This is a genomic window from Streptomyces sp. NPDC001492 (assembly GCF_053597275.1).
The window spans coordinates 1-54,325 of sequence record NZ_JBSFHW010000022.1 but is presented as its reverse complement, the minus strand read 5'-3'; the positions used below and the strand labels follow the sequence as shown (position 1 = coordinate 54,325).

Below are 54,325 nucleotides of genomic sequence, written 5' to 3'. Positions count from 1 at the left end.
CGCGCCAGTGCGTCGAGTTCACCCGAGGGCCAGGCGGCGCGGGCGGCCCGCATCAACTGCCGCCCCAGCTTCCGCCCGGCAACCCGCAACGCGGGCGACGGCGTCCGCGCATCCGTGGCCGCGTCCAACGCCACAGGATCCACGCCGAGTACTGCGGCGGCCGCCAGCGAGGCCGCGACCAGCCCCGCCGTGTGCAACCGCCCCCGGCAGAAGGACTCCAGGCTCGCGGCCCCACTGATCCGCCCGGCCTTCACGGCCGCCTCGGCCCCGCCGGAGTGCGCATGCCCTCCGGCGGGAAAGCGCCCGTCGGCCAGAACGAGAAGAGCTGCCCTGGACATCAGAAGAGGAAGTACCGCTGGGCCATGGGCAGTTCGGCGGCCGGCGTCGCCTCGACGAGCTCTCCGTCGATGTGCACGGCGAAGCTGTCGGGATCGACCTGCACCCGGGGCCGGGCGTCGTTCTCCCGCATGTCGGCCTTGGTCACCCCACGCGTCGAGTCGATCGCGACGAACCGCTTCCCGAGCGACAGCCGCTCCGGCAGCCCGTCCTCGATGGCGAGCGGCGCCACGAAGTTGAAGGAGTTCGAGGCGGGCGCCCGCCCGATGGCCCCGTACATCGGCCGCGGCAGGATCGGCTGCGGGGTCGGGATGGACGCGTTGGCGTCGCCCATCTGCGCGTAGGCGATCTGCCCGCCCTTGATGACCAGCTGCGGCTTGACCCCGAAGAACGCGGGCTCCCACAGCACGAGGTCGGCCAGCTTGCCGGTCTCCACCGACCCGACCTCCCGGGCAAGACCCTGCGCGAGCGCCGGATTGATCGTGTACTTGGCCACGTACCGCCGCACCCGCCGGTTGTCCGCGCGTCCGTCGCCCGGCAGCGCTCCCCGCCGCCGCTTCATCACGTGCGCCGTCTGCCAGGTCCGCATGACGACCTCGCCGACGCGTCCCATGGCCTGGGCGTCGGAGGAGATGATCGAGATGGCACCGAGGTCGTGCAGGATGTCCTCCGCGCCGATGGTGGACGGCCGGATCCGCGACTCGGCGAACGCCAGGTCCTCCGGCACCGCCGGGTTGAGGTGGTGGCACACCATCAGCATGTCGAGGTGTTCCTCGGCGGTGTTCACGGTGAACGGCCGCGTCGGGTTGGTCGAACTCGGCAGCACATGCGGCTCGGAGACGACGGTCATGATGTCCGGCGCGTGCCCGCCGCCCGCGCCCTCGGTGTGGTAGGCGTGGATACCGCGCCCGCGGATCGCGGCGAGGGTGTCGCCCACGAACCCGGCCTCGTTCAACGTGTCCGTGTGGATGGCGACCTGGATGCCCGTCTGGTCCGCCACGGTCAGCGAGGCGTCGATGACGGCGGGCGTCGAGCCCCAGTCCTCGTGCAGTTTGAGGCCCAGTGCGCCGCCGCGGATCTGCGACAGCATCGCCTCGTGCGAGACGGTGTTGCCCTTGCCGAGGAAGCCGATGTTGAGCGGGTACTGCTCCATCGCCTCCAGCATCCGGGCGAGATGCCAGGGGCCGGGCGTGACCGTGGTGGCCTTGGAGCCCTCGGCCGGTCCGGTGCCGCCGCCGACCAGCGTGGTGATGCCGGCCGACAGCGCCTCGTCGGCGATCTGCGGACAGATGAAGTGGACGTGCGCGTCGATGGCGCCGGCGGTCAGGATCCGCCCGTTGCCCGCGATGACCTCGGTCTCGGGGCCGATGACCAGGTCGGGATGGACGCCGTCCATGGTGTCGGGGTTGCCGGCCTTGCCTATCCCGGTGATCCGGCCGTCGCGGATGCCGACGTCGGCCTTGACGATCCCCCAGTGATCGATGATCACGGCACCCGTGATGACGGTGTCCGGGGTGCCCTCCGCACGCGTGGCACGGGACTGGCCCATGGACTCACGGATGACCTTGCCGCCGCCGAACACGGCCTCGTCACCGGCGAGTCCGGGTCCGCCGGAACGATCCTCCTCGATCTCGACGATCAGATCGGTGTCGGCGAGGCGGATGCGGTCACCGGTGGTGGGGCCGAACAGGTCGGCGTAGGCGGCACGCGAGATCTCAGGCATCGAGGGCACCTCCGGTCTCCCCGCGCAGCCCGGGCACCACACGGGCGCCGGCCAACGGGACGAGTTCGACGTCCACGGGGATCCCGGGCTCGAAGCGCACGGCCGTACCCGCGGCGATGTTGAGCCGCTTGCCGCGGGCGGCGGCGCGGTCGAAGTCCAGGCCGGGGTTGGCCTCGGCGAAGTGGTAGTGGGAGCCGACCTGGACGGGCCGGTCGGCGGCGTTGAGGACGGTCAGCAGGGTGACCTCGCGGCCCTCGTTGTACACAACGGGCTCGTCCGCGAACAGGATCTCGCCGGGAATCATCGAGGCCCCCTAGACGATCGGGTCGTGGACGGTGACCAGCTTGGTGCCGTCCGGGAAGGTCGCCTCGACCTGGACGTCGTGGATCATCTCGGGGATGCCCTCCATGACGTCGTCCCGGGTGAGGAGCTTACGCCCGGAGGCCATGAGGTCGGCGACGGTGCGGCCGTCACGGGCACCTTCGAGGATGTGCGACGTGATGAGGGCGACCGCCTCGGGGTGGTTGAGCCTCAGCCCACGGGCCCGGCGCTTCTCGGCGACGTCGGCCGCCACATGGATGAGCAGCCTCTCTTGCTCGTGCGGGGTCAGTTGCACGTCCCACCTCACAGTCCTCACCCGGACCGTGCGGGGTCCGGTTGCCGCGGCCACGGGGCAAAGTCCCTGGTGGCGTGGATCGGCAGGCTAGTTGGACCGAGTTTCAAGCAAGTTAACCGAGCTGTGATCCTGCACGCTCATCAACGCCCGTAGACCATCGCGCAGGACGTCGCTGGAAGCGGGCCCGAACAAGGCCTGCTGGGCGAGGAAGCCCATGGCGGCCGCCATCATCGTGCGGGCCACGTCGTCCGGGGTCACGTCCGACCGCATCATCCCGGCCTCCTGGTACGCCTCCGCGATCCGCCCCCAGGTCTCCCGCACCGCGCCATAGCCCTCGCGCAGCAGGGCCGCGAGCTCCTCGTTGCGGAGGGTCTCCGCCCACACCTGGATGACCAGCCCCGGAAAGGCGGGCCGCCCGTCCACGGTCAGCGACTCCTTGGCCGCGAGCACGCGGCCGAGCACCGAAGACACCAAGAGGTCCGGAAGCGGGGGCGGGCTGGTGCGGGCCTCCTCCTCGAAGGCCTGGTGGACCTGGCCGAGCACTTCCGTGACGATCGCGGCGATCAGCTCCTCCTTGCCGCTGAAGTAGCGGTAGACGGCACCCGCGGACAGGTCGACCTCCTTCAGGACGTCCTGCATGGAGGTGGCGTGGAAGCCGTTGCGTGCGAAGCACAGTGCGGCGCCGTCGAGGATCTGCCGGCGGCGGGCGTCGAGGTGTTCCTGGGATACGCGGGCCATGCCCCCAAAGTAAAACGAACGTTCCTTCTTGACAAGCACTCCCGGACGGCAGGACGGTGGTGGCACACCTAAAACGAACGATCCTTCTTTTTAACTCCGTCTGGAGAGGAAGCCATGTCCGCCACGTCCGCCACCCCCGCAAGGACACAGACCCGCCGCCTGATCGCGGTCGTCGTCCTCGTTCCGCTGCTCGCCGCCCTGGCGCTGTGGGCCTTCGCCTGGCCCGCCGCCCGCACCGCTCCCCGCGACCTGCCGCTCGGCGTGGCCGGCCCCACGGCCGCGACGGCCCAGGTGGAGAAGCAGCTGGAGCAGGAGAAGGGCGCCTTCGAGATCCACCGCTACGCCGACGAGGCCGCCGCCCGGGACGCCATCGAGGACCGGACCGTATACGGCGCGGTCGTCGTGACACCCCAGGGCCCCGAACTGCTCACCGCGTCGGCCGCGGGTCCGGCGGTCGCACAGCTGCTGCAGCAGGCGGCGGGCCGCCAGGCAGCCGCGCAGGGCACACAGATCCGTACGGTCGACGTCGTGGCCGCGCCGGAGAACGACCCACGCGGCGCCGCCTTCAGCGCCGGCGTGCTGCCGCTGGCCCTGGCCGGGATCGCAGCCGGCTCGGTGGTGACCATGGCGGGACTGCGGGGTCCGCGCGCCGTGACCGCGCTGATCGGGGCCGCCGTACTGGTCGGCGCGGCGGCGGCCGGCATCGCACACAGCTGGCTGGGGGTGCTCGGCGGCGACTGGTGGGCCGAGGCCGGCGTACTGGGGCTGGCGACTCTGGCCGTGAGCGCCGCGGTCGCCGGACTCGGCGCCCTGTTCGGCCGGGCCGGCATCGCTGTCGCCGCGGGCACCGTGATGCTCCTCGGCAACCCCTTCTCCGGCGCGCCCTCGGCCCCGCAGATGCTGCCCGAGCCGGTCGGCACGATCGGCCAGTGGCTGCCGCCGGGCGCGGGGACGACCCTGCTCCGCTCGGTGTCGTTCTTCGACGGCGCCGCGGCGACCCGCCCCGCTCTGACCCTCACCTGGTGGGCCCTGGTGGGCCTGGGCGCCGTGCTGCTCGGCCATGCGCTCAAGACGCGGTCCAAGGCCGCCGAGCCCGCCGCCGAGCGGAACCTCGCCCCTGTCGGCTGACCCTTTGCACCGGACCTACCGTGCACCCCGCCGTAGCGGACGAGGGTGCACGGTCTTCGCGTTTCCTACGAGGCGCCGGTGCCGCGGTGGTGCGCCGCGATGCCGAAGCGCTGTTGTTCGCGGGGAGCGGACGCCACCTCGCGGACGGTGGAGACCGAGCTGATCACCTGCTCATCGGCGGGCTCCGGGAGTTCCTGCAGTTCCTCCAGCCGTTCCAGGTCAGCGGCGGAGACCAGGGCGACGAGGGGCTTTCCGTGCCGTGTCACGACGACGCGCTCGCCCCCGTACACCACCCGGTTGATCAGATCGGCGAGCTCAGCCCTGGCTTGCGTCACCGGAATCTCGTAGGCCATACCCCCATCATAACGTCATGTACGTCCTGTACATTTTTTACAGACGCAGAAGGAGGGGTACCGATGACCCGACCGTCCGCCCGTTACGTCCTGCCCGAGTTCACCGAGCGCACCAGCTCCGGCACCAAGACGATGGATCCGTACTCCAAGCTCCTGGAGGAGCGGATCGTCTTTCTCGGGACGCCGATCGACGACACCTCGGCGAACGATGTGATGGCCCAGTTCATGCATCTCGAGTACCAGAACCCGGACCAGGACATCTCGCTCTACATCAACTCCCCGGGCGGCTCGTTCACCGCCATGTCGGCGATCTACGACACGATGCAGTACGTCGGCTGCGACGTGGAGACGATCTGTCTCGGGCAGGCCGGCTCGTCCGCCGCGGTGCTGCTGGGGGCGGGCACGCCGGGCAAGCGGTTCGCGCTGCCGGGGGCACGCGTGGTGATCCATCAGCCGCTCCTGGCCGAGCCCATCGAGGGACAGACCAGCGATCTGGCCATCCAGGCCGAGGAGTTGGGCCGGATGCGGGCCCGGCTGGAGGAGATGCTCGTACGGCACACGGGACGCAGCCCGGAGCAGGTCGCCGCGGACATCGAGCGGGACAAGATCCTGAACGCCCAGGAAGCCGTGGAATACGGCCTGGTGGACCGGATCATCCCCAGCCGCAAGGCCACCCTCGCCCCGCCCACCGGGCGGTGAGCGGCCGGTGCTCCCACCCGAACTCCCGCCGCTGCCCGCCCTCACGCGCGCCGAGGGCGAGTTGATCGACCGTTACCTCGACGTGGTCGACCTGCTCGGCCGCATCAACCCCGCGCAGCACGGCGACACGTATCGCGGGCTGCGGGCCGCGCAGGCGCTGGTGAGCAAGGCGGCCCAGCTGCGCGACGCCCTGGCTCTGATGCACCAGCGGGGCGAGACCGAACTGCACGCCCCGACGCTGGGGCGCGCCCTGCGGGTGCTCGACGGGGAGCGGCGGACCGCCCGGGTCACGGTGCCGCCACCGCCCCACAGTTGACGCACGTGACCGGTCTGGACCTTCCACCCCTCGGCGAAGCGTCCGGACCGGAGTTCAAACGGACCAAACGAGGTACCCCCATTCGGCGTAGTCGCGGCTCCTTTTTCGCGACCGTCAGGGTTGCGCAACGCGCCTGCCGCAAGGCCGGAATGTGATGCTCCGGTGCTGGTCCGGGCCTCCTCGGGGGTCTCAACGCCCCCTCGAACGCAGGGGTGTCCACCCGAACGGGTGAGTGGTGAGTAACGACACAAACCCCCGGTTCCATTGGGATTTTCGGACTTGTATGGGTGAAGATCCCTGTCTGACGACAAGCCCCCGCCGCAGCGGCGGGGCGATCCGGGCGGACGCCGAGTCCTGCCGCCGCCCGGATGACCGGTCGACAGGAGTGGATCGGCAGGAGTGGAGGACCCAAGCAAGACGGGTCGCCGGAACGGTCACGCCATGACCGGGTCGAGCAGCCCTTGGGGTGAAGCCGCGTCAGCGGCCGGGCAACTTCGCCAGCCCGAATCCGACAGGTCATCCTTCACAGGCGGCTGACGAAGGGTTGCGCATGACTGCGCTCAATCGTGTCCCGTCGCTGATGGTCCGGGCCGGTACGGCCTCGGCCCTCACCATCGCCGCAGTGGGCGGCTCCATCGTGGTCCCGGGCGTCGCCTCCGACGCCTCGGCAGCCACCATGGCGACGAAGGCACTCCAGATCGCGGCTTCCAAAAAGGGTTCCCCGTACAAGTGGGGCGCCAGCGGACCGCGCCGGTTCGACTGCTCAGGGCTCACGCTGTACTCGTTCAAGAAGGCGGGCAAGAAGCTGCCCCGTACAGCGGCCCAGCAGTACAACAAGACCCAGCACATCTCCGCGAAGAGCCGGAAGGCCGGAGACCTTGTGTTCTTCCACTCGGGCTCCAACGTCTACCACGTGGGCATCTACGCCGGGAAGGGGAAGATCTGGCACGCCCCGAAGACCGGGGACGTCGTGAAGCTGCAGAAGATCTGGACCTCCAGGGTCTGGTACGGCCGGGTCAGCTGACTCTCCCGCGGGGGCGACGGCAACCTGACGAGCCGTCGCCCCCGCGGGGCATGACGTGACATCAGAGGGCCGGCAGCGCTTCGAGGAGAAGCACCGCCCCCAGGGCCGCCGGCGCGACGTCAAGGTGATGCGGTCATCCGAAGGCATCGACCCAGACGACGACCTCTTCGAGCCCCAGTACGTCAGCATCGAGTACGACGACGAGGCCTTCTACGACGCGATGAACAACAGTGACGACGGGCCCGAGGAAGACGACGAATGACCCCGGACCGCCCTCGGTCCCCCGTGCCGTAGCCAGGCCATGCCCAACAACGGCGTTACGCCGATGCGGCGCCGGACGCGTCCACAGGAGGCGGCAGGGTGCGCAGGCGCTCGCGGAGATCGGCCACATACTCGGCGGGGCGGGCGGCGAGCAGGCCCTCCAGCCGCTGCAGCCGGGTGCGGGCGGTGGCGCGCAGGCGGCTCGGCGGCACCCGGTCGATGACGTCCAGGGCGCGCTGAGCGGCGTCGGACGGCTGGTCGGAGGCCTCACCCTGGGCAAGAACGAGGGTGGCGGCGGCCCATCCGGGGCTGCCGGTGGTGCAGGCGGCCGCGGAGGCCTCGGCGCGGGCGCGGGCCTGCTCGGTGCGGCCCAGCGTGAGGTGCGCTTCGGCCTGGTGCAGGGCGAGTTCGGGTTCGTCGAAGCCGAAACGCCCGGGTGCTTGGCCTGCCGGGTCGGCTTCGAGTTCGGTCAAGGCCACGTCGAGGGCGGCGGCCGCCTCCTGGTCGCGGCCCTGCTGAGCGAGGGTCGGCAGCAGCGCCCAGGCGTGGAGCTGGGCACGGATCAGACCGGCGGGGCCTGCTGCCGCGCCGCGCTCGGCGTACGCGTACGCGGCGGTCAGGGACCCGTGTACCGAGCCGCGCTGGTGAGGGCCAGTTCGAGCTTGTGCCATCCCTTGTCGAGGATGGCCCGGTTCAAGCCGCGTTTCTGGGCCACGCGTCGGCCTGGCTCGGCGATCGTGCCGGACGCCGACTTCGACATGGCGCGCGTCTTGAGGTCTTCCAGGACCACCAGCGCGTTGCGAGACGTGAAGCGATTCGCCAGGTGGGCGCAGAAGTCCGCCCGCCGGTCGATGGCTCGCCCCATGATCCGGTTCATCGCCGCGACCGTCTTACGCCGGTTCGCGCTCCCCTTCTTCTGGCGCGCGAGCCGCTGCTGAAGCCTGCGGTAGCGGGTCTTCTCGCCCGCAGTGATGAACGGCCGGTCATGGAAGTGACCAGCGCTGGTCGTCACCGCGACCCTCACGCCGCGTCTATGCCGACCGCAGTATCCGGCATCGCATGTGCAGCGGGCGCGGCCTGCTCGTCGTCCACGAGGAACGATACGAACCAGTGCGCGCCCTTGCGGCTTACAGTTGCCGACCGCACGGCCCCGCCGAGCTGACGAGACCAGCGGAAGCGCACCCATCCCAGCTTCGGCAACTTGACGCGGCCCCATTTGCGGCTGAGGCGTTCAACTTGGATCTGCTTGGCATCCGGGAACCGGAACGAGGGCGACCAGAGCGCCTTCGAACGCCAGCGGACCTTGAACGTGCCATGCCTTCGGCATGCTCGATCCACGTCCCTCAAGGCCTGCTGCAAGATGTGCGAGGGCGCAGCCTTCAACCAGTCATGCTCGCGTTTGGCGTCGGCCAACTCCGCGCATTGCGGCGCGAAGTTCATCCATCCGCCCCGATGCCGGTACTGACGCCGCTGATCAAGACCGGTGTTCCACACCGCCCGACAGATGTTGCCGAACTCCTCGCACAAAGCACCCTGATCTTCAGTGAGCGAAAGCCGGTACCTGCGGCCAGAGAGCACGGGAACACCCCCCTCGACGAAATTCACCATGGTGCGGGCCACTGACACCACAGCACACTCGGTCGCTACGCGATTCCGGCCCGCTGATGCGCTAGCCCCCGTAAGGACGGGGGCTAGCGCCCAAGAGCCCCAGCCAAATGGCCTTTCTGCCTTTCACGCTATCCCAGGCGCCGCCGCCCCGGCAGGGCGGAAACGCGGATTGCGGCAACCCGCAATACGGGCCCTGAACAGGCGCAATGACCTCTTGCTGGGCTGCGGGCGAGGCTGTGTGCATCCGGCCGGTGGCCTGGTCCTCGACGGCGGCGGCAACGTCGCCTCGGGCTCCGGCACCAAGCAGTCGACGTACGGCAGCAGCACCAATCTGCTGTGGACCTTCACGGTGCTGTGACGCCCGCGCCGGAGTGACCCGCTGCGGCGCGCTGCATGGGCTCGCGCCGCGGCGCCGTGTCGGTCCTCCCTGCCGGGCCGCAGCATGGGTCGCTTGCGTGCTCAGACGGTGGTGTCGTCGGCCGGGAGCGCCGTCAGCAGCGGGCGTGCGGCGTCCGGGGTGAGGCCGGCGGCCAGGGCCTTCTCGAGCCAGTAGCGGGCCTCGTCGGGGAGACCTTCGCCCTCGGCGATGCGACCCAGAAGCAGGAACAGGCCGGGCGGCAGGCCGACGGAGGGCGGGCCGTCGCCCGAGGGTGCCCGCCGTGCGGGCTCCTCGGGGGCGGACGAGGGCCGTACGTCCGGGGCGGGGGCGTCGCTCCTGCCCGGGGTGGTGGTGATCTCCCGCGGTCGGGTGTCCGAGCCCGCGGGCACGAGAGCCGGTCGCGAGGCGACGGGGGCGTCGCCGAGGGCGGTCAGGGCCAGGGTTCTGGCGTCCGGGTCGTCCGATGCGACCGCTTCGCGCAACCAGTGCTGTCCCTCGGCCGTGTATCCGTCCAGCATGGCCAACCGGCCCAGGATCACCAGAGCCTGGGGCCGGTGCTCCGGGTCGTCCGAGCGGGCCAGCGGAAGAAGCGTCTCGCGGGCCTCCGTGCGACGGCCGAGCCGGGCGAGTGCGCTGCCGAGGAGGCGGCGGGTCAGCGGCTCGATCGAGGGCGTGTCGGTGGCCAGTGCCCGCGTGAGGGTTTCACGGGCCTCTTCCAGGTCGTTCTCGGCGAGTTGCGTCCAGCCGAGGTGGGCGAGCGCCCGCGGGGTGACGTCCGGCTCGTCCAGGTCGAGCGCCGCCCGCAGATACGGCTGGGCCGCCGCCATGTCGCCCACCTCGACCAGGTACTCGCCGCGGCCGAGGAGCGCGACGGCCGTCGCGTCCGTCTGCCCGGAGGCGGTCGCCTCGTCGAGGAGGTCCAGGGCTGCCTCCACGTCGCCCTGCTGCAGCTTGATCGCCCCCAGATGGGCCAGGGCGAGCGGGGTCAACGACGTGGCGATCCGGCTGTCGGAGGCCAGCAGCGCCTCAAAGCGCTCGGCCGCCTCCTCCGGCCGGCCTTCCTGGGCTGCCAGCTTCGCGAGTTGGACGCCTGCGAGGTCCCTTGCCTCCTCGGAGTCGGACTCCGCGATGCGGGCCAGGATCGGGCGACCCTCTTCGGTGCGCTGCTCCTGCACGAGGAGGATGCCCAGGAACGCCTCGGCGATCTCGGCCAGTGCCGAGCCCGACCGGGCCTCCGCGGTGAACAGGGCCTCGGCGCGCCGAGTTCCGTCCTCCCGCTCGGCCAGCATCAGCGCCAGATCGATCCGGGCGACGGCCGACCAGTGCTGGTGTCCGAAGTCCATGGCCCGCTGGTAGGCGGCCTCGGCCCCCGCCCAGTCGCCGCGGGCGGCCAGTGTGTCGCCGAGCAGGTCGGCGGCGCGCGGCGCCAGATCGGGCTCGTCGGAGTCGATGATCTCGGTGAGCAGGTCCGGCCCGCGCTCGTCGCCGAGCCTGATGAACAACAGGGCGAGGTCCAGGCGGGCCATCGGGGCCCAGACCCGGTGGCCCGAGGCGATCGCGGCGCGGTAGGCGGCCTCGGCGCCCGGCCAGTCCTCCAGCGCTGTCTTCACGTCGCCCAGCAGGTCCGCGGCACGGGGAGCCTGATCCGGGTGACCGGACTCCGCGACCTCGGTGAGCGCGGCCAGGGCGCGGTCGTCGTAGCCGGCCTGGGCCCAGTACATCGCCTGGTCGGAGCGGGCGACGGCGGCCCAGCCGGGGTGGCCCGAGTCGACGACCCTCTGGAGCCGTTCGGCAGCGGCCTCGAAGTCGCCACGTGCCGCCTGCACCGCGGCGAGCAGGCCTTGGGCACGCAGCACCTGCTCCGGATTGGTGAAGTGGACGGCGCGCTCCAGGACGGCATCGGCCTCGTCCAGTCTCTCCTCCAGGCAGTACAGCCAGGCAAGGGTGACCTGGGCGTGTTCGGAGGCGAAGAGATGCTCGGACGCGGCGGCCGCGTCCAGCAGATCGCGGGCCCGGTCCAGCTCGCCCCGCTGGATGCACAGCGCACCGAGGTTCGCCTGGGCCAGTGGCACCACCAGCGGATTCCCGGAGGACAGCGCCGCAGCCAGCAGTTCGTCGGCGCGGTCCAGCTCGCCCTCGTCGAGCAGGGCCGCGCTCAGATTGACCTGGGCGAGCGGTACCGCCGACGCGATGGCGGACTGGCGTACCGCACGCGGCAGGCTCAGCGGCTCCGTGCCGACGAGGCGGGACTGTGCGCCGGAGGGCAGCGCGGCGGACGGGGCGCGCTTCGCCCGGGCCCCCGCGCCGGACATCTCGCCGCGCTGCACGATCAACCCGGCGAAACCGGACTGTGCGATCGGCACGACCTGGGAGTCTCCCGACTCCAGTGCGGATTCGAGCAGTTCCCGGGCCCGCTCGGTCTCGCCCTGGCTCAGCAGCACGCCACCCAGGCTCGCCCGGGCCAGCGGAGCCGCCTGCGGATCGCCGGACGCGATCGCCGCCTCCAGTTGCCGGCGTGCGCCGGCCATGTCACCCGTGACCTGCAGTACGGCGGCGAGGTCGACCTGGGCCAACGGCAGGACGTCGGACGATCCGGAACCCGCCGCCTCCTCCAACAGCACCTTGGCGCGCGCCATGTCCTTGAGATACATGGCCATTTCGCCGAGCATCAGCGCCGCCCAGGCCCTGACTCCGCGGTTCGTCGCATCGGTGTGGGCACGTTCCAGCGCGCCGACGGCCACGTCCTGTTCCTTCCGCGTGAACGCGGCGAACGCGACGCCGAGCAGGTGGTCGGGCGGTACGGCGCGCACGGCCCATTCCCAGGCGAACCGGGGGACCGGCGAGGTCTCCGGGTCGTCGCGGCCGTCGAGGTAGCCGGGAAGGTAGGCAAAGGCCTCGTAGCGGCGGTCGTCCCCGTCCTCGGCTCCGGCACCGCTCGGGGACGGGCCCGCGTCCCGGGACTCGCGCAGCAGCGCGATGCTTCCGGCCACCGGCTCCGTCGCCCAGGCGACGCCGGTCCCCAGGGCCGCCTCGGTCATGGCGCGATTGCTGGGGCCGGCGGCGAGGTAGCGCGCGAACAGCTGCGCCAACGCGTCCCCGGTGAGCGGTGTTTCACAGCCCATGCGGTGCCAGTCGGCCGCGGCCCGGACCACCGCCCAGCCCTCGGGACAGGTGTCACGCCCGCCGTTGAAGCGCGCCTCCACGAGCGGCGCGGCGACCATCAGCTCGCCGATCCCGCGATCGGTGAAGTCCTCCTGCGGATACAGACGCCGGGCCTCGGGCAGGTCCTCCTCCCGCAGGAGCCGCGGCAGCACGATCGGCGTGACCCGGTTCAGTACCTGGCGTGCCGTGCGGTTGACCTCGCCCTGGGGGACCTTGAGGCGGCTGAGCCACTCCGAGGTGATCGTGGCGACGACGGTGACGGGAGGCTCCATGGCCGCGTAGGCCTCGAGGACGCGGACGTCCACACCGCCGGGCCGCAGGTACTCGTCGATGTCGTCGAGCCACAGTACGGCCCGGTCGCCGCCGGTGGGCAGCGGAAGGGCGGCCAGTTCGCCAGGCGCCGAGGGAACGGGTCCGGGGACGATGAGCCGGGTGTCCGGGTGCAGTGCCTCGCGCAGCCGCTCGATGAGGGTGCGGGACTTGCCGGCCTTCGAATCGCCGCTCAGCAGGACGAACGGTTGGCTGTGCAGGGCCTCGTCGAGCTCGCGGTCCTCCTTGAGACGGGGGACGTAGGGCGGGTCCGGCCGGTCGCCGAGGTCCTTGGACTGGGTGACGCCGATGTCGTAGATGGGGATGTCGCGGATCCTGGGCAGCTCGCCGGCGGAGTCCAGCGGGCGCGCCAGCAGGGAGTCGATCCTGGCCCGCTGCTCCTCGGTGACCGGGTCGTGGATCAGCTGCCGCAGGGGCGGCCAGTACCCGGCGATCGTCTCGACGGGGATCGCGTAGGCGGTGCCCGGGTCCTGGCCGGCCACCGGCTTGTCACGCATGGCCACGACACCGATCACGCCGCCCAGCGGAAGGTCCCACACGGGGGAGCCGGAGAACCCGGGCGCGAGGCGGTGGCCGAGCGTGGACCCCGACTCCAGCTCGATCCATTCGTGTCCCGCGGGGCCGCGGACCACACCGTCCGCCGGCACTCCGCCCTCCTTGTGGCCTTCCGGATAGCCGTACACATAGAACCGGTGGCCGAAGGTGCCGCCACGGGTGGAGACGAGCCGCGCGGGTCCGGCGGACTCCGGTGCGGGGCCCTGGAGTTCGAGGACCGCCAGGTCGCCCCTGCGCTCCTTGGTGTCCTGCGGGTGCCAGCCGTCCGCCACGACCACGGCGGGCACCGGATCGTGGGTACCGGCCCACTGGAAGCTGACGAAGACGGGTCCGGGGGGCGGTTCGGGGTGCGCGCCGTGCGGGGCGGCGACATGGGCGCACGTCACCACATGGCGGTCGGTGACGAGCACGCCCCCGCCGATCGGCGGCCCGCCCTCGGCGCGGGCGATGCCCACCAGCCACGGGGCCCGCTCCCAATGCGCCACGGCGGCCGCCCTAGTCCGTCCCGGCGGCCGTGTCGTCGCGGCGCCAGGCGAGCCGTACGCCGAAGTGCCCCTCGGCGGTGGTCTTCGCGACCACCACTCCGGCCTCGGCGTTCAGCTTGATGCCGAACTCGACCTCGTACTCGTCGGGCGCCAGCTGGCGCAGCAGCGTGAGCACGGCCTCGATCGTCGGACGGGCGCCGGTGAGCATCTCGTCGAGGCGGCGGCCCGCCTCCAGGATGCCGCCCTCGCCACGTGCCACGTTCTCCAGCCCGGGCGAGGTGTCCTCGATCTCGACGACCATGGCCGCCCCGTCCGTCGTCTCGAATCGCACCAGATCGCTCATGCGCCGCCCCCATGCCTGTCCGGCCCGGCCCCAGTGCGCTCTGATTGTAGTCCTGACTCTTCACGGTTGATTCCGAAATGACATCATCTTCCAGGAGAGCAGCGGGTGTTGGCGAGAAGGGCTAACCTGGGCCGATCGGTGCGCACGGGGAGCGCACCGGCGTGTGGTGGGCGCGGACAGGTGGTGGCCCGTGTTCGTGGGAATCGACGTCGAGGCGGGGATCGCCGTGGCCGGCGGCACGGACGGCGCACGGCCCCCCGAGTCGCTGCCCGCAGGAGTGGGGGAGTATCTGCGCCGGGCTCCGGAGCCCGTGGAGGGCCTCGTCCTCGCCCTGCCCGAAAAGCTCTTCGACGCAGCCGGTGCCGCACCCCGGGAGGCGCTGTACGGGGAGCTGGCCGGCGGACTCGGCCTGCGGCAGTTCGTACCCGGCTCGGTGGCGGCCACCGCCTCGATGGAACGTCCGCTGGGCAGGTACCTCGTGTGCCGGCTGGACGCCGAGACGGCCGGGGCAGCGCTGTGTCGGGCCACCGGGCGAGAAGTGGAACTGCTCGGCGCCGAGTGGCGCACGACGTCCGCGGACCCCCAGACCGTACTCGTAGGCGACGGAGTGCCCTCGTGGGAAACGGGCCGGGCGGCACTCCTGCTGGCCAGGGCGCGGGTGCAGCCCCGCTACCGGGCGGCACCGCTGAGCCCGGCCGGGCACGTGACCGCCGGGGCCGCACTCGACGGCTTCGCTCCGGTCGAGGCGGCGCTGCGATCGGCGGTCCTGGCGATACGGGCCCGGCACGGGCAGCCGGCCGAGGACGGCGGCCTGCAGATCCTCGTCCACGGCCGGCTCGGCGGGCATCCGCTCGCCCAGGACGCCGTGCGCGAAGCCACGGGCGGCGCCCCCGCCCTCGTACTGGAGCCGCATGCCACGGCACTCGGAGCGCTGCGCCTGGCGCGCGGCTCTGTACGGGCCCCCGCCGCCGCCCAGTACGCGGTCGGCCTGAGCGTGCACCGGATTCGCGGCGGGTTGCTCGTCGGGGCGGACATTGCGCTGACCGTGGAGGGGCAGGCCGTGCCCTTGACCGTGATGGACCACGATCGGGCCGTGACGGTCGACGTACCCGGCGCGCACCGCCCGGAGGTGTGGGTGCGGGCAGGCGGGCGGGAGTTCGAGGTGCCGTGCCCCGCCCTGCGGGGCGGGCGATACCGGCTGGGCATGCACAGCGCCGCCGACGGGCTCGGCGTGCTGGTGTTCCGCCCGGACGACGCAGGGGAGCCGGTGCTGGTCCCGCTGGGCGGCCCGCCCGGAGAGACGACACGGAACTGACGGGGGCACGGGGTGGACGACGACGCGAGGACACGGATCGCCGAGGCGGTGGCGCGCGGCGGGGACCAGGACGCGCTGCACGCACTGCGCTCGTCCCTGGAGTGGTCGGCGCAGGCCGTCGCGCGGTTGGCCGGCACCCCCTCCGGCACCGGAGCGGTGGAGGCGGTGTTCCTTCTCGACGACGCGCTCACCGCATCCTCCCAACTGACCGGCGCGGTCGCCGAGTTGCTGGCGGCCGCGGAGCCCGGGCCGGACGCGGTGGCCTACCTCGAGGACCAGCAGCGTGAACTCGCCGAGATCCGCGACAAGGCCCTGACCTGCCGTCAGGAGCACGAGTCACTGGTCAAGTCTGAGGCCGAACTGCGCCGCCGACTCGACGAGTTGGACGCTCTGCGCGGTCAGGTCGCGGAACTGCGCCGTCTCGCGAGACTCGTGGAGGCACTGGACGAGATCCGGGCACAGCAGGACGCCGTCGAGGAACGGCTGGCGCTGCTGCGCCGGCACGCCGACGGCACCGAGGACGCCCTGCAGCTCGGCAGTGCCGAACTGCTGCGACTGACCGAGGACCGGCTGTCCCGGCTGGCGGCACCGGTGCGCGAGGCGCTGGAGCGCACCTCGGCCGCGCAGCGCGAGCTCGCCGCGGCCGAGACCGAACTGACCGACGCGGAACGGGACGCGGCCACCGCCACCGCCCGGCTGGCCCAGGTGCGCGCCGAACGCGACGAGCGGCTCGCCGAACTCTCCGCCTGCGCCCGCGCCGACCGGCAACTCGTCGAGGCGCTCGCCGACTTCACCGATCCCACCCGCACGAAGGACGCGGACGGCGCCCTGGAACAGGCCCGCACCCTGATCGATGCCGTCGAGACCCGCGTGCACGACCTGGAGGCGGTGCTCGGCCGGGCCCTGGACACCCGTGACCGGGCGGTCGGCCCGGGCCGGGCACTCGTCGCCTGGAACGACGAGGGCCCGGCGCCCCACCCCGTGACGTGACTCAGGAAATGAGCAGCTCGGCCTCGCGCGCCAGCGCCTCGAGGTCGTCGGCGATGCCCTTGGCGATCTCGCTGACCAGCTTCTGCCCGCCGTCGTCGAGGAACTGCGCGCTGAACGCCGCGGCCAGCTCCGCCTCCTGCGCCGCAGCCCCCTGACGCAACTTGGTCACCAGCCGGTTCTCGCCGCCGACCTTCCGCATCAGCACCGGGATGTTCGCCTGCCGGGCCCGCGCCATGGCCGCCTCCCGGGCCTCGTCGGCCCCGGCGGCCAGGACGACGAAGGCGATGACGACGGCGATCGGTCCCGTCGTCGCGATGAGTGCCGTGCCCGCACCGAACAGGGTCATGGCGATCACGCCCGCGACCACCACGTTCACCACCTTGGCGATGTTGTCGAGCACCTGCGTGGCCGCCGCCGAGTCGAACGGCACGGCGATCTCGCTGCCGCTCACCTGCACGGCGGGCAGCTCCATCGCCGACGGCGGGATGTGCCAACGATGGCAGATCGGACGGGTCAACTCCTCGAGCTCCGGCCGCAGTTCGTTCTGCCACTCGGCGATCACCCCGGTCAGCCGCGGACTGCCAGGCTCGGTGAGTTCGGCATGCAGCGCGCGGGAGATGCCCGCCGCCATGCCGTCGAGCGTCGCGATCTCCCCGGTGCGCCAGCGGCGGAAGGCGGGGATCACATGGCGCTCCGTCATCCCGTCGGCCACCGCCGCGCCCAGCCGGTCGCCCAGCGAGGACAGCCGGTCCTGCACCAGGGAGCCGATCCGGTCGCCCTTGACCAGTTTGCGGATGTCCGCGCGGAACCCCGCGGCACGCAGGCTCATACGGCCGGCCAGTGCAAGCCCGCGGGCGATCGCGACCTCCGGCTCCAGCCCGAGGAGCACCCTGTCCGCACCGAACACCTCCCGCGCCTCCTCCTGCACGAAGTGCATCCGGGACGCCCCGCCGGTGAGCAGCACCATGTCCGGCTGTCGTCCCAGCCTGTCGGCCGCCTCGTCGAGCGCGTCCCTGAAGGCCTGGCGCCAGGAGCGGCCGCCGAGGCTCGGCTGCGCCGCGTCCAGCGCCGCCGTCATCTCGGCGGCCGTCAGCTCGACCTCGAAATAGGCGTTGCCGGTGCGGGTGGCCACCTTCCGCGTTCCGCCGACCGTGGCCTCGGGGTCGTCCACGAACCTGCTCGGATCCGTGCGGAAGAACGTCTCCTTCGCCTCCCGGCACAGCAGTTCCAGCCGTAACCTTTCGAAGCGCGAGTCCTGCAGGGTCTCCCGGAGAGCGTCGCGCATCGGATGCCGGTCGAGCTGGCGCTCCAGAATGGTCCGGTCGATCAGTCCGGCACCCAGCTGCACACCTGCGTCGATGGGCGGCCCGGTGCGGTGGCCGAACACGCTGGTGAAGTCGGCGGTCGACGAGCCCAGGTCGACGACCAGGACGGTGCCCTCCAACTGGCCCACCTCCACGCGGACTTCGCCCGAGTCGCGGGCGTACAGCATGGCGGCACGGGACTCCGGCACCACTTCCACGTTCGGCAGGCCCGTCCGGCCGAGCAGCTCCGCGTACGCGCGGCGCAGGTCCGCGTCCCAGCCGGACGGCGCGCCGAACACCCAGTTCACCGGGCGGCTTCCGGTGAGGTCCTGGTCGCGTTCCCGGGCGTCGCGGCCGACCTTGTCGACGAAGAGGTGCACCGGGGTGCGTACGTCGTCGCGGTCGATCTCCGGCGACTTGAACGCGAGGTAGAGCGAGGTCACCCCACGTGCCTCGGTCGCCTCGCGGCCCACCAGTACCCCGCGGGTGGGGTGCTCGGCGACCGCGGTGACGTGCTGCCGGCCCGCGCCGGTCGACCCGATGTCCAGGACGACGGGCGGTGCGGATTTGTCGGCGTAGGTCTTGGCGAGCGCGGTCTCGCCGTGTCCGAGGTCGAATCCGACGATCACGGTGCTGCCGGACACCTTAGCCATGCTCGTTCTCCTTGCCCCCGTTGGTTTCCGTGCCTCCGCCCCGACCGGGCGGTTCGTCGTTGCTGTTTCCGGCCTCCTCCGCCGGTGCGGGCAGCCGACCCGGTCCGCCCCCGGTCTGCGGCGCCTCAGGCACGGCGAGAGGTGCCGTCGCCTCGCCGCGGCGCAGGATCCGGCCGTCCGTCGTCATCAGGGCGGGCTGCACCGTGTGGTAGCGGCTGTCCGGGTGGCCGCCCAGGGTGAACAACTGCTCGTTCGTCCCGTCGAAGTCGATCACCGTGATGCCGTGGTGCAGCGCCAGATCCTTGCGCAGCCGGTCGATCCGGCGCAGCGCGAGCTCTCCGTCGCTCTCGCTGTGCGCTGTCATCAAGTCCCGTATGAGGTTGACCAGTTCGGCGTCCTCGTGCCAGGCGATCGGTACCTGTACCGGCGGTGGCGGCTCGGCATAGGCGAGCAGGCGGTCGGCTGCCTCCAGTGCGCCCTGGACCTGCTCGAGCAGCGTCGCCGCATGTACCACCGGCCGCCGCGGGCGGCGCAGTTCCTCCTGCCGTTCGTCCTCCCGGCGCCTGTCCTCCTCGTCGTCGCCGAAGGGCAGCGGAAAGCGGAACGGGGACCTGCGGGGCGGCGGGCGCCGGGGCGGCGGCACGGCCGGCGCCCGTACCGCGGCCAGCGTGCCGACGACCGCGGAACGCACCAGGTCCACGGCGGCGACGAGCTGCCGTCGCGCGGTCTCGTCCAGTTCGGGGTCCTCCTCGGCGGCGTGCGCCAGCCGGATCAGTGCGACACGCAGGGCCTTCCGCACATGCTCCGCGCCGGACTGGTCGTCGAGGGTCAGCTCCAGTTCGGTGCGCGGCTGCCGGAAGGCGTCGCCCAGGAAGCCTTCACTCATGATCCCTCCTTGCCCAAGGTGTGGCGCCGGTCGAGGGACGGGACGGGCCAGGTACGTACGAGCCCGTCGCCGCCCGCGCTCAGCAGGTGCCCGTCCGCGGTGAAGGCGAGGCCCCGGATCCGGTCCGGGTGGGCGCCCAGCACTGTTGTGCACCCGCCGTCCCCGGCCCGGAACCGGACGGTGCCCGTGTCGTCCGCGGTGGCCAGTGCCCCGCCGGGCCCGAACGCCACCTGGCGCACCGCGCCACCGTGGCCGCCGACCTCCCAGGCCCGGTCTCCGGCGAGGTCGAAGACGCGTACGACACCGTCGGCGCAGCCGAGTGCCAGCAGCCGGTCGTCCGCGGCGAGCACCAGCGCGGTGACGGCGTGGTCCCGGCAGAACCGGCCGAGGAGGCTGCCGTTCGTGCCGTCCCACAGGCTCGCCCCGTCGGAGCCCCCCACGACGACGGTCCGGGCGTCCGACGTCGCGTCGAGCGCGGTGGCGGAGGCCCAGCCGACCCGGGTGAGGGGGCCGGCGTCGATCACCGCGTCGCCGAGTACAGATCGGTGGATCCGGGCGTCGTCGCCGAGGCTGAACACCACACCGCCCCGCTGCCGAAGCGCGTTGACCCAGCCGTCGTGCCAGGTCAGCACACGGACCCGGCCGGATCCGGCATACGACCACAGCCGCACGGCTCCGTCCTGCCCACCCGTCACCACGGACCGCCCGTCCTCGGCGAGGTCCACACAGGTGACGAGCCTGTCGTGCAGCACCCGGGAGGCGACCGGCTGCGGCTGCCACAGCTGCCAGACCGTCACGGAACCGTCCGGGCTGCCACCCGCGAGCTGCACGCCGTCGGTGTTCGGGGTGCTGCCGCAGGCGACCGCGGTGAGCCCGGCCGCGTGGCGCAGCGGAGCGGGCTGCGGCTCCGCGGCGGGCAGGTACCGGGCGCGGGCGTGGGGCAGACGCTGCTCGAGACGGGCCAGCAGCAGTTCGGGCACCGTCCAGCCGGGCAAGGTGCTGATCAGCATGGTCGCCGTCCGTGCGGCACCGAGATCGTCGGGCTCACGCACCGCCGGGGTGGCGGATGTCCGGTGGCCGACGCCCCCCGCCAGCAGGAACAGCCGCTCGTCCTCGTCCCGCGGCAGGTCGGGCAGCAGCTCGTCCCATCCCCACTCGGTGGCCTCGGCGTCCTCGATGCCCTGACGGACGGTCGCGGCCCTCAGCCCCCGTACGGTGATCTCGGCGACGACCCCGTCCGGCAGGCTCCTGGTCTCCTCGACCGCCGGGGTGTCGTCGTGTTCCAACTCCCGCAGCACGGCGTCCCGTTCACCGGGGGGCGGCGGCCCATGCCGGACCAGTGCCTCCAGCCGGGCCAGCCGCTCGGGTGCGCTGTGCCCGGGGTGGCCGGCGGCCCGGGCCGCGGCGGTGAGGTCGAGACGGCGGCGGGCGGCGGCGAGCCGTTCGTCGAAGGCGCGGCGGATCTCCGGGGTCACCCGGCCCAGAACCGGAGGTCCGTGGAGGACCCACCGGCAGCGCGCGCACGCCGGTTCGTCGGCGAAGGGCGTCAGGCACACCGGGCAGCCCTGGGCGGTCGCGGTGGCCGCTTCACCGGGCGCCATCGGGCACGTCCTGGGGGAGGAAGGCCGGTGGGCGGCCGACGGGCAGGTCGGGGCCGAGCCGACGGGCCATCCTGGCCTCCATCCGGTCCAGCAGCACGCGTACGGTCCTGGCGTTGCCGAACTCCTCAGGATGCGCGACGCGTTGGCGCTCCAGCCAGGTCCGGGCCCGTCCGGCCACGGCGTCCGAAACCTCGTAGCCCGGCTTGCGGTCGCGGGCCATCCGGCGCAGGATCTCGACGAGTTCGAGGCCCGAGTAGTGCGGGAACTCCACGCGTTCGGTGAACCGCGAGCGCAGGCCGGGGTTCTCCGCCAGGAATTCCTCCATGGGGCGGGGGTATCCGGCGGCGACGACGACCAGCCGCCCGCGCAGGTCCTCCATCTCCCGCATCAGTGTGTCGATGGCCTCTGCGCCGTAGTAGTCCCACCCCTGCTTGTTGTGCGAGAGGCTGTATGCCTCGTCGATGAACAGCACGCCGTCGATCGCCGAGCGGACGGCCTTCTTCGTCTTGATCGCGGTCTGGCCCATGTATTCCGCGACGAGTTCGGGCCGGGTCACTTCGACCATGTGCCCGCGCGAGAGCAGGCCGAGGGAGCGGAACATGCCGCCGAGCAGGCGCGCCACGGTCGTCTTGCCGGTGCCCGGCGGGCCCACGAAGAGCAGATGTGGCGGGGCGATGGCCGATGCGCCGTGCGCCTGACGCAGTCGTTGCCGCCCCACCAGGTCCCGGATCATCTCCTTGACGGGCTCAAGACCCACCAACCTGTCCAGTTCGGCGAGGAGTTCGTCCACGGGAGGCGCGGCCCTGGGCACGTGGACCGCGTAGCGGTCCGGCAGGTCGACGGGTTCCAGGGGTTTGGTCACGACGGCCCGCACGCGCTGGGCCCAGCGGTCCTTGAGCTCGTGCCCGAGGTCGCGCATGGCGCGCGCGTTGCCGAACTCCCCGTCGCGCCGCGCGTACATCCCCTCCGTCACCTGGCGCAGCAGCCCCTCCAGTGCGGGCGTCCAGGTCAGCCCCAGCTCGCGCAGTTGGCCGAGCAGAATGGCATGCAGCTCGGGCGGTGCGTAGTCGGGAAAGTCGATGATGTTGCCGGTCGGGATCCGGCTGCGCAGACCGGGGTTGGAGCCGAGGAACTCCTGCACCTTGTCCGGGTAGCCGGCGGCGATCAGTACGAAGCGGTCGCGGTCGTTCTCCATCCGAGTGAGCAGGGTGTCGATGGCCTCCTGGCCGAAGCCGCGGCCCTGGTCGCTGAGCCGGTAGATCTCGTCGACCAGCAGCACCCCGTCGAGCGCCCGGTCCACCGTCCGGTTGGTGCGGACCGCGGTGCCGCCGACCACCCCGGCCACCAGGTCGGGGACCTCGGCCTCCACCAGGTGCCCGCGCCGCAGCAGCCCGAGATCGCGGTAGATCTCGCCGACCAGCCGGGCGACCGTGGTCTTGCCGGTGCCGGGGTTGCCGGTGAACACGAGGTGCGGGGATCCCGTCTGCACCGAGGCGCCCAGGCCCAGGGCGCGCAGTCCGGCATCCGCCTCCACGCGGTAGCGCAGCCGCTCCAGATGCTCCTTGACCGAGTCGAGCCCCACCATGTCGTGAATGCGGTCGGCGACACTGCGGTCGTCCTGGTAGCTGCCGCTCACCCACTGTCGCGTGCGCAGTTCGGCCAGTTCGAGCGGCCGTCCCTGATCGGCCAGCTGACGCAGGTGGGCCCGCCAGTTCCTGGCCCGCTCGGGTGCGGCGGCCATCGCCCGCACGGTGAGCGGCAGTTCTCGCCAGTTGCCGATGCGCAGTCCCTCGCGGAGCCGCAGCACATGGATCAGGCGCTCCAGCTCCGCCGCCTGCGGCAGGCCGATGGCCGCCGTGGCGCCGCCCGCGGAGCGTCCGCGCTGGTCCTCGAGGTAGCTCTCCAGGCGCGGGAGGCGGCCCAGCGCGCGGACGAACTCCCGTACGTCGTCGAGCGTGTCGCGGCGGAAGAGGAGCACGCACAGATTGCGGTCGTCACCGTGCTCCGCCCACTCCGCCAGCGCCCCCGCCAGCGTGCGCTCGGCGCGGTCGTAGCGCAGCAACTCCTCGGCGTGACCGACCACGACGGCAGTGCGGTGCTCGCTCTGCTTCATGAGATGGTCGAGCATCATCACCCGGTGCTGATCGGTCAGGGCCGGCGGTGCCGGTGCCGGTTCCTGTGCCTGCGCGGTGTCGGGCGAGGCGGGTTCGCGCACGATACGGCGGCCCAACGGGCCCGTGAACTCGGGCCGCATCAGCCCGGGCTCCGCCGCGGGAGCGGGCCGGCGCCGACGGCGGGCGAGGTCCCGGGAAGGCCGGTCGCGGAAGTACAGCGGACGCGAGAGCGAGGAGTACACGATCCGGGCGAAACCGGCCTCGTGCAGCACCTCCCACAACAGTTCCTCGATTCCCCGTACGCGGTAGTCGTGGCCGACGAAGATGTCGTCGACGCCCTGGCCGTGCACGACGAACAGCGGATCGCCGGCCGGGAGCCGGAACCCCTCCAGGCGCTCGACGAGCGGGCGGGCCATCCCGGATCAGCCTTCCGCGGCCCGGCTCGGCAGCTCGCGCAGCGACGCCAAGTCGGCATAGGCGGGATCCGGTGAACCGGGCTCCTCCTGCGGCTCGGCGGCCGGGAAGCCGTGCTCCTGCAGCGCTCGGGTCAACTCGACGCCCCGCTCCTCGAGTTCGGTGCGCGCGGCGGTGTCGTGGTCGTACGACAGCACCCTGAGCACGGACGCCCCCGAGTCGGCGCCGGCCGGGGCGACCTCCACGACGATCGCGTTGCGGTTGCCGTGCATGAGCCGGGCGAAGAACGCGTCGCGTTGGTCGTCCCCCGCATAGGTGGTCGCGTCGAGCTCGTACCCCGTCATGCCCTCGAGGGTCCGCACGACCGCCTCGGCGAGATTCACCCGCTGCTGGGAGGCGAGCTGTCGTGCACCGGCCCGCCGGACCGTTTGTTCGAGGCGTTCCCGCAGGGCGGGCGCCCGGTGCTCCAGGATGTCGCGCAGTTCGTCGGGCGCCGGTGGCCGCTGTTCGTCCTCCACGCGCCGCTGGAGGGCCTCGGTCTCCTCGCGCAGCGCAGCGAGGTCGCCTCGGGTCCAGTAGTCGACGTCGAGGTCGAATTCCTCCAGCACCTCGCCCTTCTCGTCACGCGCGTACTGCCGTGCACTGTCCTCGATCAGCAGGTGGGCCAGGAGCAATTGGCCGCGCGCCTGTACGCGCAGTGCCTGCCGCTCCCGTTCCCGGTGCTCCAGGTCCAGGTGCAGCTCGCTGAGCTCCTGGTAGGCGCCCTGCGCGGTGGCCAGAGCGGCGTCGAACCGGCCCTGCGCGATGTTGTGCTGCGCCCGGTCGAGGGTCACCTCCAGGCCGGCCAGCCTGCCGGGGGCGTACCGCTCGTGCGGCAGGGTGTCGCGGATGACGCCGTGCATGGCTCGCGCGTCGGAGAGGGCCTGACGGGCGACGACGGCCGCGCGTTCGCGGTCCTGGACCAGCTCGCCCAGCTCGGTGGTGATCCGCCGGATGTCCTCGCGGCGCTGCTGCCGCTCGGCCGCGATCTCGCTCTGCAGCCGGTGCTCCTGCTCGGCGAGCTGCTCCCGGGTCTCCTTGCGCAGTTCTCCCGCGGTGGCCCGCAGATCCTCGGCCATGCGGCGTGCCTGGGCGCGGAGCCGCTGCTGGGTCTCGGTCTCCAGGCGGCGGGTCTGCTCACTGAGCCCCTCGACCACCTGCTCCACCGAGCGCTGACGGTCCTCGATGACGCCGAAGACCTGCTCGAGGTCGGCGTGCGTCTGCCGGCGCACCTGGTCGATCATGGCCGGAAGATTGCGGACGACGTCCTTGTACCGGGACAGCTCGCGCTGCTGGCGGTACCACGCCGACTCGTCGACCTGGATGCGTTTCCTGCCGCTCATGCTCTTCCCCCGATGGATGACTGCCGTACGTGATCGACGGCCGCGTCGAACACCGTGAGCAGGGCGGGCGGCGGCACGCCGATCAGCAATGCCTCGCGGCCGTCGACGGCGATCTCGGCGCTGCGGTCGCGGCCCGCGAAGTCGTAGCCGCCGTCCGCAAGGCGCCCGGACAAGTGGTGCACGCGCTGGTTGCCGCTGCCGCGCAACCCCCGGCCGTCGTCGAGTGCGGCGACGTACAACCCGTCGATGAGGACGTCGACTTCGTCCAGCAGATCCGGCACACCGGGGGTGGGCGGGCGGGTGCGCAGGCGCCGGAGGGTGTAGCCGGAGAAGCAGACGAGGGTGGTGTCACGGATGCGGCGCGCCGCGCGGATCAGTTCGGCGAGGCCCGCGGCCTGGCGCATCGGCTCGCCGCCGGAGAACGTCAGTCCCTCGACGCGGGGGTCGGCGAGGAGTTCGGCGGCCAGCGCGGCCGGTTCGACCGACCGGGCGGGCACGTCCGGTATCCAGTCCGGGGACATGCAGCCCGCGCAGTGGAAGGGGCAGCCCTGCACCCACACAACGGAGCGCCGCCCCGGACCGAGCGCGGTGGTGCCCACCCATGATGCGGCAACGTTGAGAGCCCCCATGAAACCCCCCGACCGGCCTGACTGGTTGCGAATTCAGCGACCGGCGATCCCTTCGAGCCAACCCAGAATCCACCGCCCCCCGAGGGCGGTCAAGAGGGCTGACCACGCCCTCGGCGGCTCCGGAAGGTTCTTTCCCACCGCCTTTCTCTCCCGGCAACGGAGGCCACTTTCGGGGTGTTTCGAAAGAAGGCGGAAGAGGTTGGAAAGGGATCCGAACGCTTTCGCTCGGAGGGCGGTAAAGGTCGCGAAGAAGCCGTCTGTGACCGGACGGCGGGTACGGCGGGCCGGCCGTTCGGCTCAGGCCTTCCCGGCCGCGAGGACCTCATGCGCGAGTGCCACCAGGTCCGGGACGGCCGGATGCCCCAGTCCCTCGCGCCAGGCCAGGACGACGACGGGCAGGCGTCGAGCGGGCTAGAGACGGACGGTCATCTCCACGGTCACGTCGTCGCCCGCCCCGATTCCCTGCGGCCCCCGCACCGCCTGCTTGAGCGGCAGCAGGTAGCAGACGTCCTTCGGAAAGAGCGACGTCTCGAAGGCGGTTGCGCTCCGTGGGGACCGGCAGATCGTCCTGCGCGACTTGCTCAGCCACCCGACTGCTCATCTGCGCCACCGGCATCAGGAGGAGATCTTGAACCGAAGAAGCCACTTACGAGGACGGTTCGCCCTTGCGGGGGTAGCCGTCCTTCTCGCGCTGGGTACCTCTGCCGCCCACGCCGCGGAGGCCCCAGGGCCTGGCCCCGTCGAACAGACTGTCTCGGTGTCGTCAGCCGGAACATCCACTGTTGACGACGAAGTCGACTGCACCTTCCGAGCCGAAAAGCCGAACTACAGCGGCAACAAGATGACGGGCGTGGGCGGCATCAAGAGCTGTTCGCCGCATGCGCCGTTCTCCTGCAATAGCGAATCCGAGATCGAGTCGTACGACCCTGGCCCGGGCCGGTGGATCACCGTGGCACAGTCCGACCCGCAGCACAAATGCCCGCCCCCGTACCGGACGACGACGGCCCCCTACACCTGCGACTACCGGAGCACGGATCCGCTTTACAGCTACCGCACGCGCGTGATCGGCTCGATCTTCTATGGCGAAACCGCAAATGCCGACGTGAGCGGAAAAGTCCTGGAAGCACGCTGCTTGTAGCCACCAGCCAGCGGTGTGTCGGCGCACCGCCGGCACACTGCCTGCACACTGCGACCTGAATGCGAGGCAGAGCCTGTGGACGCCTGGCGGATGTGCACGACGTGGAGCGGCCGGATCCTGAACGCCGCCGATCAGACCCCCGGAGAACGCGCCGACCGCCACCGGCGGTACAGAACCTGGTCAATGGACCCGGCTTCAGCCGACACGTTGCTGAATACCTTGCTTGCGCTGAGCATCCATGCCCTCGTGCTGGACGCTGTTTCGGACGGGCGTCCCTACACATCCGACATGATCGACCGCATGCGACTGGCCGATATCGAGCACGCCGCGACAAAGCGGCCTTCCCATGAGCTGCTCGCCGGGCTACCCCCACTCAGCGAAGACGAACAACTCCGCGTCGATGCGGTGAAGCTCCTCATCTACGACGACGCATCCGCGCTGTCCCTGGCACGTTTGAGTCAAATGATCCGCATCACCTTGATGCAGCTGACAGCTGGCCTGTCCGCCTCAGACCCCGTCTGTTCTGACTTAGATTGAAGAAGCGCAGTACGCGGATCGTACGCTTCGGTCCTGGGCCGGGCAGGCCGTCGTGGCGGCGGCGCTCATCGGTGTCATGTTGGTCTCGGATCGCTCCGGATGGTCGCTCGTCCGGCTGATCCCGCACCTGGCAGCGGCGGTGGGCGGCGCTGTCGACGATCTCGACTAGGAGATCATCTGCGGCGAAGCCGATGTTGGTGACGTACTCGTACTGGCCCCACTGCGAGCCCAGGTCGATGACCTGATCGACCCACGCGTCGTCCAGCTCCTGGTCGTCGCTGGCACGTGACTCTCGCCGCGCGCACGGTCACGACCGTGCCCGGCCGCGACGTTGCATTGGGAAGCGTCTCGGCACGGCGAGTGGCCGGTTGATCTGATCGTCCGGCCACTCGCTTGCCAGGTCGGCCCCAAGGTTGGCGCCGTCGCGGGGGCCCTCGCGGCAACGCGGCCCACCCGCGAAACTGTCCCGATGCCGCGGGGGGAGCCCACAGACAGACGGGTGCGTGACGTTATGTCACAACCGCCAGCATCGGTGGCGTGGGGGGAGGTCCTCAACGTAACTGGGACATCGATGGTTTAACGGTCCGGCGCTCCCCGCAATGACCTGCTGAATCCCCGAACACCACCAGCTGGGTCGGTCATGTCAAGCGTGAGTCAGCGATGGGGCTATACCCCGGAGTTGAACCCGCGGTGGTCAGAGCTGGTCCCAGCAATGCGCCAGCATCGAGGAAACCACTCGTCGGGACGACGGCAACCGCCCCAGCGAGCAGGCCCATTGGGGAGCCCGAAGATCGAGGGGAAAAGACATGCCTGACGTCACCCGCGCCGAGTGCGTGGTGTTCGACAGCCGACCGCTGACCACTCCCGAGGCGATCATCATCGTGGTCGTACTGGTCCTGTCTGGGCTGCTCGCCCTGGTAGGAATGCCGACTCTGTCCGTGTTGATGCTGCTGACCGGATCCACAGACACGGCTTTCCGGCTGATCCGCAGAGTCCGCCTCGTCAAGCAGTCCGCCGTCGCGGAGGTCTGATCGGTGGGCCGTCGGGAAAGGCCGATCGCCCCGTGCGACCGTGAACTGGAGAAGCTGGTCAGTTGGCTGCGGTGCCACCGCGCCCGGGCGGGCCTGAGTTACAAACAGCTTGCTGCGGGGTCCGGATGCAGCGCCTCAACCCTGGTTCGGGCTGCGTCCGGCGAGCAGGTGCCGAAGCTGAAGGTGGTCCGGGCGTACGCCGTGGCCGCCGGCGCCGATCCGGGCGAGGGCGAGCGCCTTTGGAAGCGGGCACGGTACCGAGCAGTCCGTGCCGATGAGGAGCCCGCGCCCCATCCTCGGTACGTCCGGGACTTCGCGGGGTTGCGGGCGGCCCTCGTCGACCTCTACCAGAAGGACGGGGCACGCCCCTGCCGGGAACTGGAGGAGGCCAGCGGCAAGGTGTTGGCGCATGCCACTGTGAGCCGGTTTCTCCGGCAGGAGGGAGGACGCCCCACCCGGGCGTTCGTTCTCGCCTTCGCCGAGATCTGCGGGGCGAGGGGGATGGCACTGCAGGAGTGGGGGCAGGCCTGGGACCGGGCCGAGGAGCGACGCGTGGGTGGTACGCCGAAGTCCGAGAAAAAGCGGGAAAAACGCACGGCGGGGGTGTTCTTCGCGCTCATCCCTCCCGATGGAACGCCGGTGTTCGTGCGGTCGGATCCGCAGCGCACCCCCGACGGACAGGAGGTCCGAAGAGTCACCGCTGCGGCGCCGTCGGAGATTCCGAACTACATGGCTCATGTCCGCACGCTGAAAGACCTCTTCGCGCCGAAGGTCGCCCCTGCCACACCGATCCGCTACGAGGACCTGATCGCCGCACGGGCCCGTCGCCGGGCACTACCGCTCGTCACGACGTGCCCGTGGTGTAAAACCCCCCACCCAGTGAGCGGCGGCGGGAGTGCCACAGTGGAGGTTCGGTGCCAGTGCGGGAACTACTTCCACGGACGGGGGCGCCTTGCGCGAGAGGACGAAGTGGCTCGGATCCGCTGACGTTGGCGCCTGTGCCATCGTGCGGGCTGCCGTTCCTTCCTACCGGCCGTCGACTGCGTCCGGGAACGGGAGGGCGTCCTGCCCCTCAGGGGGACGTGGGGACGGCAGGGCGGCCAAGCCGCCGTCCAGGACCTGGATCCGCTGCCCGGGCCGGGCCTGCGCAGCAATGCGCCGCCGTTCCCTCTCGGAGGCGACGAAGACGACCAGCTTGGCGAGGCGGTCCCGGACGGCGGCGACCCGGCTGGCCACGGGGCAGATGACGCCGTACGGCTTCAGCCCGAGGTACACCGGGATGCCCATGGCGAAGGCGGGTGTGCCGTGGTTCGGGATGAAGGGATAGGTGCCGGTCTCCTGGTGGACGAAGTAGAAGGCCGGTTTCTCCAGAGCGGCCTGCCGCTTCAGGAGGGCCTGAACGGCGGCCTCATGCTCCCCCCGTACCCCTGCCCGTTCACGGTCCTTCCGTCGCGAGCGCTCCTGCTCCTGGTCCCATCTGGCTCGCGCCTCTTCGAGACGCCGGCGCCCCTCCTCCCGCTGCGCCTGCTTCCGGACCTCCTCCGCCTCCAGGTGCGCGGCCTCCTCCCGCGTGTACTGCGGAGCCGTCCAGAGCATGGGCCGGGCGGCCAGCGGGCTGCGCACGGGGGCCTTCCGCCGGTGCGCCACCACGCGGCCGGCGAACACCCACCGCAGGAATTCGGCGATCGGTACCTGCGGGCCCGCCTCCCATTGCCCGTCGTGGAACTTCGCCAGGCCCTCGGCGACGACCAGGGCGCCGTCGGCGGACTCCACGCGTACCGAGGGAACTTGCCCCAGCCACGGCGGCCGCCGCCGGTCGCTGAACCAGATGGAACTGACGCCGTCGGCGCGCATCGTCTCAGTTCGTGCGGTGATGTCGGCGTTGGTGATCGGCGCGAGTTGGGCTTCCAGCGCCGTCCTCCAGACGCCACCCGGATCGGTCGCCAGTACGTCCGCCCGCCATGTGCCGCCAGGGCCGCGGGCTTCGAGCTCGGCGTGGGCGCCGACGTCGCGGGCGGCGTTGGCCAGCTCCAGCTTCAGCAGGTGGTGGGCGACCGTCTCCAGGGCAAGTGCGCAGGAGGGGGCGCCCGGCGCGTGGGCGAAGAACCGCAGGCCCGTGCGGGAGGTCTTCGCGTACATCGTGTGCCCGCACTCGTCGCACGTCAGTGGCGCGGGCGGCTTCACCTTCCACACCTCGCCCCACCCACGCTCGCAGCCGAGATCGGGTAAGTGGGCGAAGACGGTCCCCCACTGCGCGTGCACGGCCCGGAACGCCATCAGCCCCCCTGCTCCATCCATCGGCGAACAACCCAGTTTCGCGCGGGCCACTGACATCGCGTCAGACCGCGACGGGGCAGACGCCGCGCAGCTCGCCGACCGACTCACGGCTGGCTTTGTCCACGAGAACGGGCGGCAGATGTTCACCAACTCGGGAGGCACCGCTGTCCGGCACTGTTCGATCGGGGCAGTTTCGGAGAGCGAGTACCGGCGTCCTCTGCCAGTCGGCTAGAAGAGGCCGGAGCGCATGTGTTGCGTGAGGTTCTCGAGGATCTCGCGCAGCCGCGGGCTGCGCGCGGCCGGCAGCTGGGTCAGGGTGTGCTGGAAGAGGCCCTGGTCGACCTGGAACAGTTGATGGGGGCGCGGCGCGGGCGGGTCGTCGCGGAGAACGCCGTCGGGCATGGTGCCCGACGCGGGGAGGCGTAGGTGCGGCTCGGGGAAGGCCAGCCACATCCACACCCCGAACGGAAGCGGCACCGGATAGGCCGATGCGGGCCGGCCGGCCGGGCTCCAGGTCTCCCCTGTCTGCGGATGGATCGGCACGAGCAGTATGTCGGCGTCCGCGTCAGGACCGGACAGTCCCGGTCCGGCCAGCACAGCGTGCCGCGCCGGCCGGCCCCCAGGCAGGAGGGCGTCAAGGGCACGCTGGAACACTTCCGCGGTCAGCCCGTCCGGGACGGTCACCGGCTGACCGTTGGAGGCTGCCAGCAGATGGGCCAGCGCCCGGCCGGCAGCCGCCTCCCACTGCGGGCTCCATGACCACCGGTGGCCCGACCCGAGCAGCGAACCCCATCTGGTGATCGGCTCGTACGGGGGCGTCCGCTTGCCCTCCACCAACAGTTCCGCCCAGGAGAGCTTTGCGGGGGCGGCGATGTCGACGGGGAGGCGGCGCACGGCGTCCGGCACGAGCCAGACCGCTTGCCAGAGTGAGCAGTCGTCGATCCGGCTCGCCACGGGCAGGCTGCACGCCTCACAGGCCATGTTCGGGCCCTCGCCCCAGTCGAGGCCGCAGCAGTAGCCGCCGGCCTTCTCCGGGATGAGCACAGCGCCGCGGGTGTCTCCGGGGGCGATGACGACCGTGCCGGGGGTGCCGTCGGACCAGGAGAAGCTCGGCGCATGGATGTCGCGGGCCGCCGCCTCCTCCGGATCGGTCTCATCCCATCTCCGCCATGGCGGCCCCAAGCGGTTTGGGTCCACGGCAAACGTGCCCGACTCCATGAGCACCGGGAGCTGAACCCCGTTCCCGTACTTCTGATGGGCGTGAGCCGGCAGCACGACCTGGGACAGCGGGACCGTCAGCCTGGCGCCGCACCCAGCACACACAAAAATGAACAAACATCCTCCGCCGAAGAAGCGGAGAGCATCCTCGCAGCTCCGCCACGGACCGGCCAACGTGTTTCATCCGCTGCGGGGCCGGACACGGCCACGGCGTGAAACATCACTGTTCGAATCCTCGACGCGCCAGGTGCCTCCCGAAGTGGTGAACATCTGCTGCCCGTTCTCGTGGACAAAGCCACACGGCCATGAACCCGACCGGTGTCGAGAGCCTCTCTGCGTCTGGCAGCGTATTGACCTGTCACACATCGGCGGTTTCCTGCTTAAGGGGGCAGACACGGCGCGGCGGGCGCCGTCGGGACGGTGGAGCACACATGGATCCGGTGACGATCGCGGTCACGGCGGGAGCATCAGCAGGGGGGTACCTGCTGCGCCTCGGCTACCGGTGGATCAAGGCCCGCGCCGAGGTACGTCGCGCGGAACTTGAGCAGCAGGGCCTGTCGGAGCGCATCCGGTCCCTGCCGCCCGGCAGCCGGCTGACCGAGAAGAGCGCCGACCGAGAACTCGACATCACGGTCGGCGGCATCCAGCTGGCCGCCGGGAACCAGGAGAGGTGAGCCCGTGGCCGAGCCCCCCGTGTCGGCGGGGACCGAGGCTCAGCACCGTCCAGCGGTGCGGAGCCAACCGGCCGTCCAGCGCGATGACTTCGAGGTCTTCTACACCCGCGAGATGCGTGCCGTGTCGGTGTTCTTGATGCACCAGGGCGCCACGCCCTATGAAGCCGCCGATGCCGCCCACGAAGCCATTGCCAAGCTCCTGCCCGATCAATGGCGCACCTTGGAGCATCCCAGGGCCTGGCTGCGCGTCACCGCTCAGCGCTGTTACTGGCGTCAGGACGACTGCCGTACGTCCCCGACGGACCCGGTGCCCGACCGCCCCGGTGGAACCTGCCCGGTCGCCGAAGTAGTGCTCACCGACACCCAACAGCGGGTCGTGGGCGCGCTGCAGCAGCTCAGTCCCGGCAGGCGCACCGTCATGGCCTGGTTACTCGACGGCTTCGACTACGACGAGATCGCTCAGATGCTCGGCATGACGCTCGTTCCCAACCAGCCAGCGGCAGTTGATGGCTCTGCTTCATGCCTGCGGATTGCCCGAGCGGTCGTGGGACGACTGGGTGCGCGCCTGGCAGAAGGTGCACCGGGGGCAGGACCGCAGAGGGCCGGTCACTCCGGCACGAAAACTGGCAGCCCGCGAGGCAGAAGCCGAACTGGCCAGGTTCGAACTGGAAGCGGTTGAACCATTCCGAAGCCCCACAGCGGCATGGAGCGTCCGCTGCTGCCTTTGTGGCGTTCTCTTCCGGGTCCGGTTCGAGGACCTGGGCAGTGGCTGGACCGGATGCCCCAAGCGCTGTCCCCGCGTACTTGCCCCCGCGGTGCGCGCGGGGAGGTTGCTACCCATGACCGACCGAAGGCTCTGGTCGTACGAGGAGATCGCGGCGCATATCAAGGTGCAGCCGGACACGGTACGGTCCTACCGCAAGCACGGGCTGCTGCCGCCGCCCGACCACGTCGAGGGCGGCAAGCCCTTCTGGTACGCGGATACGGTCCGGGCCTGGGTCGCCTCGCGGCCCGGAAACCGCGGCCACAGAGACGACGAGGCTCATGACCACCCGGCCTCGTGACCTCGTGATCACCCGGCCTCGCGGCCTCCTGGCCTTTTGAAAAAGGACGTGTGCCCCACCTCGTACGCGCTGCGGCCCTCGCTGCGCTAGTGAAGCCGCTTGAGCCCTCTTCGTGCCCCCGCTGTGAGCGCACGGTTGCAGCGTCGCCGCACATGACATCGCCGGAGAGCTGCCCCCTCTGCGACGGCACGACCACCGGGCAGCAAGGCCCTCTCCTCGAGGCGGCAGAGTGGCGGCGCCACTTCACAACCAGCCACGGTGATTTCGCGGCAACGACACCCCTCCCCACCGGAATGACAACCAGGAGGGGTGTCGTTGCCGACAGTGACTCAGCTACGGCTACGCCTCCTGCTCCCCGCGGTCCGGGTCCGTGACCGCGGCCAGGGCGGCGTGCCTCAGACCGCTGCGGGCGTCCGGGCGTTCCGGTTCGGCAACCGCGTTCCAGAAGCCGTGCGTGACGATCGTGGCGGCCAGTTCGCGCTCACACTCGCGCAGTTCGGCGACTTGCTGCTGCTCGGAGTCCGTCCGGCCGGGAGAGGCCGGGTGGGCCGGGGACGTGGCGAGCCAGTAGCCCTCGGGCCGCGCCCAGGCCTCAATCGGCTCCACGCTGTACGGCAGCGCCTTGAACAGGGCCGCAAGGTCGGCGCGCACCGCTTGGAGGTCGCGCTGCGCGTCGAGGAGATCGTCGGGAAAGTCGTACGTCACGACGGGATATTAGTTCGACTCGTGCTGCCGGGAGACCGACGTGCCGGGCCGCCTTCGACGGCCGGGCTGGCGGCTCCCATGCTGTTCGCGCTGACGAGCGAGGTGCGGTGTTGCTCTCCACACCAGGCCAGACGCGCGGGGGCTCGCAGAACGTTGGCATCCTCAACTGCCGTACGTCCGGAGCCTGGAAGCATTTGCTCCGGGGTGCCAGCTCGTAGGGCGGTGGGTAGCTCTCAGGGATGGCGAAGAAGACGAAGAAGAGGCCGTCGTCCACCGGGCTGACGCGGGTGACGAAGCAGAAGATGATTGACGGCTTACCCGGGCCGCACGGTGTGCGGATCCGGTACGCGCTGCCGGAGGAGGCCGTTACGGTCACCGCCCTGCTGAAGACGGCGGCCGACGACCTGGAGACCAGCCATCTTGAGGCGCTCGCCGAAGGGCGGTGCGGGACATGGCTGTTGGACGTCCTCGAGGGCGTCGGCCTGACCGAACCGCTCGTCCGGGCAGCGGCAGCCGGCGACTTGCAGTCGGCGGCGGCCGCGATGTCGCTGCCGCTGGTCGCCCAAGACCCGGACGGGCACATCGTCGGGGCGCTGCTGGGCGTTCCGTCCGGCACGGTCATCTCCACGGTCGCCCAGCTGCCGGACCACGATCAGTAAGCCCTGCTGTCGATGCTGAAGTACTCGAAGATCAAAGCGGTCGCGGTGAGCGAGGACGTCCGCGGCCGCGGGATCGGTGCCGCGCTGCTGAAGCGGTGCGTGCAGCTGTACTGGCAGCTGGACTACATGCTGCTGTTCGGAGGGTTCGAGACGCCGCACGAGCTCGGGCCGTACTACACGCGCCAGGGCTTCACCGTGCTGCGGCCCGGGCAGACGATCGACGTCGGCACCCTGCTGGCCGGTGTGCCGATCCAGCTCGGTGCAGGGCCGGGCGAGACGCTCTTCCACCGGTGGCGCGGCAGCGTCAGGTGACCGGTGCAGCTGCTTTAACCACGCGGCCGGTCGGGGCGGGCGTCGGCCAGAGTGAAGGCCCTCGCGAGGGCGTTGTCGATGCGGTAGTGCCGTGCTCGTTCGGTCGCGCCGCAGGAGTGGGCCGGCGCCCCTCCGGCCGACGGTTCCTTCACGTGCCGTAAAAGCACGAACACGTCACGGAATCAGAGGTGGCCAGCGCGGACGTCAGTGGAATGGAACGCTTGCTTTTTACACCGCCGAACGGGGGACGTTCATGGCAATTTCGACTCCACCTCCGCCTCCACGGCCACCAGTTCCACCGCAGGGTGCATCGCGCGTAAAAAAGACACCCGAACACTGGACTGCCGTTGCCGCTCTCATCACCGCCGTAACAGGGGTTCTCACCTTTCTCGTGGGTTTCATCGGTCTGCCGGCGGCCGGAGTCAACTCACCTGCCGCGAGCATCGAGACCGCGACCACCACGGTCACGGCCACCGTCACGACAACAGCACCTGGACCCACCGGAGCCTCCGGCGCATCGGCTTCCGCTTCCAGCTCTTCCGCGGTGCGCTGGTCCGGACCGCTGCTTGTATCAGGTGACTTCAACCTGGACTCGGTTCCCCCTGGGGGTGTCCTTCCCACCGACGGCGACATCGAGTTGTCCCAAATCAGCGACGGACAAGAGGCCGTGCTGAGGAGCGACAGAGCCAACTTGGCCGTGGTCCCTCAAGGGGAGAACCCGGATTCCGCACGATGCGCCGTTCTCGCGCAGACCCAGGGACAGCGCCTCGCGGACCTTCCGGTTGCCGTGGGAGGCAAACTCTGTCTGGTCACCAACGAAGGACGTTCCGCGCTCGTCACGGTGACCGCCGTGCACCCGCAAGCCCAGAACGTGAGCGTTGATGTCCGCATCTGGCAGAAGACCGACTGACCCCGAAAAGCCCTGCTGACTAGGAAGACGGCTTCCCGTGGCGGTAGGCCGTCAGATCTTTGAGCTGGCGCCGCTCAGCAGGGGCGCCCCGGCTGGGTCGCCGCGCAGCAGGTCGGGGCGGGCGTCGGCCAGGGCGAAGGCCCGCTGGAGACCGGCCACGAGGGCGTCGTCGATCCGATAGCGCCGTGCTCGTTCGTCTCGCTGGAGGAGCGGGCCGGCGCCGTCCGGGCCGAAGCGGCGCTGTACCGCTTTGACGCTGGTCAGGGTGCCTCCGATCTTCGACGGCGGGATGGGGTTCGTCGGATGGCTGGCGAAGTGGTGCTGCACATCCTCGTAGGAGGCGGCGCCGCCCAGCTCGGTGAGAAGCGGTGTCAGAACCGGTGATCAGTAACGCTCTGTAGCCCCGACCTGGATGGGCAGCTGCTCGGTAGGTGCTTTCAACCCTCGCCTCCCTGCTGAGGGGCCGGCGTCAGCTTGCAGCCTGGCTGTTCAGAGGAGTGGGCGCCTTGATGGTGTAGCGGTCGGTGGCCAGGCTCCAGTCGAGGTTGCCGCGGATCCAGGTGCGTAGTCCGTCGATGTAGGTACGTGTCCGCACATCGTCGTGACGGCGAATGATCTGGTCGGCCTGGTGGAGGAAGGCGGCTGTCTCCTCCTTGTGGAGGTCGACGGCGGCCTCCAGTGCCTGCGGTAGGGGGCACTGCCGTTCCTGGGCGATGCAGTTGATCAGGTTCAGCGCGCCGGGCCAGACCAGTTCGCGGGGGCCGGAGAGGATGTCGTTGGTGTAGCCCACGACGCGCGCTGCGGTGCGCGAGACGCACTGGATCTCCGGGGTGGCCCACACCGCGGTAGGCAGGGGGCAGTTGGTGGCGATCTCGTTGAGGACGAAGCAGCCGGCGCGCATGAAGACGGTGGATTCCCGCAACTGCTGGTAATCGAGCAGAGCGGGGACGGTGCGGCGGGACCAGTGCATGGCCTCCGCACCAGCGGCGGCAAAGTACTCCACCAGGCCGAACAGCAGCCGCTGGACATGCTCAGGGGCAGCGAAGTCGTCCAAGCGCCGACGCAGGTCGGCAAGGGCGTGCAGGTGGGGGCTGGCGGGCGGTTGCCGCGGGTCATGGAGGACCTGCAGGCAGCGCAGAAGGTGATCAGCCACGGTGCGGATGTCACCTCGACCGCTGGCACCTTCGACCTTGTCGTCGTCCTGCAAGAACAGCCACATCAGCCATTCGCACGCGTACTGCACACCCGGCAGGGTGCCTTGCGGATGCACGCGGGCGGCCAGCTCCCCGAACCGCGCCGCGCGCGCCGTCTCCTCCTGGGCGCGGGTGGTCACGTAGCCGTAGCGCCGCAGCCACGCCACAGCGTGCTCGCTCACCTCCTCGTGGTCAGAGTGAAGGGCGGGCTCGATCGGGCACCACAGATCAGGCAGGGGCAATGCAGGCGTGGTCATTGCGTCAGCTCCCGTTGGCAGCAGAACGCCTGCATGCGCAGACGGCGGGGCCGCAAGGAGGCGGCCGGCAAGATCCGCCCCGCGCCACGCACAAGCTGCCCAACACAGGGAAGGTTCGGGAATCAACTACGTGATTCCCGGCCGACGTAGAGGTCTAAGCGTGCGGCACACAGCTGCCAATCAGCACCGGGGGCACAACAGCGCACCCGCGCGTGGTCAAACAGACCGCTGGCAATTGCCGGGCGCCCTGCGCTCCCAGGCGGGCTTCGACCGCGCCACGCTGCGGGACGTGCTGGCGACGAGGTATGAGGTAACGCGAGGTCAGCGCAAGGCGGTTGGGGCCAGTCGGATCGTCTGTGGCTGCTGCATCCGAATGCGGATGGGCTTGGGTTTGTCGGCCGCTTTCACTGGTTCGGAGCTGGTCGCTGGGGTCATAGCTCAGTGCGAAGTCTTTCGCCAACTCGCGGGCAGTCCGAACAGTCTTGTTGCTCATGACCGCCCAACGAGCGGGCACCAGCGGGGTTTCACAGAGCGTCACAGATCAGCGGTTGTGACACAGCTTCTGATCCGGCGCAGGACCGCCCGGGCCCCGGGCACCAGCGAGGCGATCATGCGGAACAGCAGCTGGTCCGTCCACCCGTCGGCGAGGTCGTCGTCGGCGAGGTCCTGCGGGCCGGGGCGCGGGTCCGCGGCCGGGGCGTCTGGCCTGGCAACCGGGACGGCCGGCCGTAGCCCGTAAGCGGCCTGGACGGCAGCTCGCCACGCTCCCCCAAGCTCTTCGCGCAGGGGGGACCCCAGAGCACGCACCGGACACCGCGCGGCCGCCCTCCGGGCGACGACGCCACTTTCGCAACAGGCCACAGGCGGTGCGTCCGGACCGGTCGACCGGTCCGAAGGCAGACGGCTGCCATGGGGGAATCCGGCCGAGCAGGTGTGCGCGTATCGCGCGTGAGGAACCGCTCGGCTCGGAGTGTTCCGATCACGCTCCGGGTGGTGTTTCCGGCTGCATCAGGTGGAAGCCCAGGGGCATTGCGACGTGTTCGACGTTCTGCCCGCGCCGCAGGGTTTGGATCAGGCCGGCACGCCGCAGGACCGCGGCGTGCCGACTGGCCGCGGCATTCGACACGCCGAGCAGGGATGCCAGTTGGCGCCCGTTGACGCCTCCCGACATGACGATGCTCTCGAGCGCCTCCGCTCTGCTGGTGCCCAGCAGCGACCGCAGGGCCGCCCGCCGGTCCGGTTCGATGCGCGGGGCGGGTCCTGCGGGGATACGGACGGTCAGCTGTTCCCCGGCGGGCTCGGCCAGGGTGACCCGTTCGCTGAGGGCTACCGCCTGGATCTGCAGGGCCCGCTGGCCGAGTTCGAGGTCGGCGTCGAAGGCCGTCGGTAGTTCCAGGACGCCGTGACGGAGCCTGATGCCGTGTCCGAGGTGCTGGAGCATGGCCGAGGTGCCACTGCCGACGCAGATCTGCGAGAGTGCGGCGGCCCGGCCTGCGACCGCGGCTCGGATGCCTGATCGGTAGGGCTCGACTGCTGTGCTGCGCAGACGGGCGACGGCCTCGGCCAGGATGCCACGGGCCCGCTCCTCGCCCTCGGCGAGGGCCTTGGTGAAGGGCATGGGACTGCGCCGGGCGAACAAGTGGGAGAGGTACAGCCGGCTGACACCGTCCGCGAGATCCGGCGAGATGCTGCGCGTATAGAGCTGCACGAGCGGGTCTTGAAGGTGCCCCCTGCGGGCGTAAGCGCTCCCGGCCGCCGTCAGTTCGGCACCGAAGTCCGGGACGGCACAGACACGGACGCTGCCGAGGCCAGCGGACCCGAGATGAATCCGTATCAAGCTGAACCCCCTGCGCACTTGACGTTCCCATCAGGGCTTTTGCGCGTACATGGCGAAAGCTACCGGCGACCGCCCGCAACCGAAACGATACGGACGCACCACGGCACGACGCCAGGGCGAAAAGAGCCGCAACTCGGCCACGTCGATCTTTCTGGTTCGGCGATACATCGCCCAGGTGGCGAACAACACCGGCAGTCCTATTTCTGGAGGCAATTCATGGCTCGCTCGTTACGAAGCGCTGCGGCACTGTCCATCGGTGCGGCGCTGTTGGCCGCGGCGGGAATGGGGGGCACGGCCTACGCGGGTTCGACCGGCATCGTGCATGTCACGATCTCCGGCTGCGTGGGCACGCTGAACCTGAGCGGTGGCGGCTCTTCCAACCTGGCCACCGCTTCGGTGCAATCCACGGGCCCCAACACCTGTTGGCTGTCGTTCTACCAGCGGAGGACCGCGGATCCCGCGCATCCGGTCTATCAGAGTGTCAGCGTCGGCGCGTACTCGAGCGCCACCATCGCCTCGGCGTACTACCACGACAGCGCGCACCAGGTCGCCATCGCCGTCTCCAACGGGTCAACACAGCAGGGCAGTGACTGGTACAGCTGAGAAGCCCGCCGCCGGCCTCTGACCTTGCGCACGGGACACCCCGTGCGCTCCCACAACAGGCAGGATCCCATGAAGCACAGCAGACACATTCTCGCCGGCGCCGCCACCGCGGCGGTCCTTGCCACCACCTTCGTCGGCCTCGGCCCGTCCGCCCACGCCGCGGGCAACCCCTGCCCGAGCAAGACCCTTGCATACGGCTGGTCCGTGACCGAGTGCATCGAAACCACCGGTTACCGCGGCTACACCAACCAGACCGTCACGGACGCCGGTGCGACCACCGACGTCCGGGTCTACGACGAGCTGTGGAGCGACTGCACCGGCGCCTGGAGCGTCGTCGCCTCCAACTACCGTGACGGCGGCATCCACGCCGTCCCTGGGCAGGGCCCCTTCCACAGCAGCGTCTCGTGGTCCTGTGGCACCCACAACGCCCACTTCCGGGCCCACGCCTACGAGACCGAGTCCGGCCGTGTCGTCGGCGACCTCTGGACGGACATCTTCAGCACCGGCTGACCCGTCCGCCACTCTGGCCGATCCCGGGTCTTCCGCGTCACGCGGCTGGCGCCGGGCCTCGTCGAGGGGATCGGACCGGCTGTCAGGAGCGGTGCGCCTGCGGCCGGTCCGAGCGGGGGCGAGAGGATCCCTCATCTCACGGGGCTGGCCATATAGCGATCAAGGGGGCCCACTAGTGCCGCATCAGGCAACGTTCGCCCTGTTCACGACCTCGTGAAGGCGTTCGTCGGCGGCGTGCTTGTTCCGCCAGATGATGTAGCGCCGGATCATGCTGCTCTGCTCCTTGTGGCTGGCGTGATCCGTCCCATCCAGAGCGAAATGGCGAAGGGCGGTGAACTGGGCCTCGATGCGGTTCAGCCACGAGTAGTCGGGGTCGCGGGAGGTCTTCCAGGTCGAGAGCGGGCGAACGTTGCCTGATGCGGCACTAGTTGGCAAGAACGAAGGCGGGGTGCTCCAGGTCCGGGAGTTGTGACGCCTCGTAGTTGGCAAGGATGCCGCAGGTTAGTTGGCAGCCAGTGATCGCGGAGTGTGACCGGTCTGCCCGAGGATCGTGTCGGCGTAGTTCGGTAGGCCTTCGCCTATGGCAGCCAGCGGTCCCGGTAGAAGGAGCCTTGGGTGCCGAGGAGGTGCAGCTCCGGGAGAACCGTCGGCTCATTCGTCGCCAGGTGTCCAAAAAGGGGCCGTTTGGGCACGCAAACCATCACCAAGCGCATCTAACGCGTCGCTTACGGTGACATGATCGGTTGGGTGGATTACCAACACTGCGTGGACATCCTCGCAAAGGTGCATGAGAACCCCTCTGGGCTTCCTCGGAGGGTGCGGCAGGCGAATGTCTCCAGGCTGCTGGAGGCCCTGGGCCGTCCTGAGCGGGGGCTGCGGGGGATGCTGGTGGTCGGGACGAATGGCAAGGGATCGACGTGCGCGTTCGCGGTGTCAGCGGTGGCCGCGACCGGCGTACAGGTGGGGAGCATGCCCAGTCCGCACTTGCAAGAGCCCAGGGAGCGGATCCGGATCGATGGGGTTCCTGTCACGCGCGCCGAGTACGCTGCGGCGTTCACCGAGGTCTGGCGTGTGATCGAGCGGCACGGTCTGCCCGTCCTGGGCCAGGGCATCTACGCGACCACCGCGGCCGTGCACTTCCGACGTGCGAGTGTGGACCTGGCGGTGGCCGAGGCGAGCATCGGCGGGAGCAGGGCCGCAGCTGCGGAGCTCGGCTTGGACGTGAAGGTCGTCACCGGCATCGGACTCGACCACACCCGGCTGCTGGGCGGTTCCCTCACCGAGATCACTCAAGCCAAGATCGCAGGCGTGCAGGACGGGGACCATGTGGTTCTCGGCCGGCTGGTCCCTGAAGCAGCTACCAGCGCTGAGCGGGTCCTCAGGGAGCGGACGGGGCTGTCCGTGTGGCGCATGGACGATGAAATCCACTACACCGCCCGTGCTGTCGGCCGCGACGGCAACCGCGGCCCCGTGACGCTGGTGGATGTGACCACTCCCCGCGCCGTGCATCGCGATCTCCCCTGCTCTCTGTCCGGCGCGCATCAGCACCACAACCTCGCTCTCGCCATCGCCTCTGTGGACGCGATGGCCGAACGCGGTTACATCCGCGAGCCGGAGGGCGAACAGTTGCGCTCACGACTGGCAGCCACGCGTTGGCCCGGCCGCCTTGAACTCATTCCCCGCGCCCGGTTGCGCGACTGGGCGGGCCGCGTCCTTCTGGAAGGTGCCACCAATCCGCAAGGTGTTGCGGCCGCCGCACCGGAAATCCTGTGTCATGCCCGCGCTGGCGACCACTCAGGCCCGCCGGTACTGGTCTTCGCCGCGATGCACGACAAGGACGTTTCCGGCATGCTCGTGCCACTACCCTCGGACTGGCCCCTGGTCCTTACCCGCACCGACTCGCACCAGGCCGCGAGCCCCACCACCTTGCACACCCACCTCATGCCCGGCCGCCGGGGGCCGTGCCTGACAGCCGAAGACACCCCATCGGCGCTGCACCGGGCCACCGAACTCGCCGGGCCCGGCGGCCTGATCGTCGTCCTCGGTTCACTGCGCCTCGTAGGCGAATCCCGCACTGCACTCGGCCTGCAGCCCGCGTGAGGGGACTCGCACAGAGGTGTTTCGCAGAGTAGCCACAGAGCACAACAGCAACGTCATTTGCCAACAAGCGTGCTGATTTGCCACCTGTGCTGCGTCGTCACAGATGATGTTCTGCCCATCCTTCCCGACGCCCGGCGTGCTCTGTCCACAGGGGAGCGGGCGTCTCATGGCCGAATGACTGACAGCGACGACATGCAGCAGCCAGCCCGCCCACAGGCCAAGGTCCGGATCCTCGATGCCCTGAAGCGTGCGGAGCGCGCCGCCCGGCGCCGAAATCCGCGCAAGCCCAGATGAAATTCCTTCGCACGCGCGCCAAGAGCTCCACCAAGGCCCTTGCCGCCACTCTGGGGGTCTCTCGCAGCACAGTCGAGCGCTACCTCTCCGGCGCCTCCAAGAAGCCCCAGAAGCGCCTCCAGGCAGCCCTGGCTGAAGCGACTGAGGACCAGTGGCACCCGCAGGTCAGAGCACAGGCACGGCAGCATGCGACGGACGAGGACCTCCAACCGGTGCTCGCAGAAGCCATCACGTACTCCTATTTCCAGGAGTTTGGCACCACCCGACCGGGCCTGAGAGCGGATTTCACCGACGTCGAAATGGCTGGACATCTCGGTTTAGCAGCGCAGAATTCAGAACTGCTATAAACCTGTGTCATTGAGCCGAAGCACGGTAGTTGTCACGTAGGACGCTTGTTGTCACCGGCGTAGTGGAGTACGTGCGGTATGGCTGTTCGGCATCACCGAGTAGACCGCCATGCGCTGCCTCTGCGCGGCCCGCCCGCGGTAGCCCGCCTGGTTCAGCCCTGAATAGTGGCGAGCCAGTCGATCAGCAGGCTGTTGACCTCGTCGGGGCGTTCCTGCTGGACCCAGTGGCCGCAGCCGCCCAGGAGGTGGGAGGCGGACAGGGCGGGGAGGGTGATGGGGTGGGCGTCGATGGCATCGGCCATCCAGGTGGTGGAAGCGTCCAGTGCGCCGCCGACGAACAAGGCGGGCTGTTTGATGGGGGATCCGCGGTGGGGGGCGAGGTCTTCCCAGTCGCGGTCCATGTTGCGGTAGCGGTTGAGGGCGCCGGTCAGGCCGGTGCGCTCGAACTCCCCCGCGTAGACGTCGAGGTCCTCCTCGCTCAACCAGGCCGGGAGCGGGCCGGCGGGGAAACGGTCGCGCAGCTGGCCGCCGTGGGCGACGAAGTGCGGGTCGGGCTCGCCCTCGGCTGGCATGGTGCCTGCGGACAGGGCCGCGTAGAAGCCCGCGAGCCAGCCCCGGACATCGGGCTCGATCTCCGCCTCGGCGCGGCCGGGCTCCTGGAAGTAGGAGACGTAGAACTCCTGCTCGGGCCCGCCGATCCGGCCGAAGATGTCGGTGGGGCGGGGGCCGCCGGGCGGCGCGTACGGGACGCTCAGCAAGCCGACCGCGCGGAAGACTCCGGGGTGGAGCAGGGCGGAGGCAGCGGCGATGTTGGAGCCCCAGTCGTGGCCGACGACCACCGCGCTTTCCTCGCCGAGGGCATCCACTACGGCGACGTTGTCCTCCACCAGGTCGAGCATTCGGTAGGCGTCGGTCGCGGCGGGCTTGGAGGAGCGGCCGTAGCCACGTACGTCGATCGCCACCGCCCGGTACCCGGCCGCGGCGAGGACCGGGAGCTGGCGGCGCCAGGAGTACCAGGACTCGGGGAAGCCGTGCACGAGCAGGACCAGCGGGCCGCAGCCCTGCTCGACCAGGTGCAGGCGCCCGGCCGGGGCCTCGACGATGCGGTGGCGGAGTGCGACGGTCGGCTCGGATCGCATGGGCGACTTCTCCTCGGTTCGCGGGCGGCCGCAGGTACCCATCGATCATGCGGCCCGGCGGCCACTCGACGCGATCAGCGTTGCCATTCTGGCAACCTTGCAGGCCAAGGCGGTGAAGCGGCACAGCGAAAGGAACGGGGACGGTGGCAGGAGACAACGTGGCGCAGACGCTGGCGGTTATGGGGCCCCGGCTGCGGGTCGTGCGCGAGCGCCGTGGCGTCACACTCGCCGATGTCAGCCGCGCAACCGGCATCTCGCCCAGTACGCTGTCGCGGATCGAGACCGGCCGGCGCAAGCCCACCCTGGAGGTGGTGCTCCAGCTGGCGAAGGAATACGGAGTCTCCCTGGACGAGCTGGTCGGCACCGCACCCGCCCCTGCGGCCGAGCCCCGCAGCACGGCGCCGCACAGCTTCGGCGACGACAAGGCGGTGTTGCCGCTGACCCGGTACGTCGGCGGCCTGCACGCCCACAAGCATGTCCTGCCTGCCGTCGAGAGGCCGCCCGGGCGGCCTCGGCAGGTGTCCCACGAGGGCTACGAGTGGCTGTGTGTACTGTACGGGCGGTTGTGGCTCGCACTCGGTAGCCAGGACCTCGTCCTGACTGCCGGGGACGTCGTCGAATTCGACACCCGCATCCTTCACGGAGTCGCGAACGCCGGATCCGACGGACCGGTCGAGTATCTGATCATGTTCGGGCCTCAGGGAGAACGTCTACGGCTGCGCACCCCTCCAGCAGTTGGTCGCGGGACTGGTGACAGAAAGGCTGCTGAATGAGCAGTTGTGACAAGCCTCATGCCTCGTCGGTGACAACCAAGCTGCTTCGTTCGGTCTGATTCGCCGAGTCATCCGGCTCTGCCGGTGACAACTATCGTGCTTCGGCCCAGTCATCCACTGCACCCAGCGCTCAGCGGTCCATCTGTCTGTTCGTTTACCCGGAGGCTCGTGTGAGCACCCCCGTCGGCGGGCCCGCGGCATGACCCACCCGAGGCGGCTGCCGCCCTCGAGGAGGCGGAGCTGCAGCAGCACAGGGACCGCGACCGCGAGGACCTGGCCGGTGATGAGCGCGGTCCGGCCGAAGTCGCGGAGTGGACGCGCATTGTGCAGCTGCTCGCCACCGCCGACGGCACGTACGACCCGGACACCGACGCCTTCGTCCAGGACGAGCTCGCCGCCGACGCCGAACGCGAGCACGCTCGGCAGCTGGAGGACGAGCGGCGCCGCCAGGATCGGGAAGCCGAAGCCGCCCACCGCGCCGCCCTCGCCCCCGACGTGCTGCGCCACGCCCTGCTGCGCGCCCTCGCCCGCACCGGCCTCCTGGATGGGTTGAGCGAGGCCGAGCGGGCCGGCGTCAACCGGCTGCCCGACTCCGACCCCGCGGCCGCGATCGCCGTCAACGCCCTGCTCGCCCGCGCCCACGAAGCCGGAGCCGGCCTGCGCCCGGGGACCGCGTTGTGACGGGCGACCCGGACACGGTCGTCGCCGTGTGGGTGAAGTCGACCTGGTGCGGCACCCGGCACGAAGAGCTGACGGCCGACGGCCAGGTCCACGTCGACTACGCGCCCCCGCTGGGCGAGCCGTACTTCGAAGGCGAGGACGACCCCGACTACAACCCGATCTGCTGGTGCCCGCGCCTCCGAAGTGCCTGTTTCTGAACCCGATACCAGCACGTCCACGGCCAACAGCCCGGAATGAGAGCTTTGTGTATCCGTTCGGGGAGCGGTCACTGTGACCGCTCCCCGAACGGATACCGGTGGGGCTCGCGTGACAACGCGTGACAGATGCGGCGTACGTGCTGTGGCAGCTCATCAGAAGGGTCATCCAGGGACCGGGAAGCCCGGCAGCTCTGCGACGGCTGGCTCCCGCTCCGCTGCTGGCCTCACCTTGTCTGAAGCGAGTGGATGGTGTCGATGACGTCCTGGACAGTGACCCACTTATCGAAAGCGACGTCGTCGACGCCGTACATCTGCTCCAACCTCGCAGCCAGATTCACCCTGCCAAGATCGTCCGTGATCCAGTCAAGCGTCGCGCTGTTGTTCAACGCGTCCCCGAGGTGATCCACATCGAGGGCCAGTTCCTCGATAATGGTCTTCTTCATGCCGTCGTCGATGCCTTCCAGCATGTGAGCCTCTCCCTACTGAATCCGGACGCCGATCAAGTGATCGCTCTGAGTGATCATTGCGGACCAACGCCCGAGGCGGAGGGGCGACGCACGGAAGACCCCCTGAAGAAGCACCCCATGCGCCACGTGGTTTTTCTGCCACATCCTCAGCAAGGTGCAGAGGGAGAGGCCGCAGCAGCCCCGGTGTAGAGGCCCCGGGGCCGGTTCACAAACAGGCACGAAGCAGTTCTGCATGGAGTGCGCCGGGTGCGCTGCCTGCGGGCAGTGCCGTGATCCACACGTCTGGCCCGCGGCCCGGTCCTGATCGCCCAGGGCAACCTCTCAGGCTCCCCGGCAACCTGTGACACGCCTGGGAGCCTGAGAGCTCGAATATTCGGATCGCCCTGTTTGCCTGTGACGTCGAACCCTCGAATCCCCAGGTGGACAGGCTCCCGAGAGGAGACCTGTGAGCCTGTGACATGGCGGCGAACGGCACCCTGTCACGCTCACCGAAAGTGACGGATCTTGTTGTCACGTACCCCCAACGCCACTGTCACGCACCCCGGTTGGAGCGTGACAGCGCCCGCAAGAATGACCGCTAATATCCGATTCTCAGGGCGTGGATCCCGGCCTGCACCCTCCTCCAAGCCGGGATCCATGTGACAACGTGACGCGTGACAGCACGACCTGGTGGGCGGGCACGCGCATCACGCTCTGCTTCGGCCCCGGTGATCGGTCGTCCCCTCGACGGCATGCGCGGCGCGCGGCCCGCGCAGCCACCGGCCGAGGCGGTCCACCAGCAGGGCCACCGCCGGAAACCACACCAGGGCGCGAGCGGCGGACACCGGCACCTCGACTGTCCCCGTACGGGACCGGCACAGCCCCGCGGCGTCCTCAGGCCCAGATACAGCACGCAGGCGCCGCCGAGCAGCCGGAGTGCCCGGAAGCGCCGGAACGGCGGCGAGGACCGCGGCGACGCCGGCCACCGCAAGCGCCGTGCGCAGGAGCAGCCCGCCCCCGACACCGACTGCGCAGGCGACACCGGCCCGGCCGGAGACGAGGGCGTTTCCCCCAAGAGTTGCTCAAGGCAGCGGGGGCTGCGGGCAGGAACCCGCCATGTACGATCCGACGCGGCTCGCCGCGCTGGGGGCCGTGGCGGAGGCGGGCTCGATCACCCGCGCCGCCGAGCGGCTCGGCTGTACGGCGCCCGCGCTCTCCCCACAGCCGGCGAAGCTGGAGCGGGAGGCCGGCGCAGCACTGCTCGTGCGGCATCACCGCGGGGCGCGCCTGACGGGTGCGGGAAAGCTGCTCGTCGCCCGGGCGCGCCGGGTGCTGGACGAATTGGAGCGGGTGCGGCACGAACTGGCGCAGCTGACCGGGCTGTCGGACGGCACGCTGCGGCTGGGGGACGTTCCAGCCGGCGGGGATCCTGCTGCCGCCGGTGCTCAGCGCGTTCCGCCGGGCACATCCCGACGGGGAGTTGACCGTCGTGGACTACGAACCAGCCACTGGTCCGAACTCCGGGGTACGCCTTGGGGTGCGCGCTGGTCAGCGTGGGGCTCGGGGTCGGGGTCGTACCGGAGATGGGCCGCCCACCGTCCCGACGAGACGGCACCGGCCACGGACGCCTTCCGGGCACTGTTGCGCGGGGCGTTCAGCCGGGCGCGGCTCGGTTGAGCGACTACGGCTCCTGCTGCCCCGCCGCCGTCACGGGATGGGCCGGTACCGTCCACGGGAGTTCGATGGTGACCGTCTTGCCGCCCTCGCGGGTGGGGCGGACATGCAGTCGGCCACCGCATTCGGCAGCGAGCCAGCGGATGATCACCATGCCGCGGCCGTTGTCCTGCTGCACGGCGGCGGGCAGCCGCTTGGGGAAGCGGGGGTGGCTGTCGGTGACACCGATGCGGAGCTGCTCGTCCCGGTGGAGTTCGATGTCCACCGTGAAGGTGGGTGACTGACCGAAGGTGTGCTGTACCGAGTTGGTGGCGAGTTCGGAGACGATGAGGCGGATGGTCTCGGCGGCCTCCGTGTCCGCCGGCAGTCCCCACTCGGCCAATGTGGTGACCACGAAGCCGCGGGCCGCGGAGACCGAGGCGGGATCGCTCGGCAGAGTGACGGATGCTTCCAAATAGTCTGCCATGGCGCGGTCGTCCCTTTCCCACGGGACCGGAGTCCGACACGGAGCGGATGGTTCGAGTACGGTCCCGGACTGGTGCTTCGTCGCCAGACTGCCATTACCGCACCCGTCACGGGTGGCGATCCACCAAGATATGCATATATCTGTCCCTCAAAGCGGTGAACTCTGCGACGAGAGACCGTATTTGGGTGGCACGGAAGGAGTAAGGAGAAGCGCATGCAACACGGTCCCGCGGTGCGCCGCCGGAAACTGGGCGCCGAACTGCGTGCGTTACGCACGAGCGCGGGGCTCACCAGTGGTGAGGCCGCCCGGCTCGCGGGCTGGCACCAGTCGAAGGTGAGCCGGATCGAGACCGGCGCCAGCGGGGTGAAACCGGCCGATGTGCGGTTACTCCTGGACGTCTACGCCGTGGCGGACGCCCAACTCCGTGAATTGCTGCTGGTGTTGGCAGGATCCGACGAGGGAGGCGGCCGGCATCACTGGTGGCACGCCTATCGCGGGGTACTGCCGCCGACCTACCGCGATTTCATCAGTCTGGAGTCCCAGGCGAGCGCGATGAGCACGCTGGAGACGTCCGTGGTGCCCGGCCTTCTGCAGACGCCCGCGTACGCGCGTGCGGTGACCCGGGCAGCGGTCGGCGGCCTGGACGACGAACGGCTCGACGCCCTGGTCGAGGTACGGCTGGCCAGGCAGGACGTACTGCGTTCGGATCCACCGCTGGAGCTGAGCGCGGTACTGGACGAGGCGGTACTACGCCGGGAGATCGGCGGCCCCGACGTCATGGAGCAGCAGCTCGAACGGCTCCTGGAGGCGGCGCGTCTACCTCAAGTGCGGCTTCAGGTACTGCCGTTCGCCGCCGGGGCGCATGTCGGCGTCACCGGACCTTTCGTAATCTTCTCATTTTCGAGCACTTCCGATCTGGACGTGGTTGTTCTCGACCACTTGACGAGTAGCCTCTACCTCGAACGGAAAGAAGACCTCCGGGCCTATACCGAGGCCTTCAACGCCCTTCAGAGCCACGCCCTTTCGCCCGAGGACTCGTTGGATTACATCGCCGGGATAGGTGACGGCGCGTAAGGAGGCACCATGTCAGCTCTGCCTCGGAACGTACCTTCCAGTACCGATCTGCACGGCGTGCGGTGGCTGCGGAGCAGCTACAGCACGGGCGCGAACAACTGCGTCGAGACGGCACGGCCGCGCTCCGGCCCGTGGGCCGGGCTGCTCGCCGTGCGCGACTCCAAGGACCCGGCCGGGCCCGCCCTGCTCCTCTCCCCCGAGAGCTGGACGGACTTCACGGCCGCATACAAGTCCTGATCAGTCCCGATCGGCCCTGACCAGTTCCGATCAGTTCCGCATCGTGCGGCACACGGCCGTGTCACGCCGACTCATGGTCGCGTCTCGCCGATCACATGTACAGCGCGTTCGATCTGTGCCTCGGAGAGGTCCGCGCGGGCGGTCAACCTGAGCCGTGAGATGCCGTCGGGGACGGAAGGAGGACGGAAGCAGCCCACGGCGAGGCCTGCCGTACGGCAGTCGGCCGCCCACTGCACGGCCCCCTCCGGGGACGGAGCACGCACGGAGACCACCGCGGCGTCCGGGCGTACCGCCTCGTGACCCGCGGCGGTCAGGCGTGCGTGCAGTTCGGCGGCGACGGCACGCGCGCGTGCCGCACGCTCCGGCTCGCGGCGCAGCAGTCGCAGTGCCGCGAGAGCCGCGCCCGCCGCGGCGGGCGCGAGGCCCGTGTCGAAGATGAAGGTGCGGGCCGCGTTGACGAGGTGGTCGATGACCCGGGCGGGGCCGAGGACGACTCCGCCCTGGCTGCCGAGCGACTTGGACAGCGTGGCGGTCACGACCACGTCGTCGGCGCCCGCCAGGCCCGCCGCGTACGGGGCGCCACGGCCGCCGTCACCGAGGACGCCGAGGCCGTGCGCGTCGTCGACCAGCAGGCCGGCGCCGCGCTCCCGGCAGGCGGCGGCCAGTTCGGCCAGCGGGGCGGCGTCGCCGTCGACCGAGAAGACCGTGTCGGAGACGACGACCGCGCCGGCCGCGCTGTCCTCGTGGGTCTGCAGCGCCTTGCGCACCGCCTCCGGGTCGGCGTGCCCGACGACCTGGGTGGTGCCCCGGGCCAGCCGGCAGCCGTCGATGAGGGAGGCGTGGTTGCCCGCGTCGGAGACGATCAGCGAGCCGTGCGGAGCCAGCGCGGTGACCGCGGCGAGGTTGGCCGCGTAGCCGGAGGAGAAGACGAGTGCCGCCTCGAAACCGCAGAAGTCGGCGAGTTCGCGCTCCAGCTCGGTGTGGAGTTCCGTCGTACCGGTGACCAGTCGCGAACCGGTCGAGCCGCCGCCCCAGGTCCGCGCGGCCTGCGCCGCGCCCTCGGCAATGGCCGGATGGTGGGTCAGGCCCAGGTAGTCGTTGCTCGCGAGGTCCAGCAGCGGGGAGTCGGCCGGGCGCGGGCGCAGGGTCCGTACGAGTCCGGCGCGGCGGCGCAGCCGCGCCTGTTCGTCGATCCAGCCGAACGCCATGGCTCCTCCGGGGCTTTTGTAGGCAGTGAACAGACACTAGCCGGACGGCCCGCACCCCATGGTGTGGCAATACACACACGACGAAGTGTCCCTCTTGTTCAATCTCTCCTTGGCCGGGAGCGCTTCCGTAGGACAGGATCGGCTCTCATGGACCTGCTGAACACGCTGGTGGACAAGGGGCTTCGGCGCGAGCTGCCGACCCGCGAGGAAGCTCTGGCCGTCCTCGCCACTTCCGACGACGACGTGCTCGATGTGGTGGCCGCGGCCGGAAAGGTGCGCCGGCACTGGTTCGGCCGACGGGTGAAACTCAACTACCTCGTCAACTTGAAGTCCGGACTGTGTCCGGAGGACTGCTCGTACTGCTCCCAGCGGCTCGGTTCCAAGGCCGACATCCTGAAGTACACCTGGATCAAGCCGGACGAGGCCTCGCAGGCCGCGGCGGCCGGTCTGGCGGGTGGCGCCAAGCGGGTGTGCCTGGTGGCGTCCGGGCGCGGGCCGACCGACCGGGACGTGGACCGGGTCGCCGGCACCATCAAGGCGATCAAGGAGCAGAACGAGGGCGTCGAGGTGTGCGCCTGTCTCGGTCTGCTCTCCGAGGGCCAGGCGGAGCGGCTGCGCGAGGCGGGCGCGGACGCCTACAACCACAACCTGAACACGTCCGAGGCGACGTACGGGGACATCACGACCACGCACACGTACGCCGACCGGGTGGACACCGTGAACAAGGCGCACGCGGCCGGTCTGTCCGCGTGCTCCGGTCTGATCGCGGGCATGGGCGAGAGCGACGAGGACCTGGTCGACGTGGTCTTCTCGCTGCGCGAACTGGACCCGGACTCGGTGCCGGTGAACTTCCTGATCCCGATGGAGGGCACCCCGCTCGCCAAGGAGTGGCACCTCACCCCGCAGCGCTGTCTGCGGATCCTGGCGATGGTGCGGTTCGTGTGCCCGGACGTCGAGGTGCGCATCGCCGGCGGCCGCGAGGTCCATCTGCGCACCATGCAGCCCCTGGCCCTGAACCTGGCCAACTCGATCTTCCTCGGCGACTACCTCACCAGCGAGGGCCAGGCCGGCAAGGCCGACCTGGAGATGATCGCGGACGCCGGCTTCGAGGTGGAGGGCGCCGGCGAGGTGACCCTGCCCGAGCACCGGGCCGCCGCCGGCGGGGGCTGTGGTTCGCACGCCGGGACCGGCTGCGGCTCCCACCAGGACGGCGGCTGCGGGTCGCACGCGGACGGCGGCGTCTGCGGTACGGCGGCCCCGGCGCCCTCCGCCGAGCCCCGCACCGACCTGGTCGCCATGCGCCACCGCGGTGTCGGAACGGATCTCGCGCCCAATGCCTGACCTGCCCGTCTCCGAGCTGCTGGAGCTCGACCGGCGGCACGTCTGGCATCCGTACGGGCCCATGCCCGGCCGCGTCGAACCGCTCGTCGTCGAGTCGGCGAGCGGGGTGCGGCTGCGGCTCGCGGACGGCTCGGGCGAGCTGGTCGACGGCATGTCGTCCTGGTGGTCGGCCATCCACGGCTACAACCACCCGGTGCTCAACGAGGCCGCGCGCGAGCAGCTCGGCCGGATGAGCCATGTGATGTTCGGCGGGCTCACCCACGAGCCCGCCGTCCGGCTCACAAAGCACCTTGTCGACATGTCGCCCGACGGTCTGGAGCATGTCTTCCTCGCCGACTCCGGGTCGGTGTCGGTCGAGGTCGCGGCCAAGATGTGCCTGCAGTACTGGCGTTCACTGGGCCGCCCCGGCAAACAGCGGCTGCTGACCTGGCGCGGCGGCTATCACGGCGACACCTGGCAGCCCATGTCGGTGTGCGACCCCGAGGGCGGAATGCACGAGCTGTGGAGCGGTGTACTGCCGCGCCAGGTGTTCGTGGACGCGCCCCCGGTCGCGTACGAGGAGTCGTACGCGGAGCAGCTGCGCTCGGCGATCGAGCGGCACGCCGGTGAACTGGCCGCCGTGATCGTCGAGCCGGTGGTGCAGGGCGCGGGCGGGATGCGCTTCCACTCCCCCGCGTATCTGCGGGTGCTGCGGGAGGCGTGCGACGCGCATGACGTGCTGCTGGTGTTCGACGAGATCGCGACCGGGTTCGGCCGTACGGGCGCCCTGTTCGCGGCCGACCACGCGGCCGTGACGCCGGACGTGATGTGCGTGGGCAAGGCGCTGACCGGCGGCTATGTGACGATGGCGGCGACGCTGTGCACGTCCCGCGTGGCCGACGGCATCTCGCAGGGCGAGGTGCCGGTCCTGGCCCACGGTCCCACCTTCATGGGCAACCCTCTGGCCGCGTCCGTCGCCTGCGCCTCGATCGAGCTGCTGCTCGGCCAGGACTGGCTCGGCGAGGTCAAGCGGATCGAGACGGGTCTGCGGGACGGGCTGGCACCGGCGCTCGACCTTCCGGGCGTGCAGGACGTACGGGTCCTCGGCGCCATCGGGGTCGTGCAGCTGGACCACTCCGTCGACATGAAGGCGGCGACGGACGCGGCCGTGCGCGAGGGCGTGTGGCTGCGGCCGTTCCGCGATCTGATCTACACGATGCCGCCGTACGTCACCGGGGACGCCGACGTGGCACGGATCGCGCGCGCGGTGTGCGCGGCGGCGCGGGAGGGATGAGAACGGCATGACGATCCTGGTGATCACGGGTACCGGCACGGAGGTCGGCAAGACGGTCACGACCGCCGCGGTCGCCGCCTGCGCGCTCGCGGCCGGCCGGTCGGTGGCCGTGCTGAAGGCCGCGCAGACGGGCGTCGGGCCGGACGAGCCCGGAGACGCCGCCGAGGTCGCCCGGCTCGCGGGTGGTGTGACGGCGGCCGAAATCGCCCGCTATCCCGAGCCGTTGGCGCCGGGGACGGCGGCCCGGCGGGCCGGGATGACCCCGGTGCGCCCGCAGGACGTCGCCGAGGCAGCCGCCAAGCTGGCCGCCGAGCACGACCTGGTGCTGGTGGAGGGGGCGGGCGGGCTGCTCGTCCGCTTCGACCAGCAGGGCGGGACGCTGGCGGACGCGGCGGAGCTGCTGAAGGCACCGGTGCTGGTGGTGGCGTCGGCCGGCCTGGGCACGCTGAACTCGACGGAGTTGACCGCACATGAACTCCGGTCCCGTCGGCTCGACCTGGCCGGAATCGTGATCGGCAGCTGGCCCGGGTCCCCCGACCTCGCCTCCCGCTGCAACGTGGTGGACCTGCCGGACGTGGCGGGCGCGCCGCTGCTGGGGGCGCTGCCCGCCGGAGCGGGCTCGCTGCGGCCCTCCGGCTTCCGTACGAACGCGCCGAGTTGGCTCGCGCCGCGGCTGGACGGGGTCTGGGACGCGGAGGCGTTCCGGGGACGCGCGTGGCGAACCTCCGTCTGACCCCGCTCGGCCGCACCGGCACGGTGGACGACTTCGCGTCGCTCGTCGCCTTCCTCCTCTCGGACGACTCCGC

Annotated in this window: 56 protein-coding genes, 5 pseudogenes and 1 riboswitch (1 of these 62 cut by a window edge); of the genes and pseudogenes, 30 read left to right on the top strand and 31 right to left on the bottom strand. The window is 70.5% G+C overall.

The window, feature by feature from the left end; translation table 11 throughout:
- The 5 genes from ACWC1K_RS26730 to ACWC1K_RS26710 all read right to left on the bottom strand — a co-directional run.
- Positions 1–338 carry the 5' portion of an urease accessory protein UreF gene (locus tag ACWC1K_RS26730; protein ID WP_450834895.1) on the bottom strand. Its footprint begins 337 nt before the window's first position, so the window shows 338 of its 675 coding nt (coding positions 1–338); the start codon lies at positions 336–338; the stop codon falls past the left edge of the window.
- Complete coding sequence (locus ACWC1K_RS26725) at positions 338–2,059, bottom strand: urease subunit alpha (protein WP_450834893.1); 1,722 nt, start codon at positions 2,057–2,059, stop codon at positions 338–340. The genes ACWC1K_RS26730 and ACWC1K_RS26725 overlap by 1 nt, the downstream gene beginning before the upstream one ends.
- Positions 2,052–2,363: an urease subunit beta gene (locus ACWC1K_RS26720; protein WP_450834891.1), complete on the bottom strand. Its 312-nt coding sequence runs from the start codon at positions 2,361–2,363 to the stop codon at positions 2,052–2,054. The genes ACWC1K_RS26725 and ACWC1K_RS26720 overlap by 8 nt, the downstream gene beginning before the upstream one ends.
- Positions 2,364–2,372: 9 nt before the next feature.
- The gene (locus ACWC1K_RS26715) at positions 2,373–2,675 is read right to left on the bottom strand and encodes an urease subunit gamma (RefSeq protein ID WP_351479390.1); all 303 of its coding nucleotides are present in this window, start codon (positions 2,673–2,675) and stop codon (positions 2,373–2,375) included.
- Positions 2,676–2,762: 87 nt separating this feature from the next.
- Positions 2,763–3,413, bottom strand: coding sequence for a TetR/AcrR family transcriptional regulator (locus ACWC1K_RS26710; protein WP_450834889.1), 651 nt, complete (start codon positions 3,411–3,413; stop codon positions 2,763–2,765).
- A gap of 114 nt (positions 3,414–3,527) precedes the next feature.
- Between ACWC1K_RS26710 and ACWC1K_RS26705 the strand changes: the two genes are divergently transcribed.
- Positions 3,528–4,541 carry an ABC transporter permease gene (locus ACWC1K_RS26705; RefSeq protein WP_450834887.1) on the top strand — a complete coding sequence of 338 codons (1,014 nt, stop codon included), beginning with the start codon at positions 3,528–3,530 and terminating at the stop codon, positions 4,539–4,541.
- A gap of 65 nt (positions 4,542–4,606) precedes the next feature.
- Here the strand turns inward: ACWC1K_RS26705 and ACWC1K_RS26700 are convergent, their stop codons facing one another.
- Positions 4,607–4,894 carry a type II toxin-antitoxin system Phd/YefM family antitoxin gene (locus ACWC1K_RS26700; protein WP_450834886.1) on the bottom strand — a complete coding sequence of 96 codons (288 nt, stop codon included), beginning with the start codon at positions 4,892–4,894 and terminating at the stop codon, positions 4,607–4,609.
- Between the two features lie 63 nt (positions 4,895–4,957).
- Between ACWC1K_RS26700 and ACWC1K_RS26695 the strand changes: the two genes are divergently transcribed.
- The 4 genes from ACWC1K_RS26695 to ACWC1K_RS26680 all read left to right on the top strand — a co-directional run bounded on the left by ACWC1K_RS26695 (position 4,958) and on the right by ACWC1K_RS26680 (position 7,195).
- Positions 4,958–5,593, top strand: a complete 636-nt coding sequence (locus ACWC1K_RS26695) for an ATP-dependent Clp protease proteolytic subunit (protein ID WP_450834884.1) — start codon at positions 4,958–4,960, stop codon at positions 5,591–5,593.
- Positions 5,594–5,600: 7 nt separating this feature from the next.
- Positions 5,601–5,909 carry a hypothetical protein gene (locus tag ACWC1K_RS26690; protein WP_450834883.1) on the top strand — a complete coding sequence of 103 codons (309 nt, stop codon included), beginning with the start codon at positions 5,601–5,603 and terminating at the stop codon, positions 5,907–5,909.
- A gap of 413 nt (positions 5,910–6,322) precedes the next feature.
- Positions 6,323–6,456: riboswitch (cyclic di-AMP (ydaO/yuaA leader) on the top strand.
- A gap of 3 nt (positions 6,457–6,459) precedes the next feature.
- Entirely contained in the window at positions 6,460–6,933 is a 474-nt protein-coding gene (locus tag ACWC1K_RS26685) for a C40 family peptidase (protein WP_450834881.1), read from the top strand.
- A 55-nt stretch (positions 6,934–6,988) separates the two neighbouring features.
- On the top strand, positions 6,989–7,195 hold the full coding sequence (locus ACWC1K_RS26680; protein WP_450834879.1) for a hypothetical protein: 207 nt from the start codon (positions 6,989–6,991) through the stop codon (positions 7,193–7,195).
- Positions 7,196–7,250: 55 nt separating this feature from the next.
- Here ACWC1K_RS26680 and ACWC1K_RS26675 read toward each other — a convergent pair whose 3' ends face one another.
- The 5 genes from ACWC1K_RS26675 to ACWC1K_RS26655 all read right to left on the bottom strand — a co-directional run bounded on the left by ACWC1K_RS26675 (position 7,251) and on the right by ACWC1K_RS26655 (position 14,056).
- Positions 7,251–7,865 (bottom strand): hypothetical protein, encoded by a 615-nt coding sequence (locus ACWC1K_RS26675; protein WP_450834877.1) that lies wholly within the window; start codon positions 7,863–7,865, stop codon positions 7,251–7,253.
- Positions 7,811–8,218 (bottom strand): transposase, encoded by a 408-nt coding sequence (locus ACWC1K_RS26670; RefSeq protein ID WP_450834875.1) that lies wholly within the window; start codon positions 8,216–8,218, stop codon positions 7,811–7,813. The genes ACWC1K_RS26675 and ACWC1K_RS26670 overlap by 55 nt, the downstream gene beginning before the upstream one ends.
- The gene (locus ACWC1K_RS26665; RefSeq protein WP_450834873.1) at positions 8,215–8,814 is read right to left on the bottom strand and encodes an RNA-guided endonuclease InsQ/TnpB family protein; all 600 of its coding nucleotides are present in this window, start codon (positions 8,812–8,814) and stop codon (positions 8,215–8,217) included. The genes ACWC1K_RS26670 and ACWC1K_RS26665 overlap by 4 nt, the downstream gene beginning before the upstream one ends.
- A gap of 447 nt (positions 8,815–9,261) precedes the next feature.
- Complete coding sequence (locus ACWC1K_RS26660) at positions 9,262–13,713, bottom strand: tetratricopeptide repeat protein (protein WP_450834871.1); 4,452 nt, start codon at positions 13,711–13,713, stop codon at positions 9,262–9,264.
- Positions 13,714–13,723: 10 nt separating this feature from the next.
- Positions 13,724–14,056: a CU044_2847 family protein gene (locus ACWC1K_RS26655; protein ID WP_450834870.1), complete on the bottom strand. Its 333-nt coding sequence runs from the start codon at positions 14,054–14,056 to the stop codon at positions 13,724–13,726.
- 190 nt (positions 14,057–14,246) lie between these two features.
- On the opposite strand from ACWC1K_RS26655, the gene ACWC1K_RS26650 reads away from it, so the two are divergent.
- Together ACWC1K_RS26650 and ACWC1K_RS26645 are read left to right on the top strand one after the other, a co-directional pair.
- Positions 14,247–15,371, top strand: a complete 1,125-nt coding sequence (locus tag ACWC1K_RS26650) for a hypothetical protein (RefSeq protein ID WP_450834868.1) — start codon at positions 14,247–14,249, stop codon at positions 15,369–15,371.
- A gap of 12 nt (positions 15,372–15,383) precedes the next feature.
- Entirely contained in the window at positions 15,384–16,361 is a 978-nt protein-coding gene (locus ACWC1K_RS26645; RefSeq protein ID WP_450834867.1) for a hypothetical protein, read from the top strand.
- Position 16,362: 1 nt separating this feature from the next.
- On the opposite strand, the gene ACWC1K_RS26640 is transcribed toward ACWC1K_RS26645, so the two are convergent.
- The 7 genes and pseudogenes from ACWC1K_RS26640 to ACWC1K_RS26610 form a co-directional block, all read right to left on the bottom strand.
- Positions 16,363–18,318, bottom strand: coding sequence for an Hsp70 family protein (locus ACWC1K_RS26640; protein WP_450834865.1), 1,956 nt, complete (start codon positions 18,316–18,318; stop codon positions 16,363–16,365).
- Positions 18,311–19,204: a hypothetical protein gene (locus tag ACWC1K_RS26635; RefSeq protein WP_450834864.1), complete on the bottom strand. Its 894-nt coding sequence runs from the start codon at positions 19,202–19,204 to the stop codon at positions 18,311–18,313. The genes ACWC1K_RS26640 and ACWC1K_RS26635 overlap by 8 nt, the downstream gene beginning before the upstream one ends.
- Positions 19,201–20,805, bottom strand: a complete 1,605-nt coding sequence (locus tag ACWC1K_RS26630) for a WD40 repeat domain-containing protein (RefSeq protein ID WP_450834862.1) — start codon at positions 20,803–20,805, stop codon at positions 19,201–19,203. Before ACWC1K_RS26630 ends, ACWC1K_RS26635 begins: the two co-directional genes overlap by 4 nt.
- Positions 20,792–23,335 carry an AAA family ATPase gene (locus tag ACWC1K_RS26625; RefSeq protein WP_450834860.1) on the bottom strand — a complete coding sequence of 848 codons (2,544 nt, stop codon included), beginning with the start codon at positions 23,333–23,335 and terminating at the stop codon, positions 20,792–20,794. The genes ACWC1K_RS26630 and ACWC1K_RS26625 overlap by 14 nt, the downstream gene beginning before the upstream one ends.
- Positions 23,336–23,341: 6 nt before the next feature.
- Positions 23,342–24,715, bottom strand: a complete 1,374-nt coding sequence (locus ACWC1K_RS26620; protein WP_450834859.1) for a hypothetical protein — start codon at positions 24,713–24,715, stop codon at positions 23,342–23,344.
- Positions 24,712–25,344, bottom strand: coding sequence for a 4Fe-4S single cluster domain-containing protein (locus tag ACWC1K_RS26615; protein ID WP_450834857.1), 633 nt, complete (start codon positions 25,342–25,344; stop codon positions 24,712–24,714). Before ACWC1K_RS26615 ends, ACWC1K_RS26620 begins: the two co-directional genes overlap by 4 nt.
- Before the next feature lie 411 nt (positions 25,345–25,755).
- Positions 25,756–25,884: pseudogene (locus tag ACWC1K_RS26610) on the bottom strand (DUF1905 domain-containing protein); the annotation flags it as partial.
- A gap of 217 nt (positions 25,885–26,101) precedes the next feature.
- On the opposite strand from ACWC1K_RS26610, the gene ACWC1K_RS26605 reads away from it, so the two are divergent.
- Together ACWC1K_RS26605 and ACWC1K_RS26600 are read left to right on the top strand one after the other, a co-directional pair.
- Positions 26,102–26,482, top strand: a complete 381-nt coding sequence (locus ACWC1K_RS26605) for a hypothetical protein (protein ID WP_450834855.1) — start codon at positions 26,102–26,104, stop codon at positions 26,480–26,482.
- Positions 26,483–26,572: 90 nt separating this feature from the next.
- Positions 26,573–27,019 (top strand): hypothetical protein, encoded by a 447-nt coding sequence (locus tag ACWC1K_RS26600; protein WP_450834854.1) that lies wholly within the window; start codon positions 26,573–26,575, stop codon positions 27,017–27,019.
- 178 nt (positions 27,020–27,197) lie between these two features.
- On the opposite strand, the pseudogene ACWC1K_RS26595 reads toward ACWC1K_RS26600, so the two are convergent.
- Positions 27,198–27,302 (bottom strand): annotated as a pseudogene (locus ACWC1K_RS26595) (transcriptional regulator); the annotation flags it as partial.
- A gap of 523 nt (positions 27,303–27,825) precedes the next feature.
- Between ACWC1K_RS26595 and ACWC1K_RS26590 the strand changes: the two are divergent.
- Both ACWC1K_RS26590 and ACWC1K_RS26585 read left to right on the top strand, forming a co-directional pair.
- Positions 27,826–28,050 (top strand): hypothetical protein, encoded by a 225-nt coding sequence (locus ACWC1K_RS26590; protein WP_450834852.1) that lies wholly within the window; start codon positions 27,826–27,828, stop codon positions 28,048–28,050.
- A gap of 3 nt (positions 28,051–28,053) precedes the next feature.
- A complete protein-coding gene (locus ACWC1K_RS26585) occupies positions 28,054–29,037 on the top strand; it encodes a helix-turn-helix domain-containing protein (protein ID WP_450834850.1) in 984 nt (327 codons plus the stop codon).
- Between the two features lie 39 nt (positions 29,038–29,076).
- On the opposite strand, the gene ACWC1K_RS26580 is transcribed toward ACWC1K_RS26585, so the two are convergent.
- Together ACWC1K_RS26580 and ACWC1K_RS26575 are read right to left on the bottom strand one after the other, a co-directional pair.
- Positions 29,077–30,327 (bottom strand): competence protein CoiA family protein, encoded by a 1,251-nt coding sequence (locus ACWC1K_RS26580; RefSeq protein WP_450834848.1) that lies wholly within the window; start codon positions 30,325–30,327, stop codon positions 29,077–29,079.
- Between the two features lie 228 nt (positions 30,328–30,555).
- Entirely contained in the window at positions 30,556–31,662 is a 1,107-nt protein-coding gene (locus ACWC1K_RS26575; RefSeq protein WP_450834846.1) for a hypothetical protein, read from the bottom strand.
- A 314-nt stretch (positions 31,663–31,976) separates the two neighbouring features.
- Between ACWC1K_RS26575 and ACWC1K_RS26570 the strand changes: the two genes are divergently transcribed.
- From ACWC1K_RS26570 to ACWC1K_RS26560, 3 genes are all read left to right on the top strand, one after another.
- A complete protein-coding gene (locus ACWC1K_RS26570) occupies positions 31,977–32,219 on the top strand; it encodes a hypothetical protein (protein WP_450834844.1) in 243 nt (80 codons plus the stop codon).
- 4 nt (positions 32,220–32,223) lie between these two features.
- On the top strand, positions 32,224–32,898 hold the full coding sequence (locus ACWC1K_RS26565) for an RNA polymerase sigma factor (protein ID WP_450834843.1): 675 nt from the start codon (positions 32,224–32,226) through the stop codon (positions 32,896–32,898).
- A 160-nt stretch (positions 32,899–33,058) separates the two neighbouring features.
- Positions 33,059–33,283: a helix-turn-helix transcriptional regulator gene (locus tag ACWC1K_RS26560; RefSeq protein WP_450834841.1), complete on the top strand. Its 225-nt coding sequence runs from the start codon at positions 33,059–33,061 to the stop codon at positions 33,281–33,283.
- Positions 33,284–33,622: 339 nt separating this feature from the next.
- On the opposite strand, the gene ACWC1K_RS26555 is transcribed toward ACWC1K_RS26560, so the two are convergent.
- Positions 33,623–33,988: a nucleic acid-binding protein gene (locus tag ACWC1K_RS26555; RefSeq protein ID WP_450834839.1), complete on the bottom strand. Its 366-nt coding sequence runs from the start codon at positions 33,986–33,988 to the stop codon at positions 33,623–33,625.
- Positions 33,989–34,227: 239 nt separating this feature from the next.
- On the opposite strand from ACWC1K_RS26555, the gene ACWC1K_RS26550 reads away from it, so the two are divergent.
- The 3 genes from ACWC1K_RS26550 to ACWC1K_RS26540 all read left to right on the top strand — a co-directional run bounded on the left by ACWC1K_RS26550 (position 34,228) and on the right by ACWC1K_RS26540 (position 35,869).
- The gene (locus ACWC1K_RS26550; RefSeq protein WP_450834837.1) at positions 34,228–34,647 is read left to right on the top strand and encodes a hypothetical protein; all 420 of its coding nucleotides are present in this window, start codon (positions 34,228–34,230) and stop codon (positions 34,645–34,647) included.
- A gap of 12 nt (positions 34,648–34,659) precedes the next feature.
- Entirely contained in the window at positions 34,660–34,959 is a 300-nt protein-coding gene (locus ACWC1K_RS26545; protein ID WP_450834835.1) for a GNAT family N-acetyltransferase, read from the top strand.
- A 391-nt stretch (positions 34,960–35,350) separates the two neighbouring features.
- The gene (locus tag ACWC1K_RS26540; protein ID WP_450834833.1) at positions 35,351–35,869 is read left to right on the top strand and encodes a hypothetical protein; all 519 of its coding nucleotides are present in this window, start codon (positions 35,351–35,353) and stop codon (positions 35,867–35,869) included.
- 51 nt (positions 35,870–35,920) lie between these two features.
- Here ACWC1K_RS26540 and ACWC1K_RS26535 read toward each other — a convergent pair whose 3' ends face one another.
- The 3 genes from ACWC1K_RS26535 to ACWC1K_RS26525 all read right to left on the bottom strand — a co-directional run bounded on the left by ACWC1K_RS26535 (position 35,921) and on the right by ACWC1K_RS26525 (position 39,027).
- Positions 35,921–36,196 (bottom strand): hypothetical protein, encoded by a 276-nt coding sequence (locus ACWC1K_RS26535; protein ID WP_450834832.1) that lies wholly within the window; start codon positions 36,194–36,196, stop codon positions 35,921–35,923.
- Positions 36,197–36,338: 142 nt separating this feature from the next.
- Positions 36,339–37,319, bottom strand: a complete 981-nt coding sequence (locus ACWC1K_RS26530) for a terpene synthase family protein (RefSeq protein WP_450834830.1) — start codon at positions 37,317–37,319, stop codon at positions 36,339–36,341.
- Between the two features lie 979 nt (positions 37,320–38,298).
- The gene (locus ACWC1K_RS26525) at positions 38,299–39,027 is read right to left on the bottom strand and encodes an ArsR/SmtB family transcription factor (RefSeq protein ID WP_450834828.1); all 729 of its coding nucleotides are present in this window, start codon (positions 39,025–39,027) and stop codon (positions 38,299–38,301) included.
- Between the two features lie 345 nt (positions 39,028–39,372).
- On the opposite strand from ACWC1K_RS26525, the gene ACWC1K_RS26520 reads away from it, so the two are divergent.
- Both ACWC1K_RS26520 and ACWC1K_RS26515 read left to right on the top strand, forming a co-directional pair.
- The gene (locus tag ACWC1K_RS26520) at positions 39,373–39,759 is read left to right on the top strand and encodes a hypothetical protein (RefSeq protein ID WP_450834826.1); all 387 of its coding nucleotides are present in this window, start codon (positions 39,373–39,375) and stop codon (positions 39,757–39,759) included.
- Positions 39,760–39,828: 69 nt separating this feature from the next.
- Positions 39,829–40,269 (top strand): hypothetical protein, encoded by a 441-nt coding sequence (locus tag ACWC1K_RS26515; RefSeq protein WP_450834825.1) that lies wholly within the window; start codon positions 39,829–39,831, stop codon positions 40,267–40,269.
- A gap of 183 nt (positions 40,270–40,452) precedes the next feature.
- Here ACWC1K_RS26515 and ACWC1K_RS26510 read toward each other — a convergent pair.
- Positions 40,453–40,632: pseudogene (locus ACWC1K_RS26510) on the bottom strand (transposase); the annotation flags it as partial.
- A gap of 402 nt (positions 40,633–41,034) precedes the next feature.
- Between ACWC1K_RS26510 and ACWC1K_RS26505 the strand changes: the two are divergent.
- Positions 41,035–42,369 (top strand): bifunctional folylpolyglutamate synthase/dihydrofolate synthase, encoded by a 1,335-nt coding sequence (locus tag ACWC1K_RS26505; RefSeq protein WP_450834823.1) that lies wholly within the window; start codon positions 41,035–41,037, stop codon positions 42,367–42,369.
- Positions 42,370–42,659: 290 nt separating this feature from the next.
- Complete coding sequence (locus ACWC1K_RS26500) at positions 42,660–43,010, top strand: hypothetical protein (RefSeq protein WP_450834822.1); 351 nt, start codon at positions 42,660–42,662, stop codon at positions 43,008–43,010.
- 152 nt (positions 43,011–43,162) lie between these two features.
- Here the strand turns inward: ACWC1K_RS26500 and ACWC1K_RS26495 are convergent, their stop codons facing one another.
- Positions 43,163–44,149, bottom strand: a complete 987-nt coding sequence (locus tag ACWC1K_RS26495) for an alpha/beta fold hydrolase (RefSeq protein ID WP_450834820.1) — start codon at positions 44,147–44,149, stop codon at positions 43,163–43,165.
- 143 nt (positions 44,150–44,292) lie between these two features.
- On the opposite strand from ACWC1K_RS26495, the gene ACWC1K_RS26490 reads away from it, so the two are divergent.
- The 3 genes from ACWC1K_RS26490 (at position 44,293) to ACWC1K_RS26480 (ending at position 45,800) form a co-directional block, all read left to right on the top strand.
- A complete protein-coding gene (locus ACWC1K_RS26490; protein WP_450834818.1) occupies positions 44,293–44,922 on the top strand; it encodes a helix-turn-helix domain-containing protein in 630 nt (209 codons plus the stop codon).
- Between the two features lie 324 nt (positions 44,923–45,246).
- A complete protein-coding gene (locus ACWC1K_RS26485; RefSeq protein ID WP_450834816.1) occupies positions 45,247–45,603 on the top strand; it encodes a hypothetical protein in 357 nt (118 codons plus the stop codon).
- The gene (locus tag ACWC1K_RS26480) at positions 45,600–45,800 is read left to right on the top strand and encodes a hypothetical protein (RefSeq protein ID WP_450834815.1); all 201 of its coding nucleotides are present in this window, start codon (positions 45,600–45,602) and stop codon (positions 45,798–45,800) included. The genes ACWC1K_RS26485 and ACWC1K_RS26480 overlap by 4 nt, the downstream gene beginning before the upstream one ends.
- 224 nt (positions 45,801–46,024) lie before the next feature.
- On the opposite strand, the gene ACWC1K_RS26475 is transcribed toward ACWC1K_RS26480, so the two are convergent.
- Together ACWC1K_RS26475 and ACWC1K_RS26470 are read right to left on the bottom strand one after the other, a co-directional pair.
- Positions 46,025–46,267: a hypothetical protein gene (locus ACWC1K_RS26475; RefSeq protein ID WP_450834813.1), complete on the bottom strand. Its 243-nt coding sequence runs from the start codon at positions 46,265–46,267 to the stop codon at positions 46,025–46,027.
- A gap of 686 nt (positions 46,268–46,953) precedes the next feature.
- Positions 46,954–47,313: pseudogene (locus tag ACWC1K_RS26470) on the bottom strand (LysE family translocator); the annotation flags it as partial.
- A gap of 49 nt (positions 47,314–47,362) precedes the next feature.
- Here ACWC1K_RS26470 and ACWC1K_RS26465 point away from each other — a divergent pair.
- Positions 47,363–47,759, top strand: a pseudogene (locus ACWC1K_RS26465) (LysR family transcriptional regulator); the annotation flags it as partial.
- 168 nt (positions 47,760–47,927) lie between these two features.
- Here the strand turns inward: ACWC1K_RS26465 and ACWC1K_RS26460 are convergent.
- The gene (locus ACWC1K_RS26460) at positions 47,928–48,386 is read right to left on the bottom strand and encodes an ATP-binding protein (protein WP_450834812.1); all 459 of its coding nucleotides are present in this window, start codon (positions 48,384–48,386) and stop codon (positions 47,928–47,930) included.
- A 213-nt stretch (positions 48,387–48,599) separates the two neighbouring features.
- Between ACWC1K_RS26460 and ACWC1K_RS26455 the strand changes: the two genes are divergently transcribed.
- Positions 48,600–49,460, top strand: coding sequence for a helix-turn-helix domain-containing protein (locus tag ACWC1K_RS26455; RefSeq protein ID WP_450834810.1), 861 nt, complete (start codon positions 48,600–48,602; stop codon positions 49,458–49,460).
- Between the two features lie 9 nt (positions 49,461–49,469).
- Positions 49,470–49,697: a DUF397 domain-containing protein gene (locus ACWC1K_RS26450; protein WP_450834809.1), complete on the top strand. Its 228-nt coding sequence runs from the start codon at positions 49,470–49,472 to the stop codon at positions 49,695–49,697.
- Positions 49,698–49,768: 71 nt separating this feature from the next.
- Here the strand turns inward: ACWC1K_RS26450 and ACWC1K_RS26445 are convergent, their stop codons facing one another.
- A complete protein-coding gene (locus ACWC1K_RS26445; protein ID WP_450834807.1) occupies positions 49,769–50,905 on the bottom strand; it encodes an 8-amino-7-oxononanoate synthase in 1,137 nt (378 codons plus the stop codon).
- Between the two features lie 147 nt (positions 50,906–51,052).
- Here ACWC1K_RS26445 and bioB point away from each other — a divergent pair, with 147 nt between their 5' ends.
- From bioB to bioD, 3 genes are read left to right on the top strand one after another with little or no spacing between them, the layout of a single operon-like run.
- A complete protein-coding gene (bioB, locus tag ACWC1K_RS26440; protein ID WP_450834805.1) occupies positions 51,053–52,246 on the top strand; it encodes a biotin synthase BioB in 1,194 nt (397 codons plus the stop codon).
- Positions 52,239–53,519, top strand: coding sequence for an adenosylmethionine--8-amino-7-oxononanoate transaminase (locus ACWC1K_RS26435; RefSeq protein ID WP_450834804.1), 1,281 nt, complete (start codon positions 52,239–52,241; stop codon positions 53,517–53,519). Before bioB ends, ACWC1K_RS26435 begins: the two co-directional genes overlap by 8 nt.
- Before the next feature lie 7 nt (positions 53,520–53,526).
- The gene (gene bioD / locus ACWC1K_RS26430; protein ID WP_450834802.1) at positions 53,527–54,252 is read left to right on the top strand and encodes a dethiobiotin synthase; all 726 of its coding nucleotides are present in this window, start codon (positions 53,527–53,529) and stop codon (positions 54,250–54,252) included.
- Positions 54,253–54,325 lie beyond the last annotated feature (73 nt).

Excerpts from the sequence above, each read along its gene's own strand:
- ACWC1K_RS26725 (WP_450834893.1), bottom strand. The coding sequence starts at position 2,059 with ATGCCTGAGATCTCGCGTGCCGCCTACGCCGACCTGTTCGGCCCCACC.
- ACWC1K_RS26720 (WP_450834891.1), bottom strand. The coding sequence starts at position 2,363 with ATGATTCCCGGCGAGATCCTGTTCGCGGACGAGCCCGTTGTGTACAAC.
- ACWC1K_RS26710 (WP_450834889.1), bottom strand. The coding sequence starts at position 3,413 with ATGGCCCGCGTATCCCAGGAACACCTCGACGCCCGCCGCCGGCAGATC.
- ACWC1K_RS26705 (WP_450834887.1), top strand. The coding sequence starts at position 3,528 with ATGTCCGCCACGTCCGCCACCCCCGCAAGGACACAGACCCGCCGCCTG.
- ACWC1K_RS26700 (WP_450834886.1), bottom strand. The coding sequence starts at position 4,894 with ATGGCCTACGAGATTCCGGTGACGCAAGCCAGGGCTGAGCTCGCCGAT.
- ACWC1K_RS26695 (WP_450834884.1), top strand. The coding sequence starts at position 4,958 with ATGACCCGACCGTCCGCCCGTTACGTCCTGCCCGAGTTCACCGAGCGC.
- ACWC1K_RS26685 (WP_450834881.1), top strand. The coding sequence starts at position 6,460 with ATGACTGCGCTCAATCGTGTCCCGTCGCTGATGGTCCGGGCCGGTACG.
- ACWC1K_RS26675 (WP_450834877.1), bottom strand. The coding sequence starts at position 7,865 with ATGGCACAAGCTCGAACTGGCCCTCACCAGCGCGGCTCGGTACACGGG.
- ACWC1K_RS26655 (WP_450834870.1), bottom strand. The coding sequence starts at position 14,056 with ATGAGCGATCTGGTGCGATTCGAGACGACGGACGGGGCGGCCATGGTC.
- ACWC1K_RS26640 (WP_450834865.1), bottom strand. The coding sequence starts at position 18,318 with ATGGCTAAGGTGTCCGGCAGCACCGTGATCGTCGGATTCGACCTCGGA.
- ACWC1K_RS26635 (WP_450834864.1), bottom strand. The coding sequence starts at position 19,204 with ATGAGTGAAGGCTTCCTGGGCGACGCCTTCCGGCAGCCGCGCACCGAA.
- ACWC1K_RS26630 (WP_450834862.1), bottom strand. The coding sequence starts at position 20,805 with ATGGCGCCCGGTGAAGCGGCCACCGCGACCGCCCAGGGCTGCCCGGTG.
- ACWC1K_RS26625 (WP_450834860.1), bottom strand. The coding sequence starts at position 23,335 with ATGGCCCGCCCGCTCGTCGAGCGCCTGGAGGGGTTCCGGCTCCCGGCC.
- ACWC1K_RS26620 (WP_450834859.1), bottom strand. The coding sequence starts at position 24,715 with ATGAGCGGCAGGAAACGCATCCAGGTCGACGAGTCGGCGTGGTACCGC.
- ACWC1K_RS26615 (WP_450834857.1), bottom strand. The coding sequence starts at position 25,344 with ATGGGGGCTCTCAACGTTGCCGCATCATGGGTGGGCACCACCGCGCTC.
- ACWC1K_RS26600 (WP_450834854.1), top strand. The coding sequence starts at position 26,573 with ATGTGCACGACGTGGAGCGGCCGGATCCTGAACGCCGCCGATCAGACC.
- ACWC1K_RS26590 (WP_450834852.1), top strand. The coding sequence starts at position 27,826 with ATGCCTGACGTCACCCGCGCCGAGTGCGTGGTGTTCGACAGCCGACCG.
- ACWC1K_RS26580 (WP_450834848.1), bottom strand. The coding sequence starts at position 30,327 with ATGGCGTTCCGGGCCGTGCACGCGCAGTGGGGGACCGTCTTCGCCCAC.
- ACWC1K_RS26570 (WP_450834844.1), top strand. The coding sequence starts at position 31,977 with ATGGATCCGGTGACGATCGCGGTCACGGCGGGAGCATCAGCAGGGGGG.
- ACWC1K_RS26560 (WP_450834841.1), top strand. The coding sequence starts at position 33,059 with ATGACCGACCGAAGGCTCTGGTCGTACGAGGAGATCGCGGCGCATATC.
- ACWC1K_RS26550 (WP_450834837.1), top strand. The coding sequence starts at position 34,228 with ATGGCGAAGAAGACGAAGAAGAGGCCGTCGTCCACCGGGCTGACGCGG.
- ACWC1K_RS26545 (WP_450834835.1), top strand. The coding sequence starts at position 34,660 with ATGCTGAAGTACTCGAAGATCAAAGCGGTCGCGGTGAGCGAGGACGTC.
- ACWC1K_RS26530 (WP_450834830.1), bottom strand. The coding sequence starts at position 37,319 with ATGACCACGCCTGCATTGCCCCTGCCTGATCTGTGGTGCCCGATCGAG.
- ACWC1K_RS26520 (WP_450834826.1), top strand. The coding sequence starts at position 39,373 with ATGGCTCGCTCGTTACGAAGCGCTGCGGCACTGTCCATCGGTGCGGCG.
- ACWC1K_RS26515 (WP_450834825.1), top strand. The coding sequence starts at position 39,829 with ATGAAGCACAGCAGACACATTCTCGCCGGCGCCGCCACCGCGGCGGTC.
- ACWC1K_RS26500 (WP_450834822.1), top strand. The coding sequence starts at position 42,660 with ATGAAATTCCTTCGCACGCGCGCCAAGAGCTCCACCAAGGCCCTTGCC.
- ACWC1K_RS26495 (WP_450834820.1), bottom strand. The coding sequence starts at position 44,149 with ATGCGATCCGAGCCGACCGTCGCACTCCGCCACCGCATCGTCGAGGCC.
- ACWC1K_RS26475 (WP_450834813.1), bottom strand. The coding sequence starts at position 46,267 with ATGCTGGAAGGCATCGACGACGGCATGAAGAAGACCATTATCGAGGAA.
- ACWC1K_RS26460 (WP_450834812.1), bottom strand. The coding sequence starts at position 48,386 with ATGGCAGACTATTTGGAAGCATCCGTCACTCTGCCGAGCGATCCCGCC.
- ACWC1K_RS26455 (WP_450834810.1), top strand. The coding sequence starts at position 48,600 with ATGCAACACGGTCCCGCGGTGCGCCGCCGGAAACTGGGCGCCGAACTG.
- ACWC1K_RS26450 (WP_450834809.1), top strand. The coding sequence starts at position 49,470 with ATGTCAGCTCTGCCTCGGAACGTACCTTCCAGTACCGATCTGCACGGC.
- ACWC1K_RS26445 (WP_450834807.1), bottom strand. The coding sequence starts at position 50,905 with ATGGCGTTCGGCTGGATCGACGAACAGGCGCGGCTGCGCCGCCGCGCC.
- bioB (WP_450834805.1), top strand. The coding sequence starts at position 51,053 with ATGGACCTGCTGAACACGCTGGTGGACAAGGGGCTTCGGCGCGAGCTG.
- ACWC1K_RS26435 (WP_450834804.1), top strand. The coding sequence starts at position 52,239 with ATGCCTGACCTGCCCGTCTCCGAGCTGCTGGAGCTCGACCGGCGGCAC.
- bioD (WP_450834802.1), top strand. The coding sequence starts at position 53,527 with ATGACGATCCTGGTGATCACGGGTACCGGCACGGAGGTCGGCAAGACG.